This is a genomic window from Mucilaginibacter sp. SG564, assembly GCF_013149275.1.
GTDB lineage: Bacteria > Bacteroidota > Bacteroidia > Sphingobacteriales > Sphingobacteriaceae > Mucilaginibacter.
On the sequence record NZ_JABGNA010000014.1, the window covers coordinates 57,672 to 115,342 of the forward strand.

Here is a 57,671-nt window from a genome sequence, read left to right on the forward strand (position 1 = left end):
AAAGAAACCAAAGGAACTTACAGTTTCCGCCTGAATCTGGATGAGTTAACTCCAGAAGAATTGTATGCTAAATTAAAAAAATTAGAAAACGATGCACTGAAAGATGCCGGTGAATCAATTTCTGGTGGTACAGCCACTTCGCCAGTAAGCGTGGTGCATGGCTCTGTAAGCGGAACCTTCAGCAGAGGTGCTGATTCCATGTAGTTTCCAGCTTTAACTGTAACCGACCGGTGTGGTTTATGATTGATAAACTACGCCGGTCGTTTTGTTTTATAGCTTCGCGGCTCATACACCAGTCATGATCTTTTTCTTAGTAAGTAATAACCAGGAAGTGGTTATTATCCCTTTTTTTAAACGGCGGCTCTTTCGGCAATCAATCTCCTCTCCCAAATATCTGCAACTTTCATTCGTCACCCGGCTGCTATATCTTTTGCATTGAAAAACCATAGTTGGTCGAAAAAGTTTCCTACCAAAGTATCAGGAATTTAGCTTTACTCTCAAATTAAAACTTTAAAGCTATGTCAGAAAACAAAGACACCAAAGGAACTTACAGCTTCCGCCTGAATCTGGATGAGTTAACTCCAGAAGAATTGTATGCTAAACTGAAAAAATTAGAAAACGATGCACTGAAAGAAGCCGGTGAATCAATTTCTGGTGGCGCTACTACCGAAAAGTCAAGCGTTATCCACGGTTCGGTAAGCGGTACTTTCAGCAGAGGTGCTGATTGCATGTAGTTCCTAGCATTAGCTGTAAACGGCCGGTAAGGTTTATGATTGATAAACCATACCGGCCGTTTTGTTTTTCACCATTTGCAACCTCTTCAAATGGGGCATTAATCATAAACCCCGTTGAATTATGTATTCGTCCTATAGTAGGCTCAATTAGTCGAAAAAGTTTGGGTTTCCATCAACACCCCTTTAGTTTTAATAAAAAAACCAAATCATAAAAATTATGTCAGGAGAAATTAAAGCATTAATCGGGGGGCTACATAATTTACAATTAAAAAATTATGGTTTACCCATTACCGAGCCACGCGAAAAAGTAAAAAGAAGCAGTAACTGCAAAGTAGAAAAATCAACGCGGCTGTTTCTGAAAAGGTTTCCGGGCATTGATGCCATGGGCCTTTAAAACATCGCATTCACAGCCTTAAGTGGCAAAAAAGAAAATACTAATAAACTTAATTAACAAGCGGCTATAACAACTCAGTTTATTTAAAAAATTATGCAAACCCAAGTAGCAGAAAAACCCGAAACCTTAGAGGTGGTGCATCACTCACCCAACCCATCAAACCCAACAAGCCAGGTTGATTTTTTGGTTTTAAAAATAGCCAGCAGGTGCAATCTGAATTGTAGCTATTGCTACATGTATAACTTGGGCGACAAAACTTATATGCAACAGCCAAAGTTCATGAGCGAAGAGGTGATTGACACCATGCTTGCCCGTGTTATTGAGCATGTTAAAAAGCATAATTTAACCGCTTTTGCGTTTGGTTTTCACGGCGGCGAGCCGCTGCTGGCCGGCAAGCAGTTTTTTATAAACTTTGTTAACAAAACAAACGCCCTGTTTGAAAAACATAACATTACGCCAAACTATTTTATCCAAACCAATGGCGTTTTGCTTACCCGCAGCATTGGTAAATTATTTAATGAACTGAAGATACAGATAGGTGTAAGTTTGGATGGCACCGAAGAAATCAATGATGCTTTCCGGGTTGATCATAAAGGCCGCGGAAGCTATCAAAGGGTTGTAGCCGGGATACATAAGTTAGAGGATAACAGGCATCCCGTAACTGGTAAATACAGGGTTGGTTTGTTGAATGTGATGAACCTGAACTGCGATCCGGTCGAACTATACTACCACTACGCTAACGTGGTTAATGTAGAATCATTTGACCTATTGTTCCCGATAGCCAACCATCGTGTGGGCCCATATGTACCAAGTAAAGGACCATTTTCCAAATCGCTTACCCCGTATGCCGATTGGATGCTGATCATGTTCCATCTTTGGTTTAATGATAAATCGGAATCAAGGCCGCACATCCGATTATTTGACATGCTGATCAAACAAGTTTTGGGCGCATCCGCATCTTTAGATTCTATTGGTAATAAAGATAACGGCCTGCTGGTGATAGAAACAGATGGAGGTATTGAACCTTCAGACGTGCTTAAAAGCTGCGGCAACGCCATCACCAAACAGGGCCTTAACGTAAAAACCAACGCGCTTGACGACGCTTTGGATAAAAAACTGGTAGCTACCTATGTACACAACGGGCAATACCTGAGCGAAACATGCAAAAGATGCCCCATTGTGGAGATGTGCGGCGGCGGTTACATGCCACACCGTTACAGCCCTGATAATGGCTTTGATAATCCATCTGTTTACTGCAAAGATCTGATCAAACTGATATCAGAGATCCAATCAACCGTGGTTGACAATCTGCCTAAAGAGATATTGGATATCTATCCGCTTGGAAAACTAAACTATACCGAAATCATCAACGAAGTATATCCTCAATCCTATGCAAGCTAAATCATTTTCTTTTGTTGTTAAAATAGCCAGCAGGTGTAACCTTAATTGTACGTATTGCTATATGTACAATATGGGCGACGACAGCTATTTGATGCAGCCTAAAAAAATGAGCGACCTTACTATCCAAAAGCTCGCGCAGCGGATCGACTCATTTTCAAAAAAGCACGAAATGCAGGCCATTTCGATCATCCTGCATGGCGGCGAACCCTTACTTGCAGGTAAAGCTTTCTTTCGCCGTTTCCTGGATATCTTCCGGGAGAATATAGCTGATCATGTGAAGATCGTTTACGTGGTGCAAACCAACGCCCTGCTCATTGATGAGGAATGGATGCAGCTGTTTGAAGAGCTGGATATTAAACTGGGCATTAGCCTGGATGGCGATAAGGAAACCAACGACAGATACCGTATTGATCATAAAGGCAAAGGATCATATGATCGCGTGATCGAAAAATACCAGCTGGCCCGCGATTCTGAATTCAGTAAAAAAGCACCGGCAGTGTTAACGGTGATCAACATCGACTCCGACCCTAAAGAGCTTTACTACCATCACAAATCCATCGGCATCGAGTCGTTTGATATATTACTGCCCGATTCTAACTGGGATAAGCTGCCACCTACACCTTCGCCAGGTACCCGGTTTTACGGTTCGCCAACCGCTTATGGTGATTGGTTGATCGCTTTGTTTGATGAATGGTATAATGACTCTAATCAAAACAAACGGCCAAAGATCAGGAAGTTTACCCAGATAGTGCAGATGGTGCTGGGCCATAAAGTTTCGGCAGATGACCTGGGCGCAGGTGATAACCAGGTTATGGTGATTGAAACCGACGGATCATACGAGGCCGGCGATTCGCTAAAAATTTGCGGCCCCTCTTTTACCAAAGCCAATACCAATGTGCATAATCACGAAATTGATGAAGGCCTGAACACCGACCTAGCCAATCTTTATTTCAAAAGCCATAATAGCTTATGCCGTGAGTGCTCATCCTGCAAAATACGGAGCATCTGTGGTGCCGGTTATTTGCCGCACAGGTACAGCACATCTAATTCATTCAATAATACATCGGTGTATTGTATGGACCTTACCAGGCTCATCAGCCACATCCAAAACAGGATCGTAGATACACTGTCGGCCGATATGGAGGATGACATCCAAATCAAAAAGTTTGACTACCTGGAAATATTTAACGACAGGCAGCCCAAGGATTTAGTAACAATTAGTATTTGACCCAGAAAATATTTGAAATCATGATTATACAAGATGGCATCAAAATTTATCCACATTTAGACTGGGAGTCTAAAATTTGGCTTAGCGAAGGAACAATGATAGCAAAGGGTACAGCATCAAACGGGATACAATACCGCGACAATGCTTTTAAACCATTAAAACCCTGGAGAAGCGCTAACGAAACCGAGAGGGAAATACTACTGGCACAAGACGGCGAAGAAGAGCCTGACTTGAACAGCGTTATCAATATTGTTAAACTGCCCGATCATGTGATTGAAGAACTGAAAGAGTATAAATTTCAAAACATCAACAGCAAATTCAAATTCAAACATTATAAGGCGCTTTACGGCGAAAAGCTGGATCAAAGCATCATTGGCCTCAATACTTATCTGAAAACATTGTTGATCGAAGGCCAGCCGGTACCGCCGCCATCGTTCGCGTTTAACCAGCCCAACCTGGAAACGGTAACCGTTTACCTCAAATTTAACGCGCTGGGTGGTCTGCATATCGATAATTTCGATGGCTTCGATATAGGCCAAACCGAACACGCAGGCCGTAGAATGTGTATCAACCTGGGCGCCGAAGTAAGGCACTTACTCTTTATCAATCAGCCCATCAATACCATGATTGAGTGGATGAAAACCAAAAAAACGGTTGTAAAGGAATATTCACAATGGAATTTGTATAACGATTTTATGCGGTATTTTAGCGAGTACCCGGTGGTAAAGATCCCTATACAACCCTATGAAGCCTATATTGCTCCAACAGAAAACATGATACATGAAGGCTGCACCGAGGGTACTACTCATTACGATGTAAGCCTGTCATACCGGGGTGCATTTAAAAACACTTGTCTTAATCCTGTATTAAACAGCACGGTTTATTAATATCAGCCATGAAACAATTAGCGGTAGTACATCCCGAATTTGAAGTTGCAAACCCGGCCAGTAAATTTGCCGTGAACTTTTTTGGCGAGCGCGTAAATTTTGTTCTGGATGATTGCTTTCCGGAAAAAGAAAACGTCGTACTGGGCGATCACGAAGTGCTGGTCAGGAAAAAGGGCTTTTCGCTCAACTACCGCGACCTCAATTTTATCATGAAAGCTTCACGGCACTTTATTAGTGATAACTGCAAAACAGCTTATTTACCCATAGGATCGGAGTTTGTGGGCGAGGTGGAACAAACCGGTCGTCTGGTTACCGGCCTGCAAAAAGGCGACAGGGTAATACCCAACTGGAATTACGAAGAAATACGCAAGCTTAAAACACGTAAACCAGGTTTAACAGCCGGCGTAGCCAGTAACTCTACCTCTAAAGAAAAAGAAATACTGCACTACCGGAAGCTTTATAAAATACCCGAAACCTTTCCGTTGGAGGTTGCCGCAGGATTTTCTATTGGTGCGCAAACCGGCATGAGCATGCTGCGTAAGGCAAAGCTCAACAGCAAATCAACACTACTGGTTACAGGTGGCTCGTCAAACACTTCGTTGTTTGTACTAAAAATGCTCCCCAACTTTAAGTATAAGCATGTTTATGTGCTAACCTCCTCTGAGCAAAAGGCACGCGAGCTGGAAAAACTGAATATTAAAAATGCCACTATACTGGTAAATACCAAATCAAAGGACGAGGACATCGACCTGTCGATCGTAAAGATCCTGAATAATAACGTTGATGCCATTATTGATCCGTTCTGTAATATATACCTTAAAAAATTGTATTACCTGCTTCGGTTCAACGGCAGATATGTGACCTGCGGAATCGAGAATAACACTTTATACAATACGCCCGATATAGATACCGAAACCATGCAATTACCCGAAAACCTGTTGGTTCATTTCATCATGAACAACATTAGTTTTACCGGGAACTGCCTGGGTACAACCCGTGATCTGGGCAAAGCTGTCGATCTTTATCTTGATGATAAGCTGAGTTTGAGCAATTACCAAAGCCTGTCCTACAAAAATGGCTCTGAGTTTTTAGAGATGTCATATAACGACGCCAACAGATTAGGTAAGGTAGTATGTATGTACGAGTAAGTAAACAAAATTAATATATTGATCATGAGCTTTAACGTTTTTCACAGCTCCCCGGTGCAGGGTCTTTCGGTTATTGAACCCAGGTTTTCATTAACACATAAAAGGCTATGGGTTTATGCTACCAAGTCGCCCATCATGTCGGCGCCATTTTTGAGCAATCTGGGTGGCGATTTAACCTGCTATGTGGGTAAAGAAATCGTAGAGAACAGGTCATTTATTATGGAGCGCAACCCCGGGCTTTTTGATCAGCGGTATCTGAACAAAACAGGATCAATATATATGCTGCCGGGCCATACCTTTATTGAAAACCAAACCACCTGGAAAGAAGAGCTGGTAAGCGAAGTTGCCGTGCCTGTTTTAGATGAGTTTAGGGTTAATAATGTGAAAGATTTTCTTTTCCATTTAAAGGAATTGAACCTGTTAGACATCTATCTGATACCCGAAGATGGTTTACTATATGGCTAATCCTGATTTTGCTTATCAATGCGATTTTTTCTCATTAAGGCTCCCCATTTTTAGCTTACAAAAAATGGAGGAGTTTCGCATTGCCGAAGCAAATGGCCAGAAAGAAAATTTTCTCATCGATCTGCTTAATGAACCTGATTTCAAAGATGGTATTTTGCTGGCATCGCCTACCGTTTATCATGAATTTACCAAGCTGCAAAACGGAGAGTTAAACGCTAAAAAAAAAGAGAAGCTATTAAAAACCCTTTATAAATATTTTGTCAGGTGCTGCATCCGCCCACTGCCTTTCGGACTTTTTGCCGGCTACGCGGCAGGCACCATTACCCCTGAGCTTACCAGCACGGCCATTAATCCTGGTAAAAATTTAAGACAACTGCGTTTATCGGGCACCCCGGTTAAAATATTGCTAAAACTGATTGCGGATTTCCTGATCAAAAACGGATATCAGGAAAAGCCAGAAACCGAAAAGCAGCAAAACTCTTTAATATTTAATTATTACCCACTTCAAGGTTTTGAGGAGGATATTAAAGATGAATATACCCTGGGTCATTTGCAAAAGCAGTTATTCGCGGTATTCTTAAAATCAGCGGAGCCCTTTAACAAGTTGAACCATCTCATAGGCCAATATCCGGGAAACGAACAACTCACCTCATTTATAAAAGATATTTACGATCTGTTACACTCCGATAAACCTTTGATCCGGATCCATGAGCAGATCTCCGCGATGTTCAGTTCTTATGATCCGGATGCCGCCTCAACAGAATACCTGCAAGCCGATCTGTTTGTAAAAGATGCCGCAGATTTAAATATCCCCAGTAAAGTAACATCAACACTGCTAACAGAAATTGAGGAATTGAATGTTTTAGGACCAGCTTATGTTAATGACGATCTGCTCCATTTCAGCACAGAATTCACACATCATTATGGTGATGCCCAGATTCCGTTATTAACAGCGCTCGACCAGCAAAGCGGCATCATATACCCGTCCTCCAATTCCGAAAGCTGTACCTTTAATGGCTATATCTCGCCCTTAAGCCGGTCAGAAACCGTAGCAAGCCAAACTGATACTTTAAAAAACTTACGGGTCAAAAAATTCACCGAGGCGCTTACCCATAACCAAACAGCCATCGAAATTACTGCCGATGATATCCAAAGTTTTAAAAGCCATCAATCGGCAGCGGTTAAAAACTTTTACCTACAGGGCAACCTCATTGCCACTTCACCGGATGAGCTTGATGAGGGAGCATTCCAGTTTTTTATCAAGAAGCAGTCGGCTCCATCAGCTTTGGCATTGGTCAGTAAATCATGCTATGGTTTGCCCGGTTTACGCGATCGCCTTTCCGACTTTATCAACCAGGAAGATGCTTTAAGTGAGGATGCTATCCTGGCCGAAATAGTTTTTATTCCCGGCGATGTTATTGACAATTCCATCTACCGGCCCATACTCAGGCGGTTTACCATCGATGTTCAGTCCGGTACATTTGGCCAGTCCGGAGAAAATATTCATTTAACAGATCTGCTCATCTCGGTAAAAAACCAGGAGATCATTTTATATTCTAAAAAGTTAAACAAACGTATCATCCCGGTATTAACGTGTAATCATAATTTTTATAAAGGCCCGGCGGTTTACCGTTTCTTGAGCGAGCTGCAATATCAAAATCCTAAACAGGTATTTGCCTGGCATTGGGGCCATCTGTCAAACGAACCATTCCTGCCCCGCGTTAGCTACAAACACTTGATATTATCCAAGGCGCAGTGGCATATCAACCAGCAGGAGGTCAATTCGGTAATTGAGCAATTTGCCAATCCTGTTGATGCCCTGCATGAACTGCAGCAGAGATTCCGGTTTCCTTCGTTATTTACTATAGCCAATGATGACAGAGAAATGCTGATCGATATCCAATCGGGATTTTCCTGTTCCCTTTTCCTGGAGGCAGTAACCGAAGATGGAATTAACCTTATTGAATTTACGGGCGACCCTGCATCTACCTTATTTAAAAATCAAAAAGATAGCTTCCATCATGAGATGATCATCCCGGTATTGGATAAACGGAAAGTATTAACTAATCACGCTATAACTGATGATGAAAATAAAGTAGCCCAACAACATCCCGAATCTGATGAACACCTCCCGGAGCAAAAGGAATGGATATACTATAAAATTTATGGGCGGCCACTGGTGCTCCAACAATCACTCCAAACAATTTATTCTTTATTAAACCTCATGACCGATGAGGGTATTATTTCACAATGGTTTTTTATCAGGTATGATGACCCTTATTATCATCTGCGTTTAAGAATAAAAATGGCCTCATACGCCATGGCTAAATATGAAAGCGTTATTGCCGAACTGAAGAATGTATTACAAGCCCAAATAGAAAACCACCACATCTGGGCCATGGAGGAGGATACTTATATCCCCGAGGTTGAACGCTATGGGGTAAACACCATGGAATACAATGAACAATTGTTTTACCTCGACAGCCAGGCCGCCATGCAGCTGTTCAAAAGCGGCATTAAGGCATCAAACAACTGGCTCGTCGGTATACTCAACGTAGAAACCTTACTGAATGATTTTGATTTGGATATTGCCGGCAGAATTGAGTTGTTGTACCAAATGGAGACTGATTTCTTTAAACGCACGGGTGGTTCAAAACAACTCCAGGTTTCTTTTGATACTTTATACCGAACTCATAAAAAAGGCATTGAAAACCTGATCAATGATGATGACGAATCTTATCAGGCGGTTAAAGAAATATTTAAAACCCGGTCTGCACAAAACAAGCTTACACTTGCAGCACTTGAACAATCGGCTAAGGAATATCCCGGCGATAGTAAAAAACCTTCGCAAATAATGAATAGCATTATTCACATGGCACTTAACCGTTTCTTTTTAACCCAGCAAAACAGGAACGAGTTATTGATATATGCGTTGCTGCGCAGACACTATGTATCGCTCATTTGCAAGTTGCGTTACAATGCTAAGCAGCAATTGGATTACAGTATGTAAGGCCTGCAGATAACCTCAAATCTTATTATAGTATTTCATAAAATTATCGATCAGGAACTCCCAATGGGTTGAAGGACAAAACCCAGGTGATGTGGCTATAGTAACATCAACAATCTGCGACCGCACGCGGCTCAGTTCTTCGCAAATTTGCCTGATCTCCTCTTCCAGTTCAACATGGGTAATCATATTAACCGGGGCATCATTCCTGTGATTGCCATTGAATTGGTTCAAAAAGTAATCCAGGTCGATATGCAGAAAAGTAGGATCACCGTTGAGTTCTCCTATTAACGATCTCAGATCATTACCCCGGTAATAAAACCCTTTGGCCGGCTCATCATTTTTATCAGTAACCGTTATCGAAATACGATCCTTATCCAGGTATGGAAAATCATTAATATATGATTCTACCATATTTTGCCTGGTAGGTCCATCCGGCGAAAGCTCTTTCCGCAGGTGAAAAATATTTACCCTCTCCAGGAAAAAAATAAGCGGGGCAATAAATGATCCCAGATTAATGCTTCCTTCCCGTATAAAACCGGGTATACTTTCCGGATCATCGAAATTTATCTTCTTATCGTCCGTAACCTGAAAATATTCGCCCTGCTCTTTATATACCAAAGGCGGCATCAGATCGGTATGGTCATCCAGGTGAATGATATTGATCTTTTTTACATCCGGATTCGCTTTCAAATATCTTAGCCAAAACAAAAGCGACCAGGTGTCTTCAAAACACAGGTTATAGCCATCTTTAGCTTCATGAAAATCAGCCACATCTGATACCGACAGGTCTCTTGCCGAAAATCGGCCCAAATTAGCGGATAGGTTTTGATCAACCCCCAGGTAACTTAACCCAGGGCCTTGCAATTTAAATTCTCTGCCTTCCTGTGTCCATTTGCAGTTTGTAAAATAACGGTTTAACTGTTGCTCAAAAGTGGCCTCTAACATGGTCATTGATAATTGGATTTTATATATAGCATAAGCCGGTCTTGAACTATAAACTATATTATCTTCAAGATAATAATTTAGCAAGATATTACCATTTTATTTTATAATATTTATAGGTAATAAAATATCCGGCTCCTAAGCCAATTTAACTATTAACGATAAGCCTATTATGCCAGTGTCTCCGCACGAGTACCGCTTTAAAGAGTATGAAATAAAGCACGAGCAGGAAACTATCCGTTTCTATGTCCATACACCCGGGTTTTCTCCCGAAAAAACCACGTTTCTTTTTCTTCAAGGCTCTGGAGCGATACCCTTATGTATGGAGAATGACCAGGGGCATAGGCTAACCTTTTCGCTGCATACCAGGCCCGAGGTTATCCAAAATTTCAACTTCGTCATTATTTCAAAGGTCGGCTTTACTTTCAGCCGCCACCAGGATGCGGAGGTTCCGGGCGATTATCATCAAAAAACAAGCCTGGCTTACCGGGTTTTCCAGGCCGATGCGGTATTGCAGTATATGCAATCAAACCAATTAATTATCAATAAAAACATCCTGGTTTGCGGCCATTCCGAAGGATCGGATGTGGCCGCTAAACTGGCCACCGTCAATAAAAACATCAGCCATCTCGCGTTTTTAAGCGGCGGCGGGGCATCGCAATTTCTGGAGTACTTTCTTTACGTCCGCAAACGCATTACACGCGGGGAGTTATCATTTAAGGAAGGCCAGCAGGAGATCGACGCGCTCACCCGGCAGTTTAACGAGATCATGCAAAACCCGGCATCAACCACCAAATTCTGGCAGGGGCACACCTATCAGCGCTGGGCTACCTTTGCCGAACCGGCGCTAAAAAATCTATTACAGCTTAACATACCCATTTTTATGGCTATGGGCTCTATGGATCCAGTGGTGCACACCGAGACTTTCGATCTGATCATCAGCGAATTTCTGTTCAACAAAAAGCAAAATTTACACCATCAAATTTATGACGGGGCCGACCATGGCTTTAAAGAGCATAACGATACCGGTCCTGCCATTGATCACATACCTGCACTGGTAACCGACCTGACTAACTGGTTCAAACAAACCCTGTAACAATAACCCCGAACCAAACATGGCCGATTATAAATTTATCCCCGAACTTTTATTACGGGTGCCGCTGTTTAGTTTTGAACGTTATTCGTTGGATAAGATACAGGAGATAGCCAGCGACCCGCAATTTCAATATGCCATTTACCTGGCCAACCCGGTATTGCATCAGCTATTGCTCCATAAAAACTTTGACATCAGTTCTTTTAACGACAAGGAACTGTTAAGCATACAAAAGTATATCAATCGCGTATGTTTCAGGCCCACGCCTTTTGGCTGCTTTGCATCATCTATAGTTATTAATTGGGGTACCGATGATGAACTCCTTTTGAAGGATAAAACCCATGACCACCTTCAGCTGCTTTTAGATCAGGAGGTTGCCTTGCTGCTGGCCAAAAAACTACTTCAGGAGGTGCCCTATCCAAGACAATTATTTTTAAACCCAACTATCTATAGTTTTAAAAAAAGCTACAGATTTGTAAAAACCACCCGTCAGGAAGGGGTTTCGGCGCTATCCTTTACGCTTGATTCTATTAAGGCCAACAGGCATATTGATGGTATTGTTAACCTATTTAAAAAAGGTCCGCTGCCCGAAACTCAGCTATTATCTGTTATTGAAAACAATTGGGAGTTTAGCCAAACTGAAGCCACTGAGTTTTTGCATATGCTGCTGGCCAGCCAAATTTTAATAACACAGCTCGAACCCAATTTAGTTGGTGAAGATTATTTATACCGCCTGGTGAATACGCCACAGACAACACATAATCAGCTCTCCCTTCAATTACAGGGCTTATATAAAAAATTAAACACCGCAAAGCCGTTTGCGCAAAAACACCTCACAGAGCTTGATGATGAGATAAAACAATTGACAACCGGCAGTATAAAAAAAACCAATCTTAATTTTTATTCCAATCTGGGTCGAAAAAAACTAATAGGAAGCCTGAATATAAAGCACCAGCAACAAATTTCGGCGGCTATAGATGCCTTGAGGAGATTGGTTCCCTATACCCCGCCACAACAACTTAAAGATTTTATAACCGAATTTAAGGCCCGGTTCGACAGGCAAAAAATCCCCCTGCTTCTGGCTCTTGACCCTGATGCCGGCATAACCTACGGAAGTACTTCGGGAGCTGACAGAAGCCCCCTCCTTAACCAGGTTAAATTTAACCCGTCCGCCAAAAGTTCAACTGTTATGGAGTGGACTAAGGTTCACCAGTTACTGTTGCAGCTTTGGACAAACAACCCCAACCGAAGCACCTTTGAACCTATTGAACTAAATCCATCGCATTTAAGCGGTCTTGATATAGCCGCACCACCATTACCACCATCAATGATGGTAATGTTCAGGGAAACCGGCGATCATATCTTTATAGAAAATGCCGGTGGCTGTTCGGGTACGGCCATTATTGGTCGTTTTACCTTATTTAATGATGAAGTATTAGAATTAAGTAAACAGATAACCCAAATTGAGGAACGGGCAAACCCCGACGTGGTTTTTGCGGATATTGGCATACTCTCAGATACCCACACCGATAATATTAACCGGCGGTACCCGGTTTATGCTTATGAAATATCTGTCAATTCCGCCCCGGTTCAACCGATAGCTCACCAGATAGCCTTATCTGATCTTTTGGTATCTGTTGTAAACGACGAGGTTGTATTGCAATCCGTATCACTGCAAAAGATGGTACTGCCCAGGTTAACTTCGGCGTATAATTATGCGCATAATCATTTAAGCATTTTTAAATTTCTGTGCGATCTTCAATACCAGGGCACTCAGAATAATCTCAATTTCGATCTGGAACATTACTTTCCCGGTTTAAGGTTTTATCCAAGGGTAAGCATGGGCAACGTTATTTTGAGCGCCGCGAAGTGGTACCTGGCAACCGATGACATCAACTACCTAAACAAAGCAACGGAAAAAGAAGGCTTAAATAAAATACTGGAGATAAAACAACGGAACAATCTACCCGATCTGATCTGTTTAACCAGGGCCGATCAGCAACTTGTTTTTAATCTTACCCAAAAACAAGAAGTTTTGTTGTTATTAAACAGCATAGCGGGTGCCGAACAGGTTAAACTACAGGAATATTTTTTACCCAAGCAAGGCCAACCGAAAGTATCCATAACCGGGCAACCTATGGTTAGCCAGTTTATAACCTTTTTGTATCAAACCGATAATGTTTACCCGGTAAAATTTAGCCCCCAGCCTACGATAAGCAAAAAGATAAAAAGGGAATTTGCGCCAGGAAGTGAGTGGCTTTATTTTAAAATTTATTGTAGTCCGCAGGTAGCCGATCATTTACTATGTGATGAAATTTTACCTCTTATAACCACTATAGAAAAACGAGAGGTAAGCTCCTGGTTTTTTATCCGTTACCAGGAATCAGGGTATCATCTGCGGCTCCGGTTAAAGGTAAACCCTGCAGATGTTGGCCCGGTGATGATAAAATTAAATGATCAGCTAAATGCAAGTCTGCAAGCGCATGAGATTAAAAAGTTACAGACCGATACCTATGCCAGGGAAATAGAACGGTACGGCGCTGATATCATAGAGTTAATTGAAGATTTTTTTTGCGACAGCAGCAAACTTATCATTCATTTTATAAAGGCCCGGATGCCGTTTTATTCCCACCATAGCCTGGCTATCATTAATATGGATGAGTTACTGGCTTTGTTCATGCCATCCATAGTTGATCAAATATCATTTTTAGAATTAGTGTCTGACAGCTTTTATCAGGAATTTTCGGGTACCAAAGCCTTGAAAGTTGACCTGGATCTGAAATACCGGGAGTTAAAAAACGAAATTCAATCGCGGCTCCATGATCCTTATTGCTTTAAAACATTAAAGCTTGATAAACATCATCATGATTTTTTACAGCAGGCAAACCTGTTAGCTAAAAAAGCTGCCCGATTTGGTGCAGAACGGAAGATCGCGCTGCTTGCCGATATGATCCATATGCATTTTAACCGATTATTTACCGAGGATGAACGTGAACAGGAATATATTGTTTACCATTGTATGCTAAAGTATAAACTATCAGTAAAAGCACGATTTTAGAAAACCCGGCATTAACGTTTTTTCAAAATACTCAGATCAAGTTTCTTAAAAAACAGATCGCGGTAGGTGGCCCCTAACTGCAATAATTTTTTGTTGGTTAAAAAGATCTGGTTACCATTTATAAATTTGATCTTATTGGTGTTTACAATAAACGATTTATGGATACGGCTAAAGCTATTTTCGGGCAGGTGTAATTCTATATCTTTTAAGGTAATATAGGCTTTGTAGTCGGTATCGTTTAAGTATATGGTAATAAAATTATTGCTGGCTTCTATGTAAACAATGCTATCATGATCTATCTTGACTATTTTACCAAAATCACTTTTTATGTAAAAAAAGCCTTGTTCCGGTTCACCTGCTTTTGAACTGTCTTTTTCGGCCATGCTCCCCATTACTTTTTTAATACAGGTTAAAAACCTGGGATATGAAATTGGCTTAAGCAAAAAGTCGAGAGCATTTTTTTCAAAGGCCTCCACAGCATGATTGGCGTACCCGGTAACAAATATGATCTTGATCTGCGGATCAAGCAGGGTTGATAGCTCCAACCCGTTAAGCATGGGCATATCTATATCCAGAAAAAGGATGTCTGGCTTCTGGTTTCTCACAGCGGCCAAACCTTCCATCGGACTGTTAGCAGTTCCTAATAAAACCAGATCAGGTGTGTTAGCGATATAATCTTTGAGCAAATCAATGGCGTGCGATTCATCGTCAATTATAAAGCACTTTATCGTGTTCATGTAAATCAATATTTAAATCAAAGGTTAGGTGTAATATAAGATATATAATTGGTGAGTAAATCAAGGGGAGCGATTTATCATCAATTATACATCACTTTATTGTGTTCATGTAAGTTTATGTTTAAGTCAATCGAAAATATGCCATCCCTGTTGTTTATCGTTAAATCATATTGACGTTTATACTGGTTCTCCAACCGGCTTTTTACGTTCACAAGGCCCAATTTATTACTATGAGGGATTGCCTGTGTTTTCCCTATTTTATTGATGGTATAAAAGCTCAGGCTGCCATTATCCAGCCCTATGTAAATCTGTACCGGAAAATCGTGATCGGATAAATTAGCATATTTAAATATATTTTCAACAAAAGTTAACAGCACCAGCGGAATCACTTTAATACCTTCAAAATCGCCTTTTAATATCAGTTCAATACAAAGTTTATTATTAAATCTTATTTGATTTAGCTTGATGAGGTTTTCTATCGCTACTATTTCCTCTTTTAGACTAACGGTTTCATTACTCCCGGTTGATTTAAATGAGTAATGCGTTATTTCTGATAACAACATAATAACCTCTGCCGCTTCTTCCGAGGTTTTATATACCATATTGTAAATATAGTTTAGTGTATTAAATAACAAGTGCGGGTTAATTTGAGCCCTGAGCAAATTGTTATGCGTGGCCAACAGATCTTTTTCGAGCAGTATCTTCCTGCTTTCTGCTTTCATTCGCTCATTTTCGAGCTGCAGTATCCTTCGCTTATTATATACGCTGTATAAAGCAAACCAGTAACATGTGCTCAGGCCTATAAAATATATGGCCCGCCATATACTGGCTACAAAAAAAATATAGGGAATATGAATTGATCTTAAAACTTTAATGTGGAACCCATTTTCCAACATATAGTTGAGGCAATAATTAAGCGCTAAATAAACAACTATCTCTAAAGGGAGCAAGATCAGGAATGATACAAACCAGTTATGTTTCTTTTCAGAAAAATTTTTGAGCAGCACCATCGCGTTATAATAAAACAAAGCGATGTTAAGCGGATAATGCACAATCTGATCAATTAATGATAATCCGCCCGACGATAATATGATTAATACGGAGAGTTCATATATGATGAACGACCCCCAAAAAACCAAATGCCAAAAAACATGAATGCCATGGGTATTATTCACCATGCGTTTAAACTTGTTTACCATCCATTTAAAACTGTTTGCACAATAAATTTCATATTATTTAGAGTATGCTCTAATTTAAATAAAAAAAGAACCTATGAAAAAGTCCCATTCTTTAAAAACATTGATTGAAATCGAAACAGTTTTCAAATTCCAATCAGACCCGAAAGCCCTACATCTATTTCCAACCCAAACCTACACAGACACCTCATCAACGGCTACAATAACCTCTTTTCAAACTACAGGTTTTAAAAAGTTCCCTGCCGATTTAAGAATGTAGCTTTCTTAAATCATTGCCAGTTGATGAATTGGTTGAACCGTTAAAATTTAAAAGGAAAAGAACGATATATGATATAACATATACTTAACTAATAATACAATGATCAATGAAAAGCCAGTCCAGATTAATAATTGCTAAAGCCATTTGTCTGCCACCTGTTATTCATTGTTACTTTAATATATTATTACGTTGATTAAAGGGATATTTAAATAGTGACAGTTTTTACAGGTTGTCATAATTTTTCACTATTAAAAATATTTTAATAGTAATTATAAAAAACGTTTAAGTACAACCCGCTTATTTGCCGCTACTATAACAAATATATCAATCATAAATTGAATTTATAATTTATGGGTTAATATCTCCATAAATAATAACAATTCACGTATTAAAAAATAAAATAAGATAGAGCTAAAAGTTTTATTTCAATGAAAACAAACCGTTGGTTTTAACAAATTATTAATTATTTGATATCATAATATTGACGTTATGAATAATTTTTGCCCACTATCCGTTATTATTGTTGAAAATGACCAGACAGATGCGTCTACATTAAAACAATATATTTCACGCATACCATTCCTGAAATTGTTAATGGTTTGCCGCACCGCTATTGAAGCGCTGGATCTGATCTATACGAAAAAACCAGATATTGTTATTGTAGATGTTGATCTGCCGATGATGTCAGGGCTGGAATTGATCAGCGGACTGACTTCACAAAAACCGCAGATCATCCTTACAGCAGCCCATCAGCAATACGCCTTTAATGGCTTTGAACTTGATGTAACCGACTTTTTGTTAAAGCCGTTTGATTATCAGCGTTTCATTAAGGCCATTTGTAAGATTAAACAAAGGCATTATAATTTAAACAGCGAATTCAGCAGCAAAGAATTGGTGCCCGCCAAACGCAACACCCTGCTGGATGACCTTAACACCAAGGTTGTTACCAAGAGTTTAGCCAAGGAGCAACGATTTATTTGGGTTAAGGTTGATAAGAAAATGATGAACCTGAACACCTCCGAAATTGTATACGTAGAAGGGCTTAGGGATTACGTAAAAATTCATTTAGCTAAAATTAACTATATAGTTAATTTAACCATGACCAAAACCGAGGAGCTCCTGGGCAACAGCAGCTTTATACGGGTAAACAGATCATTTATTATCAATAAGGCTTTTATTATTTGTGTTAAAGGCAACACTATCGAAACAAGCTTAAACAATTCGTTACCTATCGGCGTAAATTATAAAGACGCTGTAAAACAATTGGTATTTAACTAAAACTCCGGCCTTTACTAAGCCCCATTAAAACCTATTTTATACAAAAACTCCCCGGGTACTTATATCCGGGGAGTTTTGTTTATTGATCTTATTTCAAGAAGAATTTGCTTCGGAGCGTATGGCACTCAATCAAAAAGCCAAAGCCCTGTGCGATTCCTTCCCTCGGGAAGGGGAGGAAGGCGTTTATGTATTAGGCTAATTACCGCGCGTAGAAACCCCTCCCTGCCATTACACCGGCCCATATCAAAACCTTTGCTTTTATCATAGAAAGCAGCACAGCAGCCCTTTTCTTTGATATTATTTATACTACCTACCATTCTTCAACAGTCAGTACATCGGCCTGCCGCGGAAAAACTTTGTTGGTGAGTACACGATGCACTTCCTCGTCGCCGTCGGCACAGCAATCGGCCAGTACGGTTAAGCGGTAATCTTTATCGGCAGCCTCACGCAAGGTTGATAAAACCACCCCACTGGTAGATACCCCGGTAAGTACCAAATGCTGGGCGCCATAAGCCCTGAGGATAACTTCCAGATCGCTGCCGGTAAACGCGCTGAAACGGCGTTTGGTAACCACAATTTCATCAGCCCGGGGTTTTAACTCATCAAGTACCTGCATAAATTCGGTCATGTTAACACTTGCAAACCGTTCCTTACTGGCAGTAAAACTTTTATTATTCGGACTAATCTCTGGTGAGCCTGGTCTAAAACCAACTACCACATAAATAACCGGAATTTTTTGTTCACGTGCTTTCGCGATAGCTTTGGCTGTATTATTCAGGATAGCTGTTGCATCGGGCAGCATGGCTTTTATACCAACCTGCATATCCATAACTAAAAGAGCTGTATTTATTTTATGCTGTTCCATTTTTGTTTTTTTATGATGATCAATTAATTTTTCTCTGGTTATGCCTTATGTTTATGTACAAAGTTTACGGCTCCAAAAATGCTCATACAGGCAAAGCCAATAAAGCATATGAGGATGGACAAGCTATCATCAACAGATACTTTACCAAACCTGAAAAGCAGGTAACCCACTACCAAATTGAACAAGGCCCAAACTACATTTACCAAGGGAGTAGATAAACCTTTACCCGGCGGTTTGGCAAAAGGTGTAGGAAAAGCATCGCCGGCGATGCCCTTAATAAAATGCGGAACAAAGTTGGCCAGGAACATGCCTGCCCAAAAGCCGCCGAAATAATGATGCCATTGCATAATAAAAATATTTTAAGTGGTTAAATGATTAAATGTTCTTCTTTAGTTTTCTCGCTCACTTTTAAAAACCCGGAAAAGCCAGCCGCTATCAAAAGAGCAGCAATTCCCTGGCAAAGCATCGTTAATGGGGCGCCTAATTTTTGGGAAACAGTACCGATAAGCAAACTGCCCAGCGGCAGCATCCCGAAGTAGGCCATGGCCACAAAACTCATTACCCTGCCCCGCATATGGGCAGCTGCTTCCATCTGGATAATGGTAATACTGGTTGACATAGGTGTAATTGACCCGAGTCCTAATACCACTGCGCATGGCAGGGCCAGGGCAAAATAATTTGTTCGTGAAAATAAGATGAGTCCTGCACCCAAAACGGTAATGCTTAGCACCAATACCATTCGTAAATTGATATCTTTTTTTGCCGAGGCCAATAAGAAATTCCCTATAAGCGCTCCTAAACCAATACAACCACTGATGTAGCCATAGGTGGCCGCGTTACCTTTAAAAATAACCTTGGCAAAAACCGGCTCCATGGTATCGTAAGGTAAAATGAGCAAACTTAAACAGAGCATCAACAATATCAGTTTACTAATAACAGGTGTTTGTTTCAGATATCTTAAACCCTCCGCCAGTTCGGAACTAACCTTTTTCTTAACAGCTGGCCTTTTAAAATCCGGAAACTTCATTAGCAGCAGGGATCCAATTACTGCTATAAAACTTACCGCGTTAATAATAAAGCAAACACCCGCGCCAAACTGCTGCAAAACCATACCTGATAAAGCCGGACCAATGAGCCGGGCCATATTAACCATAGCCGAATTGAGCGAGATGGCATTGGCCAAATCGGCCTTATCATCTACCATTTCATGTACCATGGGCTGCCGGGCGGGCACATCAAAGGCGTTGATCGTACCCAATATGGCACTAAGGGTGAGTATTTCCCAAATTACATAATGGTTGGTTAAAATTAATACCGCCAGCAATATGGCTTGCAGCATAGATGCAGTTTGGGTAACCAGCAGTATTTTATATCGGGCATACCTGTCGGCGGTAACGCCGCCCAACAACGAAAATAAAAACGCGGGAAATTGCTGCGCGAAAACAGCAAAACCAATCATGGCGGCGGAGTGCGTAAGCGAGTAGATAACCCAGATAACAGCCGTCCGCTGCATCCAGGTACCGATCTGGGAAACAGACTGACCGGCAAAAAATAAAGTATAATTTCGGTTGCGGAATGCGCGAAAGGTATTCGTGGCTTGTCTATTCTTCATATCTTCTTTTAGACATTTTTTGTCATTTTGTCGAAAATCAATCAAAAAAAATTATTTGTTTAATCCATGCATAGCCATGCGGATAAACATATCCACCGCGGGCACAGCTTTTACCGTATCATCTTCCAATTCCAGTTCGCGCTTTATTCCGCGCAGGCTGCTTAGCAACACCATAATGAGCATCTCCAATTCAGGAGCCGACATTTTGTGCAGCTCACCTTTATTTATACCCTCTGTAAGTAAGGTTTCCAACAAAGCGCTTTCCTGTGCAACTATCCGCTTGTGCAAAACAATCCTGGTTTTATTGAAATGAGACAAGGCATCGGCATCCATGCCTGCTTCGAGCGTTTTAAAAAATGCTCTTTTTTCGCGAAGTACATCGATTTTGGTGATAAAGAAGGCGCGAAGTTTTTGCTCAGTACCGGATGCCTGGTTAACAGCATGAGTCATTGCCGCCAGCATTTCCTTAATCTCTATATTAACAACCGCGTCAAAGATCTCATCCTTACTTTTATAGTAATAATAAAGCGAGCTCCGGCCCTTGCCTATGGCTTTGGCTACATCATCCATTGTCACCTTAGCCAGGCCATACACCTGGAACAGGCGCTTGGCCGCCTCCAGGATCTGCTGCTGTATTAAATCTTCTTTGGTGATACTAGCTGACATGGAAAAAATGTTAATGATGCAAAAATAGTTATTTTAGACAATTTAACAAAAAATGTTTAATTGCTTTAAATAGATGACTTTTACATTACAGGTAAGCGGCAAATGGCCGGATGGCTCCCCCTGGTCTACGCATTTAATACACACGTCATTGCACGAAACAGAAGCCCCCTCTAAACGGCGGAGCCCTCATGTAATAATCTCCCCCAAAAGAGGAGACTTCAAAAAGAGCATTTTATAGCCCTCTCCTTTGGAGAGGGTTGGGTGAGGCTTCTCGCAATGACGCGTGAAGATGAGTAACAAGAAATTTATTGATTCAACCCATTCTTAACCCGGTCGCCTTCTTCAGTAGCTTTTGGTTCATTTTTCATGTTACCGTTGATAGACTGGTTGCCGAATGAATAGGTAAGCCTGAAATTAAAATAACGGGTATTGGTAAACTGCGACAACGAATTATGCAGATTTAAATAGTTAACCGTTAAAACATCCTTGCGGCCGCGATAAACGTCGTAGTAGTTTACATCAATGGTCAGTTTCTTTTTCAGGAGTTCTTTTTTCAAACCCAGATCAAGCGCGCTGATGGCATTAACCTGGTAAAAGTTAAATACCGATGGCGAGGTATAAAAGAAGCTGGTATTAAAATAAAAACCCGTGCTGATGGTAAACGTGCTCACAAAATTATTGGTAAAGTTTATTTTATTCCGGGTGAATGAGCTTCCTGACAGCTGCGATTCATAATGATCATGCAGTACCGTGCTTGAGTTTTCGAGCGTCCACCAGCTGGCTACTTTTAACGGAAAATTCAGATCGAACGAGATGTTCCTTTTATTATCCAGGTTAAGCGGCGAGTAGGTTAACACATTGGTTTCGGAATTGAGCACCGGCAATTGGGTAATAATATTTTTCTGAGTGCGATAACTTAATGACATATTAACGGAGTGGATAGAATACTCCAGCTTATAGTTATTATAGGTACTCGGGTTTAAAAATGGGTTACCGCTCACATAGGTATAAGGATCAATAATAAATACAAAGGGGTTCAGATCTCGGTAGCTGGGCCTGCTTATTTTTTTGGCGTATGAAAGGGTAAGCGTTTGGCTCGAACCCCATTTTTTATACAACTGCGCGCCAGGCAAAACATTGGTATAGTTTTTTGTAAAATCCTGCGATGCTACAGCCGCTGTACCTGTTGAACGGGTACTCTCTACACGGGTACCAACCTCTAACGTGGCAAAGCCAAAATCATAATCTAAATTAAAGTAGTAGGCGTATATTTTTTCGTCGTACTTAAAGTTGTTGGTTTGGCGGGCAGTGGTAACAACGGAGTTGTTTCGCAACGAGTCGCTTACCAAGCCATCTTTGGTAGTGCTGTTGTTAAATTTACCACCTATTTGCAGGGTTACGGCTTTTGACAGGGCCGTCGAGAAATCGGCGTTAACATTAAACAGGTCAATGGTCGACCGGGCATCATTGATAATGCCCGTAGTATTGCTTGGTGTATTTACATTTGAACTGATGGTATTTTGATTTTGGGTAAGATCATAACGCCCCAGGTTTGACTCCAGAGTAAACTTAGTTCCTTTGTTAAAAAGATGTTCATAATTAACCGTATAGGTGGAGTTGGTGGCATCGGTTTTAGTTAAACCCGTGGTATTGATGAGACTTACCAACTGGCTGTCATCAGCGGTATTACCCAAAAATGTTTTGGAAGCGCTGTTAGGCTCCTGCGTTGTTTTGAGGGTATTGCCCCGGTAAAACACACCAAAAGTATTCGCGGTATCGATATAATATTCCAGTCCGGCATTATAGTATACCAGCGTGGGTTTATTTTTAATGAACGATTTGGTGTTTAGTAAATAGTTTTGCCCGTCCTGCTCATAATAACGGTTACCGGTGATATCGGTAAACGCCGGGGTCCATATCCGGCCAGCAGAGGCGGTAATGGTAAACTTTTTTTGCTTAAAGCTAAAGTCGCCGCCAAAGTTAAACTGGTTGTATTTGTTGCGGGCGTATTCTGTATACAGCGAGGTATTATAGCCTGTTTCCTTTACTTTGTTTTTAAGCACAATATTGATGATCGCTTTTCTATCCCCCTCGTATGACGAATTGGGGTTGCTGATGATCTCAATTTTTTCGATGTTATCATAAGGGATGGATTTTAGCTCCTCGAGACTTAAAGGGGTTCTGCGGCCATTTAATAAAATGTCGGGTTCCACGTTGCCGTTTATTTTGAATGATCCATTGAGCAAAGCTACACCCGGCGCTTTTTGCAAAACATCAAACGCCGTATTTGAAGATGCGAAGATCTTACTCTGCGCGTTGATCTCGGTTTTCCCGGGCTTATTGGATACCAGTTGTCGCTCGGCTTTCACCTGTACCTCGCCAAGCTGATTTAAATTAGGGATAAGTTTTAATATACCTATATTCTGTACCGGTGTGGCGCCGGTAAGTTCAATACCCGCCTTGTCGAGCATTTTATAGCCCAGGTAGGATACATTGATACTGTAAGTGCCTTTTTTAAGCCCCTTGATAGTAAATTTACCCGCAGAATCTGTCTGGAGCGATTTGATATTATTAGGATCTTCGGTGCTGATCAGTTTTACGGTAGCCAGTTCAACGGGGGTGTTATTGGAATTATCAACCACGGCCCCGGTTAATGTTAAATTACCCTGAGCTTTCAGGGCTGGCGAAACAAATTCAAATAGTACAATAAATAATAATGTGAGCAACCTGGTTAACTGTTTGTTCATAGATGGTATTTTATGGGGCATTATGGTAAAGTATCATTTCTTCCTAATTTAGTTTAAAGAAAATCCACTGCTTAATTTTTTCGATGAACTCACCTATAGTTTCGATATATGTTATTTTATTTATGACGAGTTTAATCAGACTTCAGGCAGGATGGATAAAAAACAGCCGTTGTCAAAATAGATTAATAAATAGGCAATATTTCATGAGCCAGGCGTCGCTATTTCTTATTTATTTGTACAGGTTGATCTTTGCCGGTCAGCCTCCCTTTCTCCACGATTATTGGATATCATGATATGACCAGGCCATCTGTAATAAAACTTGCACTTCTTTTATGCTTCGCGATACCGGCTATGGTGACTGCTCAAACGCGACGTACGGCCCCCCGCATAACCTTTGGTAAAAACGCCCGCAACATCGCCTGCATAGCCAATGATTCCCTGGTACTCATTAGCGGCACTACCTATTTGTTTACCGTGGATACCCCCGAAGACCAGGGTCTCGTCTCCACCAAAGTAAGCGTAGGCGATTTGCCCGGACAATTGGCTTCGACCAATGGCAACGCTCAAAAATATACGGTCATTGATCAAAATGGCAAAACAAAAACCGATGGCGATATCAACACCGGCGATAAATTGATAGTAACATCAAAAGGAGCGTCAAAAACCTATCATATTGCCGTTAAACCGATGGCCCTTAGCGGCCGTCTGAGGTTGGATAATGCAACTATTACCACAAAAGCCAGCCGCGATTTGGTGTTGTATTTTACCGCAGGGCAACGCAGTCCGGACGCTACCTTAAAGATCTTTATTCCCGCCGGTATCACCGTCACCTTGGATAATACCACGGTAAATGTTATTGGGCGGGGCGAGGTAAAACTAAGCCGCCTGGCTACCCAATCCATCGGACGGGTTGGCACCAAGTATTCTTACTCCCGGGTTGGGGATGTCCGTATTTCCGGTTCCACCGCTTTAGGCTCGGTCATTACCTTCCATCATCTCGACCTGAGGCCTGCAAACGGCGCCGATCTCCAACTCCGCATCAGCGACGTCAATCTCAAAAAAACAGGAAAATACCTATTCAGGGCATCATACGGTACCTCCAAGCCCGAGGTATTGACAAGTCCCGGCACGGGCCCCGAAACAGCTGTGCTCACCGCTACCCGAACCATCTCCGATCTGGAACGGACACCTGATACCGCTATGAGCTACCGCGAAAAACCTGACCTATATACCACTACCCATTTTAAATGGGGAAAGGGTGGAAAAGCATCCGGTGCGCAATTGATGCAATCAACAGACCAAGGCAAAACATGGTCGGCAGCATCGGCCAAAATCGATCTTAAAAAAGCCATAGCTTCGGTTTCGGGTCTGGTTCCCAACAAGCTTTACACCTTTAAGCTCAACGTGAAGGATGGTGCGCAAAAAGGCTATTCCAACACGGTTTCGTTTTACTCGGGCAAAATGGATATCAAATCCTTTGGCGTTACCGGCAGCGGCACCGACGATACCGAGAACATCAACAAAGCTATCGCCTATCTTCACCAGTTGGGCGGCGGCACCCTGTTATTTACCCAGGGCACTTATATGGTTCGCACTGTTCACCTCCTGAGCAATGTTTTCCTGTACCTGGAAAAAGATGCCATCATCAAAGCCATCAAGGGTGGCGATGCGCCGGAATCAACCTGGTTTAGCGATCGTAAATACCGCTCGGGCCTTTCCCCTACCGACGCCGGCCCTTATGCCGATCCTGAAAACTATATGACCAAGCAGGATGTGGGTCATCATTATTTTAAAAACGCCATGTTCTTTGGCGAGCGGCTGGATAACGTGAAAATCATAGGCAATGGCCAGATCAACGGGAACGCCAACCTGGTTAATGGCGATGGCGTGATGAAAAACCCACCCGATAATCGTTGCGATAAGATGTTTTCGCTCAAACTGTGTACCCGCGTAGAGATTGGAGGCATCTATCACCCCGAAGATCTGTGGTACGACGAAACCAAAGATGAACCTTATTACATCGGCGCTAACGGTACTAAAAATTTCGACAGCGATAACATGCTCAAACTTGATCGCTCCGGGCATTTTGCTTTACTGGCTACCGGTACCGATGACATCAACATACACGATACCTACATCTGCAAAAACAACCAAACCAATGTGCGCGATGTGTATGATTTTATGGAGTGCAATAAGGTAAAAGTCACCAATATATTCTCGCGGGTAAGCTCTGATGATGTGATAAAACCGGGGTCCGACTGCTCACTGGGCTTTACCCGGCCGGCCAGCAATTACCTGGTGCGCAACATTATTGGCGATACCAATTGCAACCTCATCCAGTTAGGCTCCGAAACCGCCGATGATATTACCCAGGTTTATGTAGATAATATTTACGTGCTGGGCGCCAACAAGGCTGGCTTCTCCATATCCACCAACGATGGCGGCCACGTAAAAGATATTTACCTCAACAGTGGTCGTACCGGCCCTATCCGTGAGCGATCCAAAATGTACCGGGCCACCACACCCTTTTTTATATCCATATCCAACCGCGGTCGCGTTATCGGTGCCGAGGCTGGCAGATACACATTTATCGAAAACGGCAAAAAACACGATGAGCTGCTGATTAAGAACGTAAACATTGGCCAGGTAGAAAATATTAACCTTAAAGCACTGGATGTATATGAAGTTTATGGCGGCAGTTCATACAATGGTAAACGCTGGAAGCCTTATGACGGCACCCAGCGCAGAGCCTCGCCCATTATTGCGGGCTACAAGCTGCCCAATAATGCCGACGTTACGGGCGGATTGGATTTTAAACTGCCCAATGGCCTGCATACAGGCTATATAAAAAATGTTGCTTTTGATGATATCAACTTCCTGGTTAAAGGAGGCAACCCGATAACCGATACCACTGCCGTTCCGGCCGAGCTTGGTGTGGGGCAATACAATGCCGCCGATCTTAAGATACAACCCTCCTACGGGCTCTGGGCCAGGCATGTGAAAAATATTTCGGTTAATAACTGCACGTTTAATTACGAGAAACGCGATAGTAGGTATGTCCTGTTTTTTGACGATGTGATTGGCGCCGGCATCAGCCATATCAAAGCGGTACAGGCACAGGATAATGCCATAGTAATAGGCACAAAAAAAGCGCAAAACATACAGGTATCCAACTCCGTATATTATCATGATACCTGGGGGAACGCACCAGCAGCGTTAACAGCACCCGCTAAGGAGTGATTGTTATGCCTAAAAAGGCTGTCACCCTGTCGAAGGGTGTGCGCAGGAGGGTAAAACTACTGTCATTTCGAACGAGGAACGAGGAGAAATCTTTTACGATTGGCTATTGAAACTTAGCATCACGTAGAAGATTTCTCTTTCGCACCATGCACGTACCCCGCCCATGCTCTATCGAAATGACATCCTTTTATTTCTTTTTTAGAATCTCATATCCTCAATAAGCATACTCTTCAACAGCACTCAAAGCTTTGGGCAGCGCGGTTTCTTTGGTTTCGCCCCTGAAATGCCCCTCCACACGGAAAACGGTTATGTCTGTCAACCCAATCAAACCAAGAACAGTTCTGAGGTATGGTTCTGTAAAATCATAACTTTTCAAGGCCCCTTCAGAAAATACCCCGCCCGAAGCGATACTCAAATAAACCTTTTTATTTTTTACAAGTCCTTCCGGCATACCGCCTTCAGCATAACTAAAAGTAACACCACCTCTAACAACATGATCTATCCATGATTTTAGTGTAGATGGGATACTAAAATTATACATCGGCACACCAATTACAATAATGTCGGCATCCTGAAGCTCACGGATAGCCTCGTCCGAGTGTTTAACAGCCTCGCGGTGCTCAGGCGTCCGTGCCTCCTCGGGGGTATAAAATGCGGTAAACTGCGATTCTTCCAGGTGCGGGAACGGTTTTTGGGTCAAATCACGTGTTTGCACGGTACTACCGGGATAAACGGCGGATAGTTTTTCCAAGATAGCTCCGGATAATTTGTTGCTGTAGGATTCATCCCTTTTCACACTCGAAATGATATTCAATATCTTTTTCATTGTTTTTTATTTTTTGTTTAGTCAAAGGTATCCAGTATAACTATACAAAAGATACTAGTATACCAAAGGATAGTAGTATCCTTTGGTATACTGGAAAACAGGATGGAAGCCAAATCACATCCTTTTCAATAGGGAAAAAATCGAAAACCTCAGGATCCTCTTCGAGAGACCCTGAGGGAACAAAAAATAATATCGAATAATGAATTTTGAATTTTGAACACCGATCTGGTATTTCAGCATTCAGTATTTAAAAAACATAGGGTGTCATCCTGAGCTCCGTCGAAGGACGCGCGCAGAGGCCTACCCACCATGCTTCGACGGGCTCAGCATGACACCACCCTACCAAAGCCAGAGCCTGTGCGATTCCTTCCCTCGGGAAGGGGAGGAAGGGGTTCATAGCTAAATAGACTATAGCACACAGATAACCCCTCCCTGCTACAGCACTATCCAACCGCACCCCTCCCGTGGGGGGGACTGAAAAATATCAGATCACTTCTTTTGCTCCGTCAGCAGATAAGCTTCGGGTGAAAGCGGGCAGAACGATGGTGGCTTGTGCGGCTGTAAGGGCATAGCGAACCTTATCTGAAGCGTGAGGCAATGAGCGAACGCAGTGGAGGTAAGGTTTAGCAGCCCGTGGTTCTGCCCGGTTTGCAGGGCAGAGGCTATGAGCGTAAAGAAGCATTTCTGCTGAAGCCTTTTTGGTTACTTTTGTGGCGACAAAAGTAACTGGCCCTCCCGCGGCCAAGAGCGGGTTTGCGCCAAGTCAAGTGGCCCTGTATAAAGAGGATTATTAATCTTTTGATTGCATCTTATGGGTATTAATGAGCTCCCTCCGGTCGGTTGTCTTCGTACCTCTCAATGACGTGTCGAATAGACAACATATACCTTCAGGATATCTCCCACCAATTTTTTTCATAACCCCATTAATCCTTTCCTCAAAAATCCAGTCTGATAAAAAAGCGCTTTACCGATAAAATGGCAAAGCGGCTTTTTTATTTGTTTATATATGATCGTTATAGTTAAAAAACGTTAAATAAATGACTGTACGTCAACTTTCTGTAGGTACATACGATTTGTTTTTACTTATTTTTGCTACATCAAATTTAAAGTCATGCAAAGGAAATTAATTATCATTGCGAGCTTACTGATAGGTAGTTTTTACAGCGGCGTTGTACACGCCCAGCAAACAACCGCTTTAGAACCTGATCAAAATCCAAGATATTTGGAAAGTCAGTATAAATATATGCGTGGGGCCGACAGCCTGAACAGCCTGCACGGTACTACTATTCAAAACACGTACAAAGCTTACGACTGGTACGAGGCAAAACTGGAACGCCGTCGTCAAAACCGCGAATGGCGCCACGAGGAACGGATGAATGGTTATTATGATTACAGCCCGTCATGGAGCCTGTATGGCGGCTACTCTTATCCCTACAGTAACTGGGGTTGGAACAGTGGCTGGGGAGGCGGCTGGGGCGGTCGTTACGGAAACCGCGGAGGCTGGGGCACTAATATTGGTGTTGGCGTAGGCTGGCGCTGGTAACAATTTACACAAAATACTATCTTACTATATAAAACCCCGAACAATACACATGAAATTCAACAAAATTATAGCAGTTGCTGCCATTGCAGTTTCAGGAATGCTTATAGCTTCATCATGCTCCAGACAAGTAACACGTGTTAGTACAGACGAAACTATCGACATCAGCGGTAACTGGAACAACAGCGACTCCAGATTAGTTGCAGCCGACCTTACAGATAAAATATTGAACGCTCCCTGGATCAATACACACCAGGAAGAACATCAGGGTAAACGCCCTGTTGTTATTGTTGGCTTTATCCAAAACAAAAGCCATGAACATATTGACGCCGAAACCTTTGTAAAAGATGTGGAAAGCGCGTTTATACAAACCCAAAAAGTACGTTTGGTACAAGGCGGTAAAAAACGTGAAGAACTGCGTGCCGAAAAAGAAGATCAGCAAACCAATGCCACCGTTTCGAGCATGAAAAAATTCGGTTTGGAAAACGGCGCCGATTATATATTACAAGGCTCTATCAACTCTATTGTTGACGCGCACAAACGTCAAAAAGTAGTTTACTACCAGGTTAACCTGGAACTAACCAACATCCAAAGCAATGAAGTAGTTTGGATAGGCGAAAAGAAAATAGCCAAATACGTAAAAAACTAAGCCTGTTATAGGGAGAGTCAAGAGCCAAGAATCAATAGTCAAGACAACGCAAAAGCGGTTTATTGTTCCTGATTTTTGGTTCTTGATCCTTATAAATAATCCGATATAGAAAGAATCGGGATATAAGAATTAAAAGTCAAGACAATACAAAATTGACCTGTAACTCTTGATTCTTGACTCTTGGTTCTTGATTCTAAATAAAAAATGGTAAACCTCCGCAAGTATATTCTCCAGGCATCGTCTGTTATAGGATTGATGCTTTTTTTGTCAGGCTGCGCATCTTATAATGACCGTATTCTTCCGTATTATAAAAATGTTTCGGCCGGGAATTACAAAGCGGCCGAGGTTGAGCTTGATAAGAACAGCCTGATCCAAAAACCTCGTAACAAACTCCTTTTCCTGATGGAAAAAGGGAGAATCAGCCAGCTGAACGGCGAATACGAAAGCAGTAACCGTTACTTTAATGAGGCCGATTCGATGCTGGAACATGGGCTCACAAGCGCTGCCGATGAGGCTGTTGGTGCATTGGTGAACCCCATGGAGCAACGGTATAAGGGCGAGGATTTTGAAAAATTCATGATCCACTATTACAAGGCGCTCAATTACATGTACCTGCACAATATTGATGAAGCTGTGGTAGAGGCCCGCCGGATCAGTCTGCAGGCACAGCAACAGGGCGACAAATTCAATAATAAAGATAACCGTTACTCAAACGACGCGTTTTCGCTGATGCTGCAGGGCATGTTATATGAAAGCAACAACGATGTGAACAACGCTTTTATCTCCTATCGTAACGCGGCCGAGATCTACCTCAAAAGCTCCGACAAAACTTATTACGGTACCCCAATGCCATTAGGCTTGCAGCAGGACGTGATCCGCACCGCCAAACTGAATGGCTTCACCACCGAGGCCGACGAATTTGAACAAGCATTCGGTTTCAAATACACCCTACCCAAACCCAGTGATGGCGGCGAACTGATCCTTTTTTGGGAAAATGGTCTGGCCCCGGTTAAAACCCAGGTCGACTTGTTTTTCAGCCTGATCAGGAATGATAACGGTGATCTTTTCTTTACCGACGCAGCTGGGGGCATAGTGGTTCCTTTTAATTATAGCGGCGACAGATATAAAGTAAATACCAAATCGGTAGAAAGCTTGCGGGTAGCCTGGCCAAAATACGTTGCGCAAACCCCTTATTATTCGGGCGCGGTGATCACCAATAATCAGCAGCAAATACCACTTGAAAAAGCCGAAGACATCAATCAGCTGGCCTTTAAAACCTTGCAGGAACGTACCTTAAAGGAGATCGGTAAAACCCTCTCCAGGCTGGCTGTAAAAAAGATTGCCGAATATTCTGTGCGGGCAGCTGCTAAAGATAACAATGGCAATAACAATTCCTTATTGCAGGGCATAGGCTATGGCATACAGCTGTACAGCCTGCTATCAGAAAAGGCTGATACGCGTAACTGGCAAACCCTGCCCTCGTACATTTCGTACGCGCGTATCCCGCTGCAAAAAGGCGAAAACCAGATCAGCCTAACCCTAAAAAACAGCCACGGCGCCGATGAAGTAAAAACCATCAAAGTAAATGGTACCGGCAGGTTGCAGTTTTATAATTATTCATCATTGCGGTAAACAACTCACTGGATCTACACTTCGTTTCTCCATCCGTTATTGCATATCCCAAACATTTTTTGTATCTTTAAGTACATCCAAGGCCCAGCCCTGCTTACTTGAATATTGTAAGCAGGGCTGTTTGGTTAAAGAGAAAAAAGCACTCAAAAACCGACCGTTCGGCATATAGTTAACTAACTATCAATCACATTAATCTTTTTAAATCCTAAAAATCGTGTCGAAAATTTGTTAAAAAGTGTTAAAATGGATGATTTTGAATAAGTTTTGAGCTGTTTTCGATCTATTTCGCCCCGTTTTTGATGAGAAAAGTGTTAAAATAGAGGTTTAAAAAGTTTTTGATCAGCGGGGAGCTGTTTGAATTTTATAATTATCTTTAATTGGGTAGTCCCAACTTCAGGAACCTGTCACCATCAACTTATCATACCATGGCCGAAAACAAAACCAAAGAAACCACAGCCAGTGTAGCCGAATTTTTGAATTCGGTACCCGATGAAACCAAACGCACAGATAGTTTCAAACTGGTGCAGATTATGGAAGAACAAACCGGTCTGAAAGCCAAACTGTGGGGCCCCGCCATTGTGGGCTTTGGTACCTGTCATTATAAATATGAAAGCGGTCGTGAAGGTGATATGCCATTGGTTGCTTTTTCCCCCCGCAAAGCTGAAATTTCCCTTTACCTGATGCTGGACCCTGCAGAAAAAGAAAAACTGCTTGCAAAGTTCGGCAAACACAAAACCGGAAAAGGCTGCACCTATATCAAAAAACTGCAGGATATCAATGAAAAAGTGCTCCGGGAAATGATCAGTTCTTCCATGAGCTACGTAAAAACAAAGTATGGCGCCCAGTAATAGCTGTCAAATAATTAAGTGTTGATATTTGGAATCTCATTAATTTTATCTTCTTTTGAACAAGGGTTCAATGAGTTATCCTGATTAAAACAGAGGCCCTTAAGCAGGTATGCAGCGTGTACCGGCAACAAACCAATTTGAGCATTAATTTAAAGGATAAGTATTGTTGGCAAAGCCTTTCAGTGTACTTCAAAGTGCCTTGACACTCTTTGTGTATACTGGTTTGAGCATTTAAAGCTTAACAATAACTTAACTTGTAAAATTAAGCATAGTAATACCTTAGTTATATAATTGCCCCTATTGATTATTTATAATGGATGATATAGAATTACTGTCGCAAGTAAAAGCAGATGACAGGGAAGCCTTCAACTCCTTATTTCTAAAATATCATCCCTTACTATCAGATTTTTGCCGTTTTTTGGGTATAAACAGCGATGACGGTGAAGATGTTATTGCTGACGTTTTTCTGGATCTGTGGGTAAAACGGGAGCGTGTGCTTATCCATTCATCCCTAAAATCATACCTCTATGGTGCAGTAAAAAACAGAGTTTACACGCTCAAAGGCAAAAATCAAAAGATGCAATTGCTGCCCGAAGAGTTTGCATCGGATAAAGCCATCAGCGACCATCTCAGGCCCGATGAAATGCTTTTCCGGAAAGATCGCCGGCTCATTATCGAGCGCTTTGTTGATGAATTACCAGAGCAAGGCCGGCTAATTTTTATGATGAACTGGCAACACCAGCTTGACTACCAGGAAATTGCCGAAATTTTAAATATTTCCCCAAACACAGTAAAGACACATATTTACCGATCTGTAAATTATTTCAGGAAACGTTTGCTTTTTGTTAAATAATCAGCCCCAATGTTAACATTATATTAAATCGTAAAATCATGTAATCGAATTATGCTGATTTGAATACTTACTTCAAAATGGCATACATGGATGAACATCACTACCTGCTGATTATAGGTTACCTGGAAGGAAAAATAACCGAAGAGGAGACCCAGTATTTATTACAGAAAGTTCAAACGGACAAGGAATTCTCCGATGCTTTTGAGGATATCGCCGAGATCTGGTCGGCCAGAAAGGCTATACCCAATAATAGCAGCAAGGCCAATGATGCATTAGCCCGTTTAAATAAAAAGATAGATAGCCTGGAGGCATCAGGATCCGCTTCCAAAAATGGATTGGTAGAAACCAGGCACCCAATTACCATCATCCGGAAATTAAGACCTATACTGACCGTAGCTGCATCCATACTGGTTCTTGCAGGCGCCTTTTGGTTGTATAAGGCCAAACTTAGCAATAAACCTGCGGGTACGCTGACCATGACCGAAAAGCATACCGCTCCTGGCGAAAAGAAGAAGATCGATCTGCCAGATGGTACTGTTGTTACCCTTAACGCGTCAAGCAGCCTGCATATCGCTAATACTTTCGGCGATGATAAACGAGAGGTGTACCTGGATGGCGAGGCATTTTTTGATGTAAAGCGCGATCCGCAAAAACCATTTATTGTTCATACGGGCAAAATAGCCACACAGGTACTGGGCACCCACTTCAACGTTTCGGCGTATCAAAACGACAGCAATATTACCGTATCGCTGGTGCAAGGTAAGGTTCAGGTGGATATGAATAATGATCCATCTAAACGCATCATCCTTGACCCGGGCAAACAAATGACCTATTCCAAAGCAAATCATCAGGCCCATGTTACCGATTTTATAGCCGAAGACATCACCGGCTGGAAAGAAAACAAACTGGTATTTAACTATGACAGCTGGCCCGACGCCGCCAAAAAATTAAGCAGATGGTATGGCATACCTGTGCAACTGAGAGACAGTACCCTGCTGCGTTGCAAGCTGAAAGGTACTTTTGATAACATCCCGCTGGCCAAAGTAATGGAGCAAATTAAAATGGTAGCAGATGTATCATGGCAAATGCAGGGCAATAAAATGATCATATCCGGTAAATGTAACTAAACACAAGAAAGGTAAAGTTTAATGAAATAAGGAAAGCATAAAACAACAACAGGCAGTATGATCAGATCATACCACCTGCCCCGTAATCAGGTTCTCGCCAAAGGACCCAATTCATTTTAGTAAAACAATCTCAAAAATATGAAAAAATATATATTCTCGCTTTTAAGTGCTATTTATTTGATGTGCACGGTAATGCAAGCTGGCGCAGCCACTGTAAACCGCACATCAGACTCCATAAATTGCACTATCCAGGTTTCCGAAAAATCTATCAAGGAGGTGTTTTCTCTGATAGAAAAACAAACCGGTTTACGCTTTATACATAATGCCACTGAGGCACAGCTCAGCAAAAAGATCAGTCTGTCTGAAAATAACCAGCCTATTGATGATGTATTAAAAAAGATAGCCAAACAATCGGGCTTATCATTTAAAAGGGTTGATCAAACCATATACGTACAAACCACCGCCAGGCTGATGCGCGTATCTGGCAAGGTTATCGATGCCCAAACCGGCGAAACCTTGCCCGGCGTATCGGTAAAGCTCAAAGGCAGCACAGATGGTACCGTAACTGATATTTCAGGCAGTTACCATATCGAGGCTGCCGAAAATAATACACTGGTATTTTCATTTATCGGTTATGTATCTCAGGAACTTCCGGTATCTGGCAGTACCGTAAACGTATCATTGAAACCAGATCAGGCTGCGTTAAAAGAAGTGGTAGTAGTGGGTTACGGTAAACAATCGCGTAAATTATTAACCAGTTCCATCGTTTCTGTTCAAAATAAAGACTTTAACAAAGGCGCGTTCAGCAACCCTGCACAATTACTGCAAGGTAAAGTAGCCGGCCTGAACATTACCCGTTCCGGCGACCCTAACGAAACACCTTCTATTAGCTTACGTGGCCCTTCAACCCTACGCTCAGGCCAGGCACAGGAACCATTTTATGTAATTGATGGTGTGCCAGGAGCCGATTTCCGCCTGGTTGCTCCTGATGACATTGAAACGCTGGACGTATTGAAGGATGCCTCTGCAACTGCTATATATGGTACCCGTGCTGCCAATGGTGTAATTATCATCACTACTAAAAAGGGCAAAAGTGGTCAGGCCGTAATAGCTTACAATGCCTACGCCGGTTTTGAGAAAATCGCCAATAGCATCAAAATGATGAATGCTACTCAGTTGAACGATTATCTAACCAAAAACAACCTTTCGCTCGACCCATCCGATCAAAAAGGTGCTAATACCGATTGGCAAAAGGAAGTGAGCCGCACCGGTTACTCTCAAAATCATAACGTAGCGCTTAGCGGTGGCTTTAACCAAACTGCCTATAGCGCCTCTGTTAATTATTTTGACGATAAAGGTATATTGAAAGGTAGCGCCTTAAACCGTTTAACTACCAAAATTGCCGTGGAGCAAAAGGCTTTTAATGATCGTTTAAAATTGGGTTTATCGGTAAATAATGCTACCAGTAATTCGGACATTATCCCTAACCAAAATATTGTGCTATACAATATGCTGCGTTACCTGCCAACTGTTCCGGTGATGCAAAACGGCGCTTATACCGAAAATTTGCAAAGGGTACAGTACTATAACCCGGCAGCTTTACTGGCCGATGCTTACCAAAAAACCAAAAGCAAACTGAATTTGATCAACGCTACTGCCGAGCTGAAATTACCTTTTAATTTTACCTACAACATCAGCCTGTCGTCGCAAAGCGAACAGGTAAATGGTGGTGCTTTTTATAACAGTAAATACACGCTTGACCAGGGTGTAAACGGCGAGGCTTACCGCTCCTCATTTGAAAACACCCGTAAAGTAGCTGAAACTTTTTTCACCTATGCTAAAGCTACCGGCAAACATGACATCAATGTATTGGCTGGTTACAGCTTACAACAAGATGTTAACGGCGACGGTTTCCAGGCCAATAACCGAAATTTCCCGACAGATGATATTGGTTACCTGAACATTGGTTTGGGTTCGCCACAAGCTGGGTTTGTGACCGACTGGGGACCCAACCTGTATCAAAAACTGCGTTTAATATCTTTTTACAGCAGGGCCAAGTATAGCTATGATAATAAATACCTGTTACAGTTATCATTAAGACGTGACGGTTCATCAGCTTTTGGCGCCAACAACAAATGGGGCACTTTCCCATCGGCTTCATTGGGTTGGAGGATCACCGAAGAATCATTTATGCAGAATCAGCATCTGTTCAACGATCTGAAACTGCGCGCCAGCTACGGTATCACCGGTAACTCCCTGGGTTTTGATCCGCTGATATCTCAGATCAAATACGGCACATCGGGTGCATTTTATTACAATGGCACCTTCACCAATTCCATAGGTCCATCACAAAATGCCAATCCTGATTTGAAATGGGAAAAAACCACCATGTACAATCTGGGTCTGGACTTTTCTTTATTCAAAGGCAGGTTAAGCGGTACCATTGAAGCTTATAATAAAAAAACCAACGATCTGATCTATTTCTACCCGGTATCAACCACTCAATACTTTGTAGGTACTTTAACCGCCAACGTGGGTTCGATCTCCAATAAAGGTTATGAGGTTACTATTGACGCGATACCTGTTCAATCGAGCAAATTCCGCTGGAATACATCTATCAACATAGCGCATAACAACAATAAACTGGTATCCTTATCAAACAGCAGCTTTAAGCTGGATTCAATCCCACAGGCAGAACCAGGTGGCCAGGGCGAAACAGGTTACAAAGTACAGATCTTGAAAACAGGCTACCCGGTTGGCCAGTTCCTGTTATATAAATATGCCGGTAAAAATGCCGCCGGTGTATCACAGTTTTACAGCCGTAGTGGCGGTGTTACCACTACCCCAACTTCAAAAGACTATTACTATGCTGGTAATGCGCAGCCTAAATTACTGTTTGGGTTTAACAACAGCTTTACCTATGGCAATTTTGATCTGAATGTATTTATCCGCGGCTCATTGGGTGGCAAGGTATTGAACGCTACCCTGGCCGACCTGAACCGTACCAGCGATGTGCGGAGCTATAACCTGCCGGTGTCATCAGCCAATGAATCACCAAAGGATGTTAACGCCTATTTGTATTCCGATCGCTATATCGAAAGCAGCTCTTACTTAAGACTTGATAATGCTACCCTGGGTTATACCTTCCCTAAGTTCACCCCGGGAATTCGTAACCTGCGTTTGTATGTATCTGGCAATAATCTGGCCGTTATAACCGGTTATAAAGGTATTGATCCTGAAGTTTCGTTGGGCGGCCTTACGCCAGGTATTGATAATAAGAACTACTACCCGCGTACCAGGGCTTTCCTGTTCGGTTTAAGTGCTTCATTTTAAATCATCTCATTAACAGATCAACATGAAAACTTCCATTCATAAATACTGCGCCATATTTTTAACCGCGCTTACCATATCATCATGCACCAAGGTTGATGTACCGGTTGAAACCGAGTTAACCCCTAATAATTTTCCTGTAACGCAGCAACAGTTTATCCTGGCATCAGGAGCTGCCTATGCGCAATTAAGAGGCTCTTTTGCACAGGCTTACTGGCAAATGCAATCGTTAAGTACAGATGAGGCCATTATGCCTGCAAGAGCCGGTGGCTGGCGCGATGGAGGCCGTTATCAGCAATTGCACTATCATAGCTGGAATGCCGATCTTCCGGAGGTTCAGGACGCCTGGACATGGGGCTTTGGCACCATTAGTACCTGTAACCGGGTTATTGCAAGCTTTGCCACTGCCCCTGATAGCCCAGCCAAAACTACTACCATTGCTGAGTTGAGAGCCACCCGCGCCCTGGTGTTCTTCTTTATGATGGACCTATATGGCAATATCCCTGTAGTAACCACTTTTGGTTCGGCCGATAAACCATCTACCACCGCCCGTAAAGATGTTTTTGCATTTATAGAAAAAGAATTGAACGCGGTGATCCCTCAATTGAGCCAGGTTGTTGATCAAACTACTTATGGCAGGCCAACTCAATATACAGCCTATGCCATACTGGCCAAAATGTATCTGAATGCCCAGGTTTACACCGGTACCAGCCGCTATGACGATGCCGTTAAGATGTGCGATAACATCATTGCATCGGGCAAATACAGCCTGGAGGATGATTATATCAAAATGTTCTATCCTGATAACGGTCCTAAAGACAAGGAATTTATCTTTGCTATTCCTTATGACCACGCACAAGCCCAGGGTGAGCAATTTACCTGGTACAACCTGCACCCGGCCTTACAAGCCAAATATGGTTTGCTATATCGTCTGAGTAATCCATGCAGCACTATTCCTTCTTATTACGCTCAATTTAATGATCCTAACGATATCCGTACCAGCATCTGGCTTATTGGCAAACAGTATGATTTTGCCGGCAACCCTATCATCATCAAAACCACTAAAAAAGGGTTGGATGCCTCCTACAGCGGCCCGGATCCAACTGCACCGGTTGATTTCCAGCTAACTTTTACACCTGACCTTACTCTGGTTGATGTACCTACCTTTGAGGTTGGTGGTGATGAGTTGGGCAAAGCCAAGGGTATCCGTAATAACAAATACTATCCGGATGTGACCGCTACAGACCGCAACCAAAGTAATGACGTACCGGTATTTCGCTACGCGGATATATTGCTAATGAAAGCTGAAGCCATTTTACGCGGAGCAACAGCAACTAATGGCGATAGTCCATTATCATTGATTAACCAGTTAAGGGCAAAACGTAAAGCCGCTACCTGGACAAGCGTTGATCTGCCAAACCTGTTACAGGAACGTGCACGCGAACTGGACTGGGAAACCTGGAGAAGGAATGACCTGATCCGTTTTGGTAAATACGAAGAGTCATGGGGTTACAAAACAGACAATAACGTAAACAAACGTCTGTTCCCGATTCCTTCTGCCGAAATTATCCTGAACTCGAAACTGCAGCAAAACCCTGGCTATTAATTAATACCCCCCAAACCTTATCACAGCCCTTAGCTTTTAGCTAAGGGTTTTTTATTGACCAAAATTTTATAAATAGCGTATAAAATTTTATAAAACATATCCGTTATAATGCTTTAACTTTGTTGTTAGATGAAAAGAGTCGCCGTTTTAAGCATAGCAGCATTTTACCTGTTACTCACCACAGGGATGTTTGTGTGCCTGGTACATTGTACCGGCCAAAGCTTAATGGGTAACAAAATGGCTATGCAGGCCATGGATAATACGACAACTCACCATCATCATAAACACAGTTCCAAAAGCGATGATTGTGATTGCTGCAAAAAGCATGGCAACTATGTGATCAAAGAAAATATAAAACCAGCCAGTGTTGATTCGCAGGCTCCGGTGATAGCTATCATTACCCGGCCATTTCAATCTATCCCCGCTGCTGCACATTACATCGTTTTAAATACATTTAGGCTAAGCTCCGGTAAGGCCCCGCCGGGATTATCGGGCAAAGCGATAGCTATACAACAACGTTCTCTTCAGATCTGATCAATTAAAGTAATCCTATTTTAAAGTGGCCCTATTATGTCTGCTACTTATTTTATCAGGCTATTATTCGTAATTGCCGGGTAATGATTATCAACTAAAAATTAATTACTTTTAATAATAAAAAATCATGAGAACGTTAAAATCATTCATTATACTTTTCACCGCATTCATTACTTATTCAACCGTTAAAGCTCAGGATAAAACAGCCAATACTGCTGTAAACAATGTACTGAGTGCTTACCTGGATGTTAAGAACGCCCTTACTGCCGATAACAACGTGCAAACCAAAGCAAAGGCTAAAGATCTTTTAACTGCCATTGCCGCCGTACCCATGGATAAGTTAACTGCCGATCAGCATAAATTATGGATGACCTATGCCGAAAAACTGGAATTTGACAGCCGCCATATTAGCCAGAGCGATGCCATTGATCATCAGCGTGAACATTTCACCAGTTTATCCAAAAACATGTATGAGGTAACCAAAGGTCTCAAACTGAACACCAGCACCATTTATGAGCAGTATTGCCCCATGAAAAAGGCTACCTGGCTGAGCGAAACCAATGCTATTAAAAATCCATACTACGGCAAGCAAATGCTAACCTGCGGTAAAACAACCGAAACACTGGCACCGGCTGCCAAATAACAAACAGGCTTTTTTATGAAGACTTACCTTTTAATTTGGGTAAATCTGTTCCTGGCGGCTACTGCTTTCGGTCAGCATCATATGTCTATGAAAATGGATCAGGGTGCCGGCGGTAAGCGGGAGCCTTTTTATACCAAAATAGGCAACAGGGAGATTTACCATTTATATATAGGCGATACTGCAGTAAACTATACCGGTAAAGCCAGACCCGCCATGGCCATTAACGGATCGATACCGGCACCTACGCTTACCTTTACCGAGGGTGATACTGCCGAGATATACGTACATAACAACATGATGATGGAAACATCCATCCACTGGCATGGGCTTATACTGCCTAACCGGTACGATGGTGTGTCTTATCTCACCACATCACCGGTAAAGGCTGGCGAAACACATCATTATAAATTTCCACTGGTACAGCATGGCACCTACTGGTATCATTCGCACACCATGACACAGCAGCAAAGCGGCATGTATGGCGCTTTCATCATCCATGAAAAGGAAGCATCACCTATTAAAGATTATACCTTATTGCTGAGCGACTGGACAGATGATAACCCCGAGCAGGTACAGCGTCTGCTGCATAATGCTACCGATTGGTATGCCATACGTAAAGGCAGCATGCAGAGCTATTCCGAAGCTATTAAAGATGGACAGCTTAAAACAAAGCTTACCAACGAATGGAAACGGATGACCGCCATGGACGTAAGTGATGTGTTCTACGACCGCTTCTTCAGCAATGGCAAAGCGGAGAACACCGCACCACAATTTAAAGCCGGCGACCAGGTAAGGCTGCATGTGGTTAACGGCAGTTCCTCAACCTATTTCTGGCTCAATTATGCAGGCGGTAAACTAACCGTAGTAGCCAATGACGGTGAGGATGTAGAACCCGTTAAAGTTGACCGGCTGATCATCGCCACTGCCGAAACCTACGATGTGGTGGTCACTATTCCTAAAGATGGCAGCTACGAGTTTTTAGCTACTCCTGAGGACAGAACCAAATACACCTCACTTTGGCTGGGTTCAGGTACCCAGCATAAAGCCACACATCTATCTCGCCTTAAATATTTTGAAGGCATGAAAATGATGAATGGGATGATGGATATGCAAGGCAACATGAAGGAGATGGACGGCATGACCATGACCAACCAGGTAATGGATATGAACACGGTGATGTATCCCGAAATAACCGGGGAAGCCGAAAAGCCTGCTGGCCAAAAGAACAAGAAAACCGACAAAATGGGTGGCATGGACATGGGCGATAAAAAAGCCGGTGATAAAGAGATAGGCAGCATGAATATGGGTGACATGGACATGAGCAGCAGCTCCTCAGACATTGTCACCCTGAATTACGGCATGTTACGGTCGACCAAAGTAACCACCCTGCCCGAGGGGCCAACCAAATTGCTCCTGTTTGACCTTACAGGTAACATGAACCGTTACGTGTGGACGATCAACAATAAAACCGTGTCGGAATCAGACAAAATCCTGATCAAAAAGGGTGAGAATGTGCGCATCATTCTGTATAACAACACCATGATGCGCCATCCTATGCACCTGCATGGGCATTACTTCAGAGTATTGAATGGGCAGGGCGATCATTCCCCCTTAAAAAACACATTGGATATTATGCCGATGGAAAGAGATACCATTGAGTTCAGGGCAAGCGAAAGCGGCGACTGGTTTTTCCACTGCCACATCCTTTACCATATGATGAGCGGTATGGGGCGCATCTTCAGCTATGAAAATTCGCCGCCGAATCCCGAGATTCCTGATCCAGCCGCAGCCATCAAAAAGATCTATGCGGATGATCAGCATTTTTACGCATCGGCCAAAATAGGGCTGGAAAGCAATGGCAGCGATGGTACAGCCGCGTTGGCTAACACCCGCTGGAAGTTTTCGACCTTATGGCATCTTGGTTTACATGACCATGATGGTTATGAAAGCGAAACTATGCTGGGCCGTTATTTTGGCCGTATGCAATGGTTGTATGCTTATGGTGGCTTTGATTATCACTACAAGAAAGAAACTGGCGAGCCCGAAAAGAACTTATTTGGTCAGATAAGTAATAAGAATAACCGCAAAACGGTAGTTGCCGGTTTGGCCTATACACTGCCGATGCTGGTGGTAGCCGATGCCCGCATTGATGGCAATGGCAAGCTCAGGTTTCAGTTAAGCCGTGATGACATACCGGTTACCAGCCGCCTGCGTTTTACCATTATGGGTAATACGGATAAGGAATATGCGGCCGGATTCAGGTATATATTCACCCGTAACTTTGCGCTGTCTACCCATTATGACAGTGATATGGGTTGGGGCGGAGGTTTAACGCTTACCTATTAACTAGTTAAAAAAGAGGCTGTATCATCAATCATGATCAGCCTCTTTTTATTTGATTTACCTGGATATTCTAAGGTCTTAGATTACCCAAAAAGTGGGTTTACACTTTTTGGTGTTAACATTTGTTTATATATCTAATAATCAATTAGTTAAATTAAATTTATATGAAAAAAGTGTAAACCATGTAAACCCACTTTTTGCATAAGGTTGAATGGTCATACTTAAGTTCGGCAAACACATCGCTTTATCCAGAACGGCTCGTTAACCTATTAAAAAGACGTATTACATACGTCTTTTTTTTACCCCTTGTTTATATTTTCTTTGTCTTAATAAAATCCAATACCTTTTGAGTTTCTTCCGGATAAACCGCGATGTGGTGATTACGTAACAGGTAAGGCGCACTGGTTTTACCTTGGGAGCCTCCTCCTACCATGATCACATGCGATGATTGCTGCGGCATATGGCAGTTGATACAATAGTTATTAATCATCGCACCTATTTGCGGAGCCATTTTGCAAAAATTGTGCTTGGCTTCGCTATGGCAGCTCAGACATTTTTGGGTAAACATGCCTATATTTTTTTCCTGGTTAACATGCGGATCATGACAGGTATTACAATCCATCTTACTCATGATAAAGCACTTGCTGGCAGGCAATAGCGAGCTCTGATTACCATGCACATCAGGACTTGGGTGATTAGGATCATCAGGCAAAAAAGTCATCTCTTTAAATTTCGACAAGGTATCGCCCATATGAAAACCGTATGATGTACGCAGAAAACCACCTTTAGTCCCGGAATGGCAAACGGCGCAGGCATCCATCTTTTGGCCTCTTGTTAAAGAGGCATAGGTGGTAATGTATTTTGGCTTCTTTTCATCCGGATAAGCGGTATGGTAATTAACATGATTAGCAGCAGGGCCATGGCATCGCTCGCAATCAATACCATATATCAATGATGCTTTATCAAATCCAACCTGCATATGCGCTTGTGGCAGATCGCCGATATAAGACGTATGGCACTCCAGGCATTTACGCAATATAGGCCGTTGAAAATTCACACGTGTCGGATCATACCCCGGACTATTGGCCCAGCCATGCAAAGCCGTAAAGTAAGATACCGGCAACTCAAACAGTTGACTATCTTTCCAATACAGATAGGTTTGCGCGTTAACCAACCCTACTGTTATTTCAAACTTCTCGGCTTCTGTTTGCTTGTTGTTCATGTATCCAGCCTGGTAAAGGCTATCTCCTCGCTTTTCCATAGCTACATGTAAGCCATTACCATAATCCAGGATGTTAAAACCTTTGGCAAAACTACCTTTGATATTATCGGCCGAGGCAGGGCGCGTAGTTTGAAAATGGGCAGTATGCATATAGGAATTATAAACATCACTATGGCATTTAACACAACTCTCTGAACCGGCAAATAACTGCCCCCGGGGATCGTTTTCGGGAGCGCCGGCATTATAACACTGTGTTAAAATAAAACTTAATGGGATAAGGGAAATTAAAACAAAAAAGAAGGTCTTTTTTTTAAGCATGTCCTTAATTCACAAATTGGATACGGTGGTTTAATTCTGATTTTATTGGCCGGGGTTAACCGGTAAAATCAACAACAATTTACCTCAATAATTATATAAAACAAATAAAAAAACAAAGGGCCGCCACATTACGCGGCAGCCCCTCTATATAAGCGGTTATATTAATTATAGCCCGGGTTTTGTTTTACCTGGCTGCCATTGGTTGTCTCGTTCAATGGAATAGGTAAAATTTCATTTACACCTGCTTTAAAGCCTTTAAATGCTAAAGCAGTAGGTGCTTGCCCCCAACGTACCAGGTCAAACCAACGGTGGCCTTCGGTAGCTAGCTCTAAACGTCTTTCGTTATAAACATTTTGCAGAGTTGCCGGTACCGATGGTAAACCTACACGGCTGCGCACGGCATCAAGCAAAGTTTGTGCACGAGCGGTGCTGCCACCACCGTTCAGATCGGCCTCAGCTTCCATCAGGTAAGTATCAGCCAAACGGATCTCGATGTAGTCGTTAGGCCAGTTAAGTTCAGTAATACCAGTTGTTACCTTATTGGCGTTTATAGGCGCGTATTTTTGTATAAAGTAACCGGTGTTCTGATAGCTTGGCGAATAGCTTGTTTTAGTAGCCTTGGTTAAACTGTCGATATTTGCAATAGTGTAACCATAACGTGGATCACCTTTCATCGCAGTAGCTAACTGTGTAGTAACAGGGCTAAAACCATAACCACCGCTGTAGTAAATTGGACCGGTGTAGCTTCTTGGACCAACCATTTGCACGTACACGTTTGATTTAAACTGATCCCAGTTGCTCCAGGTATAGCTTTGCGTGCCAGAGTGTACTAACTCAAAGATCGATTCGCTATTGAACTTATTTTTAATGCTGAATATATCAACGTAGTTAGCCAGTAGCTTATAATTGTAATTAGTGTTTACATCATTTAATAAACGGGCGGCATCTGACCATTTTTTCTCATACAGGTAAACTTTACCTAGAAGGGCCTTAGCAGCACCTTGAGATACACGGCCATTTTCGGCAGGGGCAATAGTTACCGGTAAGCCGTCAATAGCGGCTAACAGGTCTTTTTCTATCTGCGCATAGGTAGTCTCGGCTGGTACTTGTGGCTGTTGATATACATTATTAAGTGTTAACGTAGATAATATCAAAGGCACATTTTTAAATAATCTAACCAGGTCAAAGTAATAATGCGCACGCAGGAATTGGCCTTCAGCGGTATATCTTTTTAACAGGTCGGCACTCAACCCTGGCACTTTAGGTAATTGTTCCAACAATACGTCGGTACGGTTTACACCCTGAAAGTTGATAGCCCAGAATTGATTCTGCGGACCAACAGTTGGTGATAGGGTATAATTATTAATGGCCTGCCATGCCGGTACATCTGACGAACTACCACCACCTGCATAACAATCGTCTGAGGCTGCATTCAAAGCTCCCAGGGGTGATGAGTACGTATTATCAATACCGCCTGTTTCAGTAACCAAAGGGTCATAAGCTGCCACTACTGCGGTAAGCGCCTCCGCAGGGTTAGCATAATAGTTTGACTGAAGAAACTGTCCTTGTGGCTGTAACTCCAGGAATGATTTTTTACAAGAAGCTAAAGCACCAACACCCAGCAAAACTGCTCCTGTATATAAAATATATTTTGATTTCATGATCAATCTTGTTATTTGTTATTATAAAGTAATGTCTAAACCAGCCATAAATGTGCGTGCCTGAGGATAAATACCCATATCGATACCACCGCTTATTTCAGGATCATAACCTTTATAACCAGTAATGGTTACCAGGTTGTTGCTGCTCAGGAATACCCTAACCTTTTTAACATCTGCCGACTTTAACCAGCTTTGTGGCAAATTGTAACCTAACTGCAAGGTTTTGATGCGGAAGTAAGCACCATTTTGCAGGTAAAAGTTCGACGGATTTTTAAAGTTATTATTAGGGTCGGCATCAGTTAAACGTGGATAGTTGCTGCCTGTATTATCAGGTGTCCATGCGTTTAAGGCCGCTATCGGGTAATTAGCCGAAGCAATATCTAACCTGCGGTAAGCCTGGTAAATTTTATTACCCCAAACACCCTGGCCAAATATTCTGATGTCAAAATTTTTGTAGCTGGCGTTAAAATTCACCCCATAAGTAAAGGTTGGCAACGGATTACCCAGGAATTTACGATCATTTGCCGTTATCTTGCCATCACCATCAACATCTGCCCATTTAAAATCGCCAGGTTTGGCATTAGGCTGAATTAACTGCCCATTTTTGGTATAGGCGTTAATTTCTGCTTGTGAGTGGAACACGCCCAGCTCCTGGAAGCCATAGAACGCCCCAACCGGCTGGCCTACGGCTGTACGGCCAATTTCATAGGTTGAACTTTGCACGGTACCTACCGTAAAGTAGTTAATCTGGTTACCCAGGCTGGTTACCTCGTTGTGGTTATAGGAGATATTACCACCTAAGTTATATTTAAAATCACCCACATTACCGGTATATCCCAAACTTAACTCCACACCTTTGTTTTCCATGTCACCAACGTTAGCATAAGGCTGGCCAACAAAACCGGCATAGGCTGGCAATTGTATTTGCTGCAGCATGCCTTTGGTTAACTTTCTGTAAACATCAAAAGTTACGCTCAGGTTATTAAATAACGTTGCATCGAAGCCAAGATCGGCAGTACGGGTTTCTTCCCATTTCAGGGCCGGGTTAGCCGGAGCATTTGGGCTGTAACCTATAATCAGGTTATCGTTACCAAATACATAGTTACGACCGCTGCCAATAGTTGCGGCATAGGCAAAATCGCCCAGGGCCATTTCGTTACCTACTATACCGTATGAACCACGCACTTTAATAAAGTCAACGAAGGTATTTTTAGGGAACCAATCTTCGCGGGTGATTACATAACCCGCTTCTGCTGATGGGAAGGTACCGTATATATTGTTGGTACCAAATCTTGATGATCCGTCACGGCGGATAATACCAGTAAACAAGTATTTCTGATCGTAATCATAAGTTACCCTTCCAAAATAAGATGCCAGTGTATGCGGTTGAATTTTAGTTGGATCAATACCGGTAGCTATTCTGTTAGTAGCCGGTAAAGCAAAACCAGTAGAAGCGTCAGCAAATGAATTTACGGGTTCGCCTATAAATGTACCACCTAAAACTGATGCTGAATATTTTTGAGCACTGGTACCCACTAAAGCACTTAGGTTATGCTTTCCGAATGAGCGGGTATAGGTGGCCGTGTTATCCCAGTTCCATGTCAGGTTCCGGTCGTTTTCCTGATACTGGGATGTATTTGAAAGATTGCTTGTGCTTGAATTTAAATAGTAAAGAGGTGTAAAACCATCCTGGCCATAATAAGCCTGTTTAGCACCTATCTGTGTACGGATCTTTAAACCTGCAATCGGCTCAATCTCGGCAAATGCATTACCCAAAAGATTGGTAGCATAGGAATAATTACCTAAACGGGTTTGTGCATATGCAAAAGGATTTGTGATTTCCTGTGATACGTAATTGGATATACCATAAGGTAAGCCTTGGGCATTTCTTACAATATAGTTGGCCTGGTTGGTATAGACAGACGCGTTTGGTTGTGCATTAATGTCACTTACGGTTACCGGGGTAAGCGGGTCAAGATTTAAAGCAGAACTAAGCGGGCCGCCAAATACACTATTAGTATTACCTACACTTTTATTACGATTATAAGAATAAGTAAAGTTTTCTCCTATCGTAAACCATTTTTTTACTTTATAGGAGGTATTGGTTGTAAAGTTAAATTTCTTGTAATCAGAAATATCAGGCATTACAATACCTTTTTGATCCAGGTAGCCAAAAGAAGTATAGTAGGTAGCTTTATCGGTAGCACCACTGATGTTCAAGTTGTGGTTTTGAATCAAAGCATTGTTGCTAAAGATCTCATTCTGCCAGTTGGTACCTGCACCTAATGATCCGGGATTGCTGAATATAGGAGCTTTACCATCATTGATCTGTGCCTGGTTTCTTAATGTAGCGTATTGTGAAGCATCAGCCAGTTTTACTTTGCTCACCGGACCCTGAAAACCAATATAGCCATTATAGCTAATTACAGCATCACCTTTTTTACCCTTTTTAGTAGTAATGAGGATAACACCATTTGATGACCGTGAACCGTAGATGGCTGCAGACGCATCCTTTAATACCTCCATCGATTCAATATCATTTGGATTCAATAACGTTATGTCATCAACAACAACACCGTCAACAACATATAACGGATCGCTGTTTTGCCTCGAAGTAACACCCCTCACACGTATTTGCGGAGCTGCTCCCGGCTGGCCTGAGCTTTGTACAACGCTTACACCTGTAACACGCCCTCTTAAAGCATCATCAACGCGAGTTACCTGTTGATCTTGTATATCGGCTGCTTTAACGCTGCTGATAGCACCGGTAACGGTAGCTTTCTTTTGAGTACCGTAACCAACTACTACAACCTCATTCAGGTTTTTAACGTTTTCTTCAAGGGTTATGGTGATACTGGTTTGGTTTCCAACAGTTACCTCCTTGTTATTGTAACCAATATAGGCTATTACCAATATAGCGTTAGGGCCGGCCACGTTTAGCTTAAAATTACCATTCAAATCAGTTGATACCCCGTTAGTGGTGCCCTTTTCTAAAATGCTGGCTCCGATGATGGGCTCTCCACTTTTGTCAACAACCTTACCGCTTACTGGTGTTGCAGCAACATCTGCTACTGCATTTACCGGAGCAATTTCGGCAGCCGGAGCTGTTTCAGTAATCGCGCCAGCTTTACCCAGTACAATTCTGTCCTGAAGTACCTCGTAACTGATGCCCTTACTTTTTAATACTTCATCAAGTACGTTTTTTAGCGATTCATTTTCCATATTAACGGAAACCCTTTGATTGCCATTGATCGCTGTACTGCTGTATATAAATTTAATTTTATCATTTTTTTGTAAATGACTCAATACATCAACCAGGGTGGTATTGTTTAATGATATACTTATCTTTTTATCAAGTATACCCTGGGCACTCAAAGTATTTGAGTAGGCCATACCACTTAACATGGTTGATATCAGAATTTGAATAAATGTTATCCTCATGATTTGATACCAGGGAATAGGAGTTCGTAAACGAAATTTCATATATTTGTTATGTTTCTTTTTAAAAATGAGACAATTAACGCCCCTCCACCATCTAAAATGGTGTCACTTGATTTGGGCTCATCTAAAACTTAGGAGTGGTCGCAACACTTCTAAGTTTTTTTATTTTACCAGTGTTCGGCTGGATTTATAACTGATTTTTAGGATTTTGTTCTCTCTTTCATTCAATCATGGGTTTGGTTAATAGTTGGTTTATTTAAGTTCGATGGTGTTATTTTTTATTTCGTAATCAATACTTAACGACTTATTAAGCGCCTCCAAAACATCGGGCAGGTTAAAACCGGTAAAATCGGCGTTAAGCATGTAATGGTTTAATTTTTCGTTAACCACAATAATGTGTGTTTTATACCTGGCATTTAGTGCCGGTACAATATCTTTCATCAGCTTATTATCAAATAAAAGGTTCTCATGATTCCATATTTTAAGCGCCCTTTCATCAGATTTGATGATAGGCTTTAAGGTATGATCATGCGCAGAGTACACCGCCTTTTGATGTGGATAAAGCATCACATCTCCGCTTACTATATTTAACTGCGTGTTATTTATGCTTTGTTTGGTTTTAATACTTACCGACACTTTACCAGTTACAACTGCCACATCAGCTTCACTGCTTTTATCATTATCACGCACACGGAAACTTGTTCCCCATACTTTGGTAATGATAGAATGACTGCTGATAATAAATGGACGCGCCGGATTTTTGGTAACCTCAAAAAAGCATTCGCCCGACATGGATACCATGCGTGCCGATGCTGCAAATACCTTTGGATATTTTAACTGCGCATTTGGATTTAACCAAACCGTTGTGCTATCCGGAAGTCTTGATTTATAAATACGGTGGGAATTATTGGTAATTACAACTATTTCCTGCTGGTTATCTGTAAATGTATCTTTGTTGTCTTTACTTGCTCTGCGATATAAGCCTAATATTATGGCTACCAAAAGCACTGCAGCCACCGAACCGATCCATAACCAGGTATTTCTCTTATTTACTACTGGTATTTCTTCGTCATCTACAGCATCTATATGATCCAGAATACTGTTATATATCTTTTCTTCCAACACTTTTTGCTGAGCGGCATTCAGAGTCGAAGTATAGCCCGCGTCATGATCAAATGATTGGTACCATTGTTTTACCAAGGCAGCCTCAGCGTCTGTGCATTCGCCATTAATATACCTTTCCAGTAATTCAATAGATAGATGTTCTTTCATGAAAAGAAAAAATTCGGTTTATACTATCATCGACGTTTGAGAAAGGCACATCCCTTAGTCTGGATAAAAAAAAATTAAAAAAATTCATTGGTGACCTTATTTATAAAAGAAATTTTAAAATACAGTTGACAAAGTCAACTATATTTATCTATGTTTGTTTCATGGCTACATTCACAAATCCTATAGCTAACATCCGGGCCTTTAACCGATTTTATACCGATATTATTGGTCTGCTCGATAGGCATTTACTACATAGCAGGTACTCCCTGGCCGAAGCACGGATCATTTATGAAATATCCGTAGGCGAAAATTTGCAGGCATCACAGATCATGACGGCTATGCATATTGACAAGAGTTATTTAAGCCGACTGTTAAAAAAATTGGAAAAAGAAGGCCTCATCATTAAAAAACCGTCGGAGCAAGATGCAAGGGCCATGTTCATTTCGTTAACCGCAAAGGGATTAAGGGAATTTAACATCCTTAATAAAGCCTCGGATGAACAGATCAGCGCAATGACCACGGGCTTGAAAGCCTCAGATCAGCAGCAATTAGTTAACCACATGAACGCCATTATGAACATTTTAACAAAAACCGCTATAATTTAATCCAGATGGATACCCCATTAACATTAAACGACATTAAGCTAAGGACCCGCTTACTTCCGGGCGACCTCGGCTATATTGCTTATATACATGGCAAACAATATGCACAAGAGCTGGGCTATGGCTTAAACTTCGAAGTTTATGTATTGGAAGGATTACAAGAATTTGCCCGGCACTATAATCCGGCAAAAGACAGGGTTTGGATATGTGAACATAATGACAAAATCATTGGTTTCCTTATCGGTTTTCATCGTGGAGAGACCGTTCAGTTACGGTACTTTATTTTTTTGCCCGAATATCGTGGCATAGGTCTTGGTAAAAAATTAATGGATGAGTTCATGGCCTATATGCGAGAGATGGGATATAAAGAAGCCTACTTGTGGACTACCAACGAACAACAACCAGCCATTGCTTTATATACAAAATATGGATTTCGTCTTGTTGAAGAAAAAATTTCTCATTCGTTTGACAAAGCTCTTATGGAATTAAGATATGATCTTGTTCTGACAGATTAAATACAAAAGGGAGGGAATTAACGCCTGATTACGCTACCCGGACTGATAGATTTAAAAAGATTGATGAACGGGTTGTTTATCTGAGGCATACGAAAACCGATTGAATACATAACCGTAGCTTGCAAAACCAACACAAATATCAGGTAATGCGTTAGGGTTAAGCGTATCTGCTTGAGGGCCCTTGTCAGATGCTGTTCCACCGTTTTTTCAGATATGCCTAAATAGCTGGCTATTTCCTTATTGCTTTTATGTTCTTTACGGCTTAGTTCAAATACGGAGCGGCATTTATCTGGCAGGTGACTTATTTCTTCGTCAATGGTATATACAAGATCTTTCAACATGATCGAATCTTCGGTTGAATTATCAACTTCAGTATGCACAACTTTAAAAGCTTCTTTATACCTTGAACGCACTAATTCTTTCCGATAAATGTCAATTACATGGTTAGCTATGGCCGAATGCAAGTATGCACCAATAGTAGTGTTGATCTGGAGTACTTGCCTTTTCGTCCAGAGGTTAGTAAATAGTTCTTGCACAACTTCCTCGGCCAACTCCCTGCTTCTTAATCTTTTATATGCCTCATCAAACAACTTTTTCCAGTACCGGGAGTATATCTCGCGGAACGCACCAAGCCTGTCTTGCTTCAGCAATCGTATCAGTTCCTCTTCGGACAGCTCTTCTGTGAAATCAATCATAAACCAGGTAACAGTAGGTTAATAGGATGTAATTAAAACATTAACCAATCAACAAAACTGAAAAAAAAATAACAACCAACCAAGCCTGGATTGTAATAGTTTCGTTTAATTTTCATTTCTCCTCGTAACATTTTAGCTATTAAAAGTTTACAAAGTGTCATTAAAACACTTTGCTGTATAGAAACGGACTTGCAACTACATTATTATTTATATAGCTAACAATAATTAAAAGCAACAAAATTGCTTTTAATTACTACATTTGCCACACCAAACAGACTGAAAGATGAGCACCATACGACCAAAACCCGTTACCATAATTACAGGATTTTTGGGGGCAGGTAAAACCACTTTTCTGAATGGGTTGATAGCCTACAAAAACACCGAAAAACTGGCCGTGATCGAAAACGAGTTTGGTCAGGAAGGAATAGATGGCCAATTGGTTATCTGCGCGGATGACAAGCTATTTGAACTCAGCAATGGGTGTTTATGCTGTACGTTGAATGAAGATTTTTACTCGCTGCTGGAAGTTTTATGGGAAGGACGCGAAGAATTTGATGAACTGGTGATAGAAACCACGGGAATAGCCAATCCCGCATCGGTAGCGGCACCATTTCTTACCAATGCTAATGTACCTTATTATTACAAGCTTAACCGGGTGATATGCCTGGTAGACGCCCATAATATTGAGCAGCAACTACATGAAACCGACGAAGCACGCAATCAGATCAGCTTTAGTGATATTTTACTCATCACTAAAACAGACATGGTAGATATCGAACAACTGGCCCATATCGAAAAACTTTTAAAAGGCATTAACCCGTTGGCTGTTGTATTGTCTGGCTATCGTGATTGCTACCCTTTTACCCAAATTTACGAGGTAACACGCGGAACTGTGGCCGAGGCTAAATCGTCCAAACCCACCAACCGCACCTTTACACTGCAACGCCATCAACATGAAGACCTGGTTTCATTAAGTTTTAACTTCGTCGAACCTTTTGATCTGCAACTGCTATCGCACCGGTTAACCGTTTTTCTGAATTTTCAAGCCAAGGATGTTTACCGGGTAAAAGGTATTTTTAGTATTCACAACCAAACACAAAAAGTCATCATACAATCGGTCATGAATGATCTGGCAGTTGCAACCGGGGATACCTGGACTACTGAAGCCGAGAGAAACAGCCGTATTGTATTTATTGGTAAAAACCTGAACCCTAACGGGTTCGAGAAAATGTTGAGACAATGCTTATACCGACACATTTAAATACATACGGGTACATTACCTGGAATCCAGATCCCAACATTTTTGATTTAGGCTTTTATGCCTTACGCTGGTATTCTTTTTTATTTTTAGGTGGCTTTATACTGAGTTATCTGATCATTAAACATCGCTTTAAGATCGCCTGTATTAACCCGCGCCTGCTTGAGCAGCTTGCTATCTATATAGTAACAGGTACGCTTGTTGGCGCCCGGCTGGGGCATTGCATATTTTATGATTGGGATTACTACCATTCACATCTCATAGAGATAATCTTACCTTTTCAGTTCACGCCTCATTTTAAAATCACAGGCTATCAGGGACTGGCCAGCCATGGTGGTGGCATTGGTATATTTATAGCATTATGGCTTTATCATCATCAATACCACAAGCATATTAATTTATTGTGGGTTATGGATCAACTGGCTTTAGTTGTTCCACTGGCCGGGTGTTTTATCAGACTGGGCAATCTCATGAACTCGGAAATTATCGGTCGGCCAACAGAGCTCAACTGGGCATTCATTTTTGTGCGGGATGATGGCATTCCCAGGCATCCGGCGCAGCTTTATGAAGCCTTGGCATACGTTGGTATTTTTATTATTTTGAACTTACTGGCCAAATATAGGCCATCAAAAAATGGCTTTCTGCTCGGTTTATTTTTGACATTGGTATTTACCGCGAGGTTCTTGTTAGAAGGGCTTAAGGAAGACCAGGCAGCCTTTGAAGCTCATATGTCATTAAACATGGGCCAATTATTAAGCATTCCTTTTGTTGTGGCCGGCATTATCCTAATGATTGTTAAAAGCGGAAAGCGTACCAAAATACCTGATGAAATAAAAACGGCATAAACAAAAAAGGGTTACCTGTATATACAAGTAACCCTTTTTTAATTAAATTGATATTAATTTTTATGAATATCCAATTCACTGATCAGGTTATCGGCATGGCCTAATTTATCCATACACCACAACACATAGCGAATATCTACACAAATAGTTCTTTTATATTTTTTGTCGAAAGCAATATCCCCACTCATGGCTTCCCAGTTACCATCAAACGCTAAACCAATCAATTCACCATTACCATTTATAACCGGCGAACCAGAGTTTCCGCCTGTAATATCATCATTGGTGATAAAACATACGGGTACCGTACCATCAATAGCATACTGGCCAAAATCTTTTTTCTTATAAGCATCAATTAATGAGGCTGGTAAATCAAATTCACTATCGCCAGGTTTATACTTTTTCATCACCTCATCTAAATTAGTAGTGATATTATACTGTTTGCCATCCTTTGAGGCATAATCCTGCACATTACCATAGCTGATACGCATAGTTGAATTGGCATCCGGATACATAAGCCTACCTTGATTTTTTTCAAGCAAAGCCTGGAGATACAGCTTATCCAACTTTTCTTTCTGCGCCTCAAAATCGCCAACCTTTGAACCAAAAGTATTACGGGCATAAGTGCGGGGACTTACCTGACTGGCGTATTGATAAGCCAGATCGTTACCTAACACTTCGATAGATGGATTTTGCATAAACGCCTTAAATTTATCCGGGTTAATCACAACACTCTTGCTCCAGAGCTCATTAGCGAATTTTGTAAATGATTCTTCAACGGTAGCTCCCTTGTATTTCTTAACAATGTCCTCAATAAACTGTGGATGTTGTTCTTTCGGAACACCGGCATAATAAGTGGTCATGATCTGCGCAAAGATCTTTTTATCAGCAATTTCATTATAGTTGCTCACATAGCCATCGTTCACTTCCTTCAGGTCCTTTTTAAGGTCTTCTACAGCTTTGGCATCATCCTTACGGGCATCAAGACCTTTTAAGATATTATAGGTAACCAGCGTATTATAAACAAAGCCGGGAGCTAACAAACCCTCTTCTACAAAGGTACGATGTATGGCATATGGCTCATAGGCGGCATACATTTTTTTATAGCTATCCATTAAACCAGCATAGGCTGGTTTATCAGCAGCCCATTTTGTAAACTCAGCCTCTTCTTTTAGCTTTTGGTCATAAATATCCAGTTGTTTCAACTGTTCAGTTTGACCAATAAAGTACTTCCAATAATTGGCTATTTCGGCATATTTTGATGATAGCTTAAGGCGGGTATCCACACTCTTATTCATCTCCTCTTTCCAGGCTTTGAGGCGGATATCACGTAATTTTACAATTACTGGATTGGTCTCTTCGGTAGCTAACCGAACACCATTTGAAGTTAAAAACCTATCTGTATGGCCGGGATATCCATAAACCATGGCAAAATCGCCATTCTTAACACCTTTGATAGATACCGGCAGGAATTTCTTGGGCACCAACGGCACATTATCTGCCGAATAAGCAGCCGGCTTACCATCTTTGCCGCTGTAAATTCTGAAAATGGAAAAATCTCCGGTATGTCTTGGCCATTCCCAATTGTCGGTATCGCCACCAAATTTACCTATTGATTGAGGCGGGGCTCCTACCAAACGGACATCGTTATAGGTTTCATACAGGTACAAAAAATATTGGTTTCCATCGTAGAAATCGTTTATAGCACCTTCATAACCAGTATTTCGGGTGGCGTCAACAATGAGTTGGTTTTTAACCTCTTCGAGTTTTGCTGCACGATTAGCCTCTGTAGCACCTTGTAAAGCGGCCGTTATTTGCGGAGTTACATCTTCCATCTGTACCAAAAACTGTACAAATAACCCAGGTATAGGCTTTTCTTCGGTGTAATTTTTAGCATAAAAGCCGTTGTCCAGGATATCGTTTTGCGGTGTTGAATTGGCAGATATAGCCTCATAACCACAATGATGGTTAGTAAAAACCAAACCTTTGTTGGATACCACTTCGCCGGTGCAAAAACCGCCACCCAATGAAACAATGGCATCTTTTATACTGGCTTTGTTAATATTGTACAGATCTTCAGGAGTTAGTTTAAAACCCTGTTTTTTCATCTGGTCATAATTTTTACCTATTAGCATAGGTATCCACATCCCCTCATCCGCTTTGACCACATCCACTAAAATCAGCGGAAGCACCATCACAACAATCATTAATTTAAGTCTATTCATACAATTGGTCTAAAATTTTAAATATAGCTATTGTCTATCAAATCCTTATTAATAAATGCACCAACCGCTGCCCCCAAAGCAACCGACATCGATACAGCACGCATTGGAGTAGTGTTATCACCTGCCGCATAAACTCCAGATATATTGGTTCGACCAAAACTATCAACATTAATATAACCCGCATCTGTGAGGTCGCAGCCCAGTTTTATAGGCAGATCGCAATGTTGTACAAAAGCCGGACGATTATACAAAGCATTTAAGTGATAAAGCTCATCGTTTTCCAGGGCTATGCCTTTGAGTCGGCCATTTTCATGTACAATCTCCCTGATCCTGGTTTCTTCTATATTAATATTGCGGGCCCTCAATTGTATAACCTGTTCCATACCCAATGTTGATACACCGTTTGTAAACAAGGTGATATCTTTTGTCCAATTATTGATGAGTTTAGCATATTCATAAGCGATGTCCCCATTCCCTAAAATCCCTGTTGCTTGCTGGCGTACTTCGTAGCCATGACAATACGGACAATGTATTACAGAAATCCCCCAGCATTCAGCAAAACCGGGGATATCCGGCATAGTATCTTTTACGCCTGTTGCAAAAAGCAGTTTTTCGGCAAGATATCTTTTACCCCACGACGTTTGTATGCGAAAACCAACTTCTTTTATGGTAGCTTCTATTGCTGTATCGGCAATTAGTTTAACTGTATCATACATCATAAGTTGTTCG

The 57,671-nt window shown here is 41.8% G+C and carries 46 protein-coding genes (2 of these 46 cut by a window edge); 29 read left to right on the forward strand and 17 right to left on the reverse strand.

All coding sequences use genetic code 11. The features are described 5' to 3' along the window. From FHW89_RS24895 to FHW89_RS24935, 9 genes are all read left to right on the forward strand, one after another. A protein-coding gene (locus FHW89_RS24895; protein WP_172337764.1) for a hypothetical protein crosses the window boundary here: on the forward strand, nucleotides 1-204 show its 3' portion. It extends 12 nt beyond the left edge of the window; 204 of the gene's 216 nt are visible here — the last part of the coding sequence; its start codon lies off the left edge, out of view; it ends in the stop codon at nucleotides 202-204. A gap of 314 nt (nucleotides 205-518) precedes the next feature. Then, a complete protein-coding gene (locus FHW89_RS24900; protein WP_172337765.1) occupies nucleotides 519-734 on the forward strand; it encodes a hypothetical protein in 216 nt (71 codons plus the stop codon). Nucleotides 735-951: 217 nt separating this feature from the next. After that, nucleotides 952-1,128 carry a hypothetical protein gene (locus FHW89_RS24905; protein WP_172337766.1) on the forward strand — a complete coding sequence of 59 codons (177 nt, stop codon included), beginning with the start codon at nucleotides 952-954 and terminating at the stop codon, nucleotides 1,126-1,128. 93 nt (nucleotides 1,129-1,221) lie between these two features. After that, nucleotides 1,222-2,529 (forward strand): radical SAM protein, encoded by a 1,308-nt coding sequence (locus FHW89_RS24910; RefSeq protein ID WP_172337767.1) that lies wholly within the window; start codon nucleotides 1,222-1,224, stop codon nucleotides 2,527-2,529. Then, entirely contained in the window at nucleotides 2,519-3,757 is a 1,239-nt protein-coding gene (locus FHW89_RS24915) for a radical SAM protein (RefSeq protein ID WP_172337768.1), read from the forward strand. The genes FHW89_RS24910 and FHW89_RS24915 overlap by 11 nt, the downstream gene beginning before the upstream one ends. 20 nt (nucleotides 3,758-3,777) lie before the next feature. After that, entirely contained in the window at nucleotides 3,778-4,644 is an 867-nt protein-coding gene (locus FHW89_RS24920; protein WP_172337769.1) for a hypothetical protein, read from the forward strand. A gap of 8 nt (nucleotides 4,645-4,652) precedes the next feature. Beyond that, nucleotides 4,653-5,792: a medium chain dehydrogenase/reductase family protein gene (locus FHW89_RS24925; protein WP_172337770.1), complete on the forward strand. Its 1,140-nt coding sequence runs from the start codon at nucleotides 4,653-4,655 to the stop codon at nucleotides 5,790-5,792. 24 nt (nucleotides 5,793-5,816) lie between these two features. After that, complete coding sequence (locus FHW89_RS24930) at nucleotides 5,817-6,257, forward strand: hypothetical protein (RefSeq protein WP_172337771.1); 441 nt, start codon at nucleotides 5,817-5,819, stop codon at nucleotides 6,255-6,257. Nucleotides 6,258-6,321: 64 nt separating this feature from the next. Next, nucleotides 6,322-9,267 carry a lantibiotic dehydratase gene (locus tag FHW89_RS24935; RefSeq protein WP_172337772.1) on the forward strand — a complete coding sequence of 982 codons (2,946 nt, stop codon included), beginning with the start codon at nucleotides 6,322-6,324 and terminating at the stop codon, nucleotides 9,265-9,267. A gap of 15 nt (nucleotides 9,268-9,282) precedes the next feature. Here FHW89_RS24935 and FHW89_RS24940 read toward each other — a convergent pair whose 3' ends face one another. Further along, complete coding sequence (locus FHW89_RS24940; RefSeq protein ID WP_172337773.1) at nucleotides 9,283-10,218, reverse strand: hypothetical protein; 936 nt, start codon at nucleotides 10,216-10,218, stop codon at nucleotides 9,283-9,285. A gap of 163 nt (nucleotides 10,219-10,381) precedes the next feature. On the opposite strand from FHW89_RS24940, the gene FHW89_RS24945 reads away from it, so the two are divergent. Then, nucleotides 10,382-11,305 (forward strand): dienelactone hydrolase family protein, encoded by a 924-nt coding sequence (locus tag FHW89_RS24945; RefSeq protein ID WP_172337774.1) that lies wholly within the window; start codon nucleotides 10,382-10,384, stop codon nucleotides 11,303-11,305. Between the two features lie 19 nt (nucleotides 11,306-11,324). Beyond that, nucleotides 11,325-14,360: a lantibiotic dehydratase gene (locus FHW89_RS24950; RefSeq protein WP_172337775.1), complete on the forward strand. Its 3,036-nt coding sequence runs from the start codon at nucleotides 11,325-11,327 to the stop codon at nucleotides 14,358-14,360. A gap of 11 nt (nucleotides 14,361-14,371) precedes the next feature. On the opposite strand, the gene FHW89_RS24955 is transcribed toward FHW89_RS24950, so the two are convergent. Continuing rightward, nucleotides 14,372-15,097, reverse strand: a complete 726-nt coding sequence (locus FHW89_RS24955) for a LytTR family DNA-binding domain-containing protein (protein ID WP_172337776.1) — start codon at nucleotides 15,095-15,097, stop codon at nucleotides 14,372-14,374. 80 nt (nucleotides 15,098-15,177) lie between these two features. Further along, entirely contained in the window at nucleotides 15,178-16,296 is a 1,119-nt protein-coding gene (locus FHW89_RS24960; protein WP_172337777.1) for a sensor histidine kinase, read from the reverse strand. Between the two features lie 73 nt (nucleotides 16,297-16,369). Here FHW89_RS24960 and FHW89_RS24965 point away from each other — a divergent pair, with 73 nt between their 5' ends. Further along, on the forward strand, nucleotides 16,370-16,552 hold the full coding sequence (locus tag FHW89_RS24965; RefSeq protein ID WP_172337778.1) for a hypothetical protein: 183 nt from the start codon (nucleotides 16,370-16,372) through the stop codon (nucleotides 16,550-16,552). Between the two features lie 489 nt (nucleotides 16,553-17,041). Then, on the forward strand, nucleotides 17,042-17,830 hold the full coding sequence (locus FHW89_RS24970) for a LytTR family DNA-binding domain-containing protein (RefSeq protein ID WP_172337779.1): 789 nt from the start codon (nucleotides 17,042-17,044) through the stop codon (nucleotides 17,828-17,830). 310 nt (nucleotides 17,831-18,140) lie between these two features. Here the strand turns inward: FHW89_RS24970 and FHW89_RS24975 are convergent, their stop codons facing one another. From FHW89_RS24975 to FHW89_RS24995, 5 genes are all read right to left on the reverse strand, one after another. Next, the gene (locus FHW89_RS24975; protein WP_172337780.1) at nucleotides 18,141-18,695 is read right to left on the reverse strand and encodes a cysteine hydrolase family protein; all 555 of its coding nucleotides are present in this window, start codon (nucleotides 18,693-18,695) and stop codon (nucleotides 18,141-18,143) included. A 38-nt stretch (nucleotides 18,696-18,733) separates the two neighbouring features. Further along, entirely contained in the window at nucleotides 18,734-19,042 is a 309-nt protein-coding gene (locus FHW89_RS24980) for a hypothetical protein (protein ID WP_172337781.1), read from the reverse strand. Nucleotides 19,043-19,062: 20 nt separating this feature from the next. Then, nucleotides 19,063-20,307 (reverse strand): MFS transporter, encoded by a 1,245-nt coding sequence (locus tag FHW89_RS24985; RefSeq protein ID WP_172337782.1) that lies wholly within the window; start codon nucleotides 20,305-20,307, stop codon nucleotides 19,063-19,065. 51 nt (nucleotides 20,308-20,358) lie between these two features. Next, on the reverse strand, nucleotides 20,359-20,973 hold the full coding sequence (locus FHW89_RS24990; RefSeq protein ID WP_172337783.1) for a TetR/AcrR family transcriptional regulator: 615 nt from the start codon (nucleotides 20,971-20,973) through the stop codon (nucleotides 20,359-20,361). Between the two features lie 305 nt (nucleotides 20,974-21,278). After that, nucleotides 21,279-23,720, reverse strand: a complete 2,442-nt coding sequence (locus FHW89_RS24995; protein WP_172337784.1) for a TonB-dependent receptor family protein — start codon at nucleotides 23,718-23,720, stop codon at nucleotides 21,279-21,281. 294 nt (nucleotides 23,721-24,014) lie between these two features. Here FHW89_RS24995 and FHW89_RS25000 point away from each other — a divergent pair, with 294 nt between their 5' ends. After that, entirely contained in the window at nucleotides 24,015-26,960 is a 2,946-nt protein-coding gene (locus tag FHW89_RS25000; protein WP_172337785.1) for an endopygalactorunase, read from the forward strand. Between the two features lie 214 nt (nucleotides 26,961-27,174). On the opposite strand, the gene FHW89_RS25005 is transcribed toward FHW89_RS25000, so the two are convergent. Both FHW89_RS25005 and FHW89_RS25010 read right to left on the reverse strand, forming a co-directional pair. Next, on the reverse strand, nucleotides 27,175-27,786 hold the full coding sequence (locus tag FHW89_RS25005) for an FMN-dependent NADH-azoreductase (protein WP_172337786.1): 612 nt from the start codon (nucleotides 27,784-27,786) through the stop codon (nucleotides 27,175-27,177). Nucleotides 27,787-28,270: 484 nt separating this feature from the next. Further along, the gene (locus FHW89_RS25010; RefSeq protein WP_172337787.1) at nucleotides 28,271-28,468 is read right to left on the reverse strand and encodes a hypothetical protein; all 198 of its coding nucleotides are present in this window, start codon (nucleotides 28,466-28,468) and stop codon (nucleotides 28,271-28,273) included. A 429-nt stretch (nucleotides 28,469-28,897) separates the two neighbouring features. Here FHW89_RS25010 and FHW89_RS25015 point away from each other — a divergent pair, with 429 nt between their 5' ends. The 11 genes from FHW89_RS25015 to FHW89_RS25065 all read left to right on the forward strand — a co-directional run bounded on the left by FHW89_RS25015 (nucleotide 28,898) and on the right by FHW89_RS25065 (nucleotide 42,894). Then, nucleotides 28,898-29,329: a hypothetical protein gene (locus FHW89_RS25015; protein WP_216650689.1), complete on the forward strand. Its 432-nt coding sequence runs from the start codon at nucleotides 28,898-28,900 to the stop codon at nucleotides 29,327-29,329. A 49-nt stretch (nucleotides 29,330-29,378) separates the two neighbouring features. Next, nucleotides 29,379-29,975 (forward strand): penicillin-binding protein activator LpoB, encoded by a 597-nt coding sequence (locus FHW89_RS25020; RefSeq protein WP_172337788.1) that lies wholly within the window; start codon nucleotides 29,379-29,381, stop codon nucleotides 29,973-29,975. A gap of 204 nt (nucleotides 29,976-30,179) precedes the next feature. Next, complete coding sequence (locus FHW89_RS25025) at nucleotides 30,180-31,607, forward strand: COG3014 family protein (protein ID WP_172337789.1); 1,428 nt, start codon at nucleotides 30,180-30,182, stop codon at nucleotides 31,605-31,607. Nucleotides 31,608-32,032: 425 nt separating this feature from the next. Further along, a complete protein-coding gene (locus FHW89_RS25030; protein ID WP_172337790.1) occupies nucleotides 32,033-32,455 on the forward strand; it encodes a DUF1801 domain-containing protein in 423 nt (140 codons plus the stop codon). A 313-nt stretch (nucleotides 32,456-32,768) separates the two neighbouring features. Next, complete coding sequence (locus FHW89_RS25035) at nucleotides 32,769-33,308, forward strand: RNA polymerase sigma factor (protein ID WP_172337791.1); 540 nt, start codon at nucleotides 32,769-32,771, stop codon at nucleotides 33,306-33,308. Between the two features lie 86 nt (nucleotides 33,309-33,394). Next, nucleotides 33,395-34,435 (forward strand): FecR family protein, encoded by a 1,041-nt coding sequence (locus tag FHW89_RS25040; protein ID WP_172337792.1) that lies wholly within the window; start codon nucleotides 33,395-33,397, stop codon nucleotides 34,433-34,435. A gap of 138 nt (nucleotides 34,436-34,573) precedes the next feature. Beyond that, nucleotides 34,574-37,768 (forward strand): TonB-dependent receptor, encoded by a 3,195-nt coding sequence (locus FHW89_RS25045; RefSeq protein WP_172337793.1) that lies wholly within the window; start codon nucleotides 34,574-34,576, stop codon nucleotides 37,766-37,768. A 22-nt stretch (nucleotides 37,769-37,790) separates the two neighbouring features. Then, a complete protein-coding gene (locus FHW89_RS25050) occupies nucleotides 37,791-39,371 on the forward strand; it encodes a RagB/SusD family nutrient uptake outer membrane protein (protein ID WP_172337794.1) in 1,581 nt (526 codons plus the stop codon). 129 nt (nucleotides 39,372-39,500) lie between these two features. Next, nucleotides 39,501-39,905 carry a DUF2946 family protein gene (locus tag FHW89_RS25055; RefSeq protein ID WP_172337795.1) on the forward strand — a complete coding sequence of 135 codons (405 nt, stop codon included), beginning with the start codon at nucleotides 39,501-39,503 and terminating at the stop codon, nucleotides 39,903-39,905. Nucleotides 39,906-40,032: 127 nt separating this feature from the next. Beyond that, nucleotides 40,033-40,548, forward strand: a complete 516-nt coding sequence (locus tag FHW89_RS25060) for a DUF3347 domain-containing protein (RefSeq protein WP_172337796.1) — start codon at nucleotides 40,033-40,035, stop codon at nucleotides 40,546-40,548. Nucleotides 40,549-40,563: 15 nt separating this feature from the next. Then, nucleotides 40,564-42,894 carry a multicopper oxidase domain-containing protein gene (locus FHW89_RS25065; RefSeq protein ID WP_216650690.1) on the forward strand — a complete coding sequence of 777 codons (2,331 nt, stop codon included), beginning with the start codon at nucleotides 40,564-40,566 and terminating at the stop codon, nucleotides 42,892-42,894. 307 nt (nucleotides 42,895-43,201) lie between these two features. On the opposite strand, the gene FHW89_RS25070 is transcribed toward FHW89_RS25065, so the two are convergent. From FHW89_RS25070 to FHW89_RS25085, 4 genes are all read right to left on the reverse strand, one after another. Beyond that, nucleotides 43,202-44,431: a multiheme c-type cytochrome gene (locus tag FHW89_RS25070; protein WP_172337797.1), complete on the reverse strand. Its 1,230-nt coding sequence runs from the start codon at nucleotides 44,429-44,431 to the stop codon at nucleotides 43,202-43,204. Between the two features lie 161 nt (nucleotides 44,432-44,592). Further along, complete coding sequence (locus FHW89_RS25075) at nucleotides 44,593-46,092, reverse strand: RagB/SusD family nutrient uptake outer membrane protein (protein WP_172337798.1); 1,500 nt, start codon at nucleotides 46,090-46,092, stop codon at nucleotides 44,593-44,595. A 21-nt stretch (nucleotides 46,093-46,113) separates the two neighbouring features. Then, nucleotides 46,114-49,533 (reverse strand): TonB-dependent receptor, encoded by a 3,420-nt coding sequence (locus tag FHW89_RS25080; RefSeq protein WP_216650691.1) that lies wholly within the window; start codon nucleotides 49,531-49,533, stop codon nucleotides 46,114-46,116. Nucleotides 49,534-49,785: 252 nt separating this feature from the next. Further along, nucleotides 49,786-50,805, reverse strand: a complete 1,020-nt coding sequence (locus tag FHW89_RS25085) for a FecR family protein (RefSeq protein WP_172337799.1) — start codon at nucleotides 50,803-50,805, stop codon at nucleotides 49,786-49,788. A gap of 161 nt (nucleotides 50,806-50,966) precedes the next feature. Between FHW89_RS25085 and FHW89_RS25090 the strand changes: the two genes are divergently transcribed. Next, nucleotides 50,967-51,410 (forward strand): MarR family winged helix-turn-helix transcriptional regulator, encoded by a 444-nt coding sequence (locus tag FHW89_RS25090; protein ID WP_172337800.1) that lies wholly within the window; start codon nucleotides 50,967-50,969, stop codon nucleotides 51,408-51,410. 5 nt (nucleotides 51,411-51,415) lie between these two features. After that, complete coding sequence (locus FHW89_RS25095) at nucleotides 51,416-51,922, forward strand: GNAT family N-acetyltransferase (protein ID WP_172337801.1); 507 nt, start codon at nucleotides 51,416-51,418, stop codon at nucleotides 51,920-51,922. Nucleotides 51,923-51,939: 17 nt separating this feature from the next. On the opposite strand, the gene FHW89_RS25100 is transcribed toward FHW89_RS25095, so the two are convergent. Further along, nucleotides 51,940-52,617 carry an RNA polymerase sigma factor gene (locus tag FHW89_RS25100; RefSeq protein ID WP_172337802.1) on the reverse strand — a complete coding sequence of 226 codons (678 nt, stop codon included), beginning with the start codon at nucleotides 52,615-52,617 and terminating at the stop codon, nucleotides 51,940-51,942. A gap of 283 nt (nucleotides 52,618-52,900) precedes the next feature. Between FHW89_RS25100 and FHW89_RS25105 the strand changes: the two genes are divergently transcribed. Then, a complete protein-coding gene (locus FHW89_RS25105; RefSeq protein ID WP_172337803.1) occupies nucleotides 52,901-53,878 on the forward strand; it encodes a GTP-binding protein in 978 nt (325 codons plus the stop codon). Continuing rightward, complete coding sequence (gene lgt / locus FHW89_RS25110; protein WP_172337804.1) at nucleotides 53,857-54,720, forward strand: prolipoprotein diacylglyceryl transferase; 864 nt, start codon at nucleotides 53,857-53,859, stop codon at nucleotides 54,718-54,720. Before FHW89_RS25105 ends, lgt begins: the two co-directional genes overlap by 22 nt. A gap of 53 nt (nucleotides 54,721-54,773) precedes the next feature. On the opposite strand, the gene FHW89_RS25115 is transcribed toward lgt, so the two are convergent. Both FHW89_RS25115 and FHW89_RS25120 read right to left on the reverse strand, forming a co-directional pair. After that, entirely contained in the window at nucleotides 54,774-56,942 is a 2,169-nt protein-coding gene (locus FHW89_RS25115; RefSeq protein ID WP_172337805.1) for a S46 family peptidase, read from the reverse strand. Between the two features lie 17 nt (nucleotides 56,943-56,959). Further along, nucleotides 56,960-57,671, reverse strand: partial view of an NAD(P)/FAD-dependent oxidoreductase gene (locus tag FHW89_RS25120; protein WP_172337806.1) — the 3' portion only. Its footprint extends 203 nt past the window's final position; the window shows 712 of its 915 coding nt (coding positions 204-915); its start codon lies off the right edge, out of view; it ends in the stop codon at nucleotides 56,960-56,962.

Excerpts from the sequence above, each read along its gene's own strand:
- FHW89_RS24940 (WP_172337773.1), bottom strand. The coding sequence starts at position 10,218 with ATGACCATGTTAGAGGCCACTTTTGAGCAACAGTTAAACCGTTATTTT.
- FHW89_RS25105 (WP_172337803.1), top strand. The coding sequence starts at position 52,901 with ATGAGCACCATACGACCAAAACCCGTTACCATAATTACAGGATTTTTG.
- FHW89_RS25025 (WP_172337789.1), top strand. The coding sequence starts at position 30,180 with ATGGTAAACCTCCGCAAGTATATTCTCCAGGCATCGTCTGTTATAGGA.
- FHW89_RS24975 (WP_172337780.1), bottom strand. The coding sequence starts at position 18,695 with ATGGAACAGCATAAAATAAATACAGCTCTTTTAGTTATGGATATGCAG.
- FHW89_RS24950 (WP_172337775.1), top strand. The coding sequence starts at position 11,325 with ATGGCCGATTATAAATTTATCCCCGAACTTTTATTACGGGTGCCGCTG.
- FHW89_RS25040 (WP_172337792.1), top strand. The coding sequence starts at position 33,395 with ATGGATGAACATCACTACCTGCTGATTATAGGTTACCTGGAAGGAAAA.
- FHW89_RS25030 (WP_172337790.1), top strand. The coding sequence starts at position 32,033 with ATGGCCGAAAACAAAACCAAAGAAACCACAGCCAGTGTAGCCGAATTT.
- FHW89_RS25020 (WP_172337788.1), top strand. The coding sequence starts at position 29,379 with ATGAAATTCAACAAAATTATAGCAGTTGCTGCCATTGCAGTTTCAGGA.
- FHW89_RS24935 (WP_172337772.1), top strand. The coding sequence starts at position 6,322 with ATGGAGGAGTTTCGCATTGCCGAAGCAAATGGCCAGAAAGAAAATTTT.
- FHW89_RS24985 (WP_172337782.1), bottom strand. The coding sequence starts at position 20,307 with ATGAAGAATAGACAAGCCACGAATACCTTTCGCGCATTCCGCAACCGA.
- FHW89_RS25065 (WP_216650690.1), top strand. The coding sequence starts at position 40,564 with ATGAAGACTTACCTTTTAATTTGGGTAAATCTGTTCCTGGCGGCTACT.
- FHW89_RS24925 (WP_172337770.1), top strand. The coding sequence starts at position 4,653 with ATGAAACAATTAGCGGTAGTACATCCCGAATTTGAAGTTGCAAACCCG.
- FHW89_RS24915 (WP_172337768.1), top strand. The coding sequence starts at position 2,519 with ATGCAAGCTAAATCATTTTCTTTTGTTGTTAAAATAGCCAGCAGGTGT.
- FHW89_RS25090 (WP_172337800.1), top strand. The coding sequence starts at position 50,967 with ATGGCTACATTCACAAATCCTATAGCTAACATCCGGGCCTTTAACCGA.
- FHW89_RS24960 (WP_172337777.1), bottom strand. The coding sequence starts at position 16,296 with ATGGTAAACAAGTTTAAACGCATGGTGAATAATACCCATGGCATTCAT.
- FHW89_RS25070 (WP_172337797.1), bottom strand. The coding sequence starts at position 44,431 with ATGCTTAAAAAAAAGACCTTCTTTTTTGTTTTAATTTCCCTTATCCCA.
- FHW89_RS25060 (WP_172337796.1), top strand. The coding sequence starts at position 40,033 with ATGAGAACGTTAAAATCATTCATTATACTTTTCACCGCATTCATTACT.
- FHW89_RS24970 (WP_172337779.1), top strand. The coding sequence starts at position 17,042 with ATGAATAATTTTTGCCCACTATCCGTTATTATTGTTGAAAATGACCAG.
- FHW89_RS24955 (WP_172337776.1), bottom strand. The coding sequence starts at position 15,097 with ATGAACACGATAAAGTGCTTTATAATTGACGATGAATCGCACGCCATT.
- FHW89_RS25115 (WP_172337805.1), bottom strand. The coding sequence starts at position 56,942 with ATGAATAGACTTAAATTAATGATTGTTGTGATGGTGCTTCCGCTGATT.
- FHW89_RS24995 (WP_172337784.1), bottom strand. The coding sequence starts at position 23,720 with ATGAACAAACAGTTAACCAGGTTGCTCACATTATTATTTATTGTACTA.
- FHW89_RS25075 (WP_172337798.1), bottom strand. The coding sequence starts at position 46,092 with ATGAAATCAAAATATATTTTATATACAGGAGCAGTTTTGCTGGGTGTT.
- FHW89_RS24965 (WP_172337778.1), top strand. The coding sequence starts at position 16,370 with ATGAAAAAGTCCCATTCTTTAAAAACATTGATTGAAATCGAAACAGTT.
- FHW89_RS24920 (WP_172337769.1), top strand. The coding sequence starts at position 3,778 with ATGATTATACAAGATGGCATCAAAATTTATCCACATTTAGACTGGGAG.
- FHW89_RS25095 (WP_172337801.1), top strand. The coding sequence starts at position 51,416 with ATGGATACCCCATTAACATTAAACGACATTAAGCTAAGGACCCGCTTA.
- FHW89_RS25055 (WP_172337795.1), top strand. The coding sequence starts at position 39,501 with ATGAAAAGAGTCGCCGTTTTAAGCATAGCAGCATTTTACCTGTTACTC.
- FHW89_RS24990 (WP_172337783.1), bottom strand. The coding sequence starts at position 20,973 with ATGTCAGCTAGTATCACCAAAGAAGATTTAATACAGCAGCAGATCCTG.
- FHW89_RS24930 (WP_172337771.1), top strand. The coding sequence starts at position 5,817 with ATGAGCTTTAACGTTTTTCACAGCTCCCCGGTGCAGGGTCTTTCGGTT.
- FHW89_RS24980 (WP_172337781.1), bottom strand. The coding sequence starts at position 19,042 with ATGCAATGGCATCATTATTTCGGCGGCTTTTGGGCAGGCATGTTCCTG.
- FHW89_RS25100 (WP_172337802.1), bottom strand. The coding sequence starts at position 52,617 with ATGATTGATTTCACAGAAGAGCTGTCCGAAGAGGAACTGATACGATTG.
- FHW89_RS25045 (WP_172337793.1), top strand. The coding sequence starts at position 34,574 with ATGAAAAAATATATATTCTCGCTTTTAAGTGCTATTTATTTGATGTGC.
- FHW89_RS25035 (WP_172337791.1), top strand. The coding sequence starts at position 32,769 with ATGGATGATATAGAATTACTGTCGCAAGTAAAAGCAGATGACAGGGAA.
- FHW89_RS25010 (WP_172337787.1), bottom strand. The coding sequence starts at position 28,468 with ATGCTTCTTTACGCTCATAGCCTCTGCCCTGCAAACCGGGCAGAACCA.
- FHW89_RS25080 (WP_216650691.1), bottom strand. The coding sequence starts at position 49,533 with ATGAGGATAACATTTATTCAAATTCTGATATCAACCATGTTAAGTGGT.
- FHW89_RS24900 (WP_172337765.1), top strand. The coding sequence starts at position 519 with ATGTCAGAAAACAAAGACACCAAAGGAACTTACAGCTTCCGCCTGAAT.
- FHW89_RS25050 (WP_172337794.1), top strand. The coding sequence starts at position 37,791 with ATGAAAACTTCCATTCATAAATACTGCGCCATATTTTTAACCGCGCTT.
- FHW89_RS24945 (WP_172337774.1), top strand. The coding sequence starts at position 10,382 with ATGCCAGTGTCTCCGCACGAGTACCGCTTTAAAGAGTATGAAATAAAG.
- FHW89_RS24910 (WP_172337767.1), top strand. The coding sequence starts at position 1,222 with ATGCAAACCCAAGTAGCAGAAAAACCCGAAACCTTAGAGGTGGTGCAT.
- FHW89_RS25005 (WP_172337786.1), bottom strand. The coding sequence starts at position 27,786 with ATGAAAAAGATATTGAATATCATTTCGAGTGTGAAAAGGGATGAATCC.
- FHW89_RS25000 (WP_172337785.1), top strand. The coding sequence starts at position 24,015 with ATGACCAGGCCATCTGTAATAAAACTTGCACTTCTTTTATGCTTCGCG.
- FHW89_RS25085 (WP_172337799.1), bottom strand. The coding sequence starts at position 50,805 with ATGAAAGAACATCTATCTATTGAATTACTGGAAAGGTATATTAATGGC.
- FHW89_RS24905 (WP_172337766.1), top strand. The coding sequence starts at position 952 with ATGTCAGGAGAAATTAAAGCATTAATCGGGGGGCTACATAATTTACAA.
- lgt (WP_172337804.1), top strand. The coding sequence starts at position 53,857 with ATGCTTATACCGACACATTTAAATACATACGGGTACATTACCTGGAAT.
- FHW89_RS25015 (WP_216650689.1), top strand. The coding sequence starts at position 28,898 with ATGCAAAGGAAATTAATTATCATTGCGAGCTTACTGATAGGTAGTTTT.